This is a genomic window from Pauljensenia sp. 20925_1_34 (assembly GCF_041432775.1).
Taxonomy (GTDB): Bacteria; Actinomycetota; Actinomycetes; order Actinomycetales; family Actinomycetaceae; genus Pauljensenia.
In genome coordinates this window covers 1-56580 of record NZ_JAPWAG010000011.1, presented here as the reverse complement: position 1 = coordinate 56580, position 56580 = coordinate 1, and the positions used below count along the sequence as shown (strand labels likewise).

51 protein-coding genes are annotated in these 56580 nt (G+C 67.9%); 31 read left to right on the top strand and 20 right to left on the bottom strand.

The genetic code is table 11. The features are described 5' to 3' along the window. Positions 1–18 precede the first annotated feature (18 nt). From O3669_RS06010 to O3669_RS06000, 3 genes are read left to right on the top strand one after another with little or no spacing between them, the layout of a single operon-like run. Positions 19–693, top strand: coding sequence for an acyltransferase (locus O3669_RS06010; RefSeq protein ID WP_371524012.1), 675 nt, complete (start codon positions 19–21; stop codon positions 691–693). Then, complete coding sequence (locus O3669_RS06005) at positions 690–1790, top strand: DegT/DnrJ/EryC1/StrS family aminotransferase (protein WP_371524011.1); 1101 nt, start codon at positions 690–692, stop codon at positions 1788–1790. The genes O3669_RS06010 and O3669_RS06005 overlap by 4 nt, the downstream gene beginning before the upstream one ends. Position 1791: 1 nt before the next feature. After that, a complete protein-coding gene (locus O3669_RS06000; RefSeq protein WP_371524010.1) occupies positions 1792–2775 on the top strand; it encodes a Gfo/Idh/MocA family protein in 984 nt (327 codons plus the stop codon). Positions 2776–3730: 955 nt separating this feature from the next. On the opposite strand, the gene O3669_RS05995 is transcribed toward O3669_RS06000, so the two are convergent. Together O3669_RS05995 and O3669_RS05990 are read right to left on the bottom strand one after the other, a co-directional pair. Then, entirely contained in the window at positions 3731–5533 is a 1803-nt protein-coding gene (locus O3669_RS05995; protein ID WP_371524009.1) for a DUF2142 domain-containing protein, read from the bottom strand. A gap of 36 nt (positions 5534–5569) precedes the next feature. Next, complete coding sequence (locus tag O3669_RS05990) at positions 5570–6718, bottom strand: glycosyltransferase family 4 protein (RefSeq protein WP_371524031.1); 1149 nt, start codon at positions 6716–6718, stop codon at positions 5570–5572. A 91-nt stretch (positions 6719–6809) separates the two neighbouring features. Here O3669_RS05990 and O3669_RS05985 point away from each other — a divergent pair, with 91 nt between their 5' ends. From O3669_RS05985 to O3669_RS05945, 9 genes are all read left to right on the top strand, one after another. After that, positions 6810–7928 (top strand): glycosyltransferase family 4 protein, encoded by a 1119-nt coding sequence (locus O3669_RS05985; protein WP_371524008.1) that lies wholly within the window; start codon positions 6810–6812, stop codon positions 7926–7928. Next, entirely contained in the window at positions 7925–9019 is a 1095-nt protein-coding gene (locus O3669_RS05980) for a glycosyltransferase family 2 protein (protein WP_371524007.1), read from the top strand. Before O3669_RS05985 ends, O3669_RS05980 begins: the two co-directional genes overlap by 4 nt. 110 nt (positions 9020–9129) lie before the next feature. Next, positions 9130–10404 carry a glycosyltransferase family 1 protein gene (locus O3669_RS05975; RefSeq protein ID WP_371524006.1) on the top strand — a complete coding sequence of 425 codons (1275 nt, stop codon included), beginning with the start codon at positions 9130–9132 and terminating at the stop codon, positions 10402–10404. Further along, positions 10397–11323, top strand: a complete 927-nt coding sequence (locus O3669_RS05970) for an NAD-dependent epimerase/dehydratase family protein (RefSeq protein ID WP_295918057.1) — start codon at positions 10397–10399, stop codon at positions 11321–11323. The genes O3669_RS05975 and O3669_RS05970 overlap by 8 nt, the downstream gene beginning before the upstream one ends. Then, a complete protein-coding gene (locus tag O3669_RS05965) occupies positions 11313–12281 on the top strand; it encodes a glycosyltransferase family A protein (RefSeq protein WP_314768808.1) in 969 nt (322 codons plus the stop codon). The genes O3669_RS05970 and O3669_RS05965 overlap by 11 nt, the downstream gene beginning before the upstream one ends. 31 nt (positions 12282–12312) lie before the next feature. Next, on the top strand, positions 12313–13248 hold the full coding sequence (locus O3669_RS05960; protein WP_315282157.1) for an ABC transporter permease: 936 nt from the start codon (positions 12313–12315) through the stop codon (positions 13246–13248). Next, positions 13248–14423: an ABC transporter ATP-binding protein gene (locus O3669_RS05955; protein WP_314768807.1), complete on the top strand. Its 1176-nt coding sequence runs from the start codon at positions 13248–13250 to the stop codon at positions 14421–14423. The genes O3669_RS05960 and O3669_RS05955 overlap by 1 nt, the downstream gene beginning before the upstream one ends. Before the next feature lie 133 nt (positions 14424–14556). Then, positions 14557–15564: a dTDP-glucose 4,6-dehydratase gene (gene rfbB / locus O3669_RS05950; RefSeq protein ID WP_315282153.1), complete on the top strand. Its 1008-nt coding sequence runs from the start codon at positions 14557–14559 to the stop codon at positions 15562–15564. A gap of 4 nt (positions 15565–15568) precedes the next feature. Then, the gene (locus tag O3669_RS05945; protein WP_371524005.1) at positions 15569–16543 is read left to right on the top strand and encodes a glycosyltransferase family 2 protein; all 975 of its coding nucleotides are present in this window, start codon (positions 15569–15571) and stop codon (positions 16541–16543) included. A 19-nt stretch (positions 16544–16562) separates the two neighbouring features. Here O3669_RS05945 and O3669_RS05940 read toward each other — a convergent pair whose 3' ends face one another. Next, positions 16563–17174, bottom strand: a complete 612-nt coding sequence (locus O3669_RS05940; protein ID WP_314768818.1) for a hypothetical protein — start codon at positions 17172–17174, stop codon at positions 16563–16565. A 310-nt stretch (positions 17175–17484) separates the two neighbouring features. Here O3669_RS05940 and O3669_RS05935 point away from each other — a divergent pair, with 310 nt between their 5' ends. Genes O3669_RS05935 through O3669_RS05925 form a run of 3 tightly spaced genes read left to right on the top strand, consistent with a single transcriptional unit; the run spans position 17485 to position 22477 of the window. Beyond that, the gene (locus O3669_RS05935; protein ID WP_009057337.1) at positions 17485–17781 is read left to right on the top strand and encodes a WhiB family transcriptional regulator; all 297 of its coding nucleotides are present in this window, start codon (positions 17485–17487) and stop codon (positions 17779–17781) included. Continuing rightward, a complete protein-coding gene (locus O3669_RS05930) occupies positions 17778–20942 on the top strand; it encodes a glycosyltransferase (RefSeq protein WP_371524004.1) in 3165 nt (1054 codons plus the stop codon). Before O3669_RS05935 ends, O3669_RS05930 begins: the two co-directional genes overlap by 4 nt. Continuing rightward, positions 20939–22477, top strand: a complete 1539-nt coding sequence (locus O3669_RS05925) for a DUF5719 family protein (RefSeq protein ID WP_371524003.1) — start codon at positions 20939–20941, stop codon at positions 22475–22477. Before O3669_RS05930 ends, O3669_RS05925 begins: the two co-directional genes overlap by 4 nt. Before the next feature lie 19 nt (positions 22478–22496). Here O3669_RS05925 and O3669_RS05920 read toward each other — a convergent pair whose 3' ends face one another. Then, positions 22497–22802: a metallopeptidase family protein gene (locus O3669_RS05920; RefSeq protein ID WP_295918086.1), complete on the bottom strand. Its 306-nt coding sequence runs from the start codon at positions 22800–22802 to the stop codon at positions 22497–22499. Between the two features lie 186 nt (positions 22803–22988). On the opposite strand from O3669_RS05920, the gene O3669_RS05915 reads away from it, so the two are divergent. Then, the gene (locus O3669_RS05915) at positions 22989–23441 is read left to right on the top strand and encodes a DUF3499 domain-containing protein (RefSeq protein WP_371524002.1); all 453 of its coding nucleotides are present in this window, start codon (positions 22989–22991) and stop codon (positions 23439–23441) included. A 3-nt stretch (positions 23442–23444) separates the two neighbouring features. Here O3669_RS05915 and O3669_RS05910 read toward each other — a convergent pair whose 3' ends face one another. Then, positions 23445–24278, bottom strand: a complete 834-nt coding sequence (locus tag O3669_RS05910) for an RDD family protein (RefSeq protein ID WP_371524001.1) — start codon at positions 24276–24278, stop codon at positions 23445–23447. 18 nt (positions 24279–24296) lie between these two features. Between O3669_RS05910 and O3669_RS05905 the strand changes: the two genes are divergently transcribed. Continuing rightward, the gene (locus O3669_RS05905) at positions 24297–25289 is read left to right on the top strand and encodes a stage II sporulation protein M (RefSeq protein WP_371524000.1); all 993 of its coding nucleotides are present in this window, start codon (positions 24297–24299) and stop codon (positions 25287–25289) included. Between the two features lie 85 nt (positions 25290–25374). Here the strand turns inward: O3669_RS05905 and O3669_RS05900 are convergent, their stop codons facing one another. The 5 genes from O3669_RS05900 to O3669_RS05880 are packed head-to-tail and all read right to left on the bottom strand — an operon-like array spanning position 25375 to position 30911. Then, positions 25375–26706, bottom strand: a complete 1332-nt coding sequence (locus tag O3669_RS05900) for a DUF58 domain-containing protein (RefSeq protein WP_295918097.1) — start codon at positions 26704–26706, stop codon at positions 25375–25377. Between the two features lie 8 nt (positions 26707–26714). Beyond that, positions 26715–27899, bottom strand: coding sequence for a MoxR family ATPase (locus O3669_RS05895; protein WP_295966180.1), 1185 nt, complete (start codon positions 27897–27899; stop codon positions 26715–26717). Continuing rightward, complete coding sequence (locus O3669_RS05890; RefSeq protein ID WP_295918098.1) at positions 27892–29037, bottom strand: DUF4350 domain-containing protein; 1146 nt, start codon at positions 29035–29037, stop codon at positions 27892–27894. Before O3669_RS05890 ends, O3669_RS05895 begins: the two co-directional genes overlap by 8 nt. Continuing rightward, positions 29034–29657 (bottom strand): DUF4129 domain-containing protein, encoded by a 624-nt coding sequence (locus O3669_RS05885; protein WP_295918151.1) that lies wholly within the window; start codon positions 29655–29657, stop codon positions 29034–29036. Before O3669_RS05885 ends, O3669_RS05890 begins: the two co-directional genes overlap by 4 nt. 12 nt (positions 29658–29669) lie before the next feature. Beyond that, positions 29670–30911: a glycerophosphoryl diester phosphodiesterase membrane domain-containing protein gene (locus O3669_RS05880; RefSeq protein WP_371523998.1), complete on the bottom strand. Its 1242-nt coding sequence runs from the start codon at positions 30909–30911 to the stop codon at positions 29670–29672. Between the two features lie 142 nt (positions 30912–31053). Between O3669_RS05880 and mtrA the strand changes: the two genes are divergently transcribed. The 6 genes from mtrA (at position 31054) to secA (ending at position 40266) form a co-directional block, all read left to right on the top strand. Next, a complete protein-coding gene (gene mtrA, locus O3669_RS05875) occupies positions 31054–31737 on the top strand; it encodes an MtrAB system response regulator MtrA (RefSeq protein WP_315282130.1) in 684 nt (227 codons plus the stop codon). After that, positions 31730–33337: an MtrAB system histidine kinase MtrB gene (gene mtrB, locus O3669_RS05870; protein ID WP_295966174.1), complete on the top strand. Its 1608-nt coding sequence runs from the start codon at positions 31730–31732 to the stop codon at positions 33335–33337. The genes mtrA and mtrB overlap by 8 nt, the downstream gene beginning before the upstream one ends. Continuing rightward, a complete protein-coding gene (locus O3669_RS05865) occupies positions 33334–34980 on the top strand; it encodes a GerMN domain-containing protein (protein ID WP_371523995.1) in 1647 nt (548 codons plus the stop codon). Before mtrB ends, O3669_RS05865 begins: the two co-directional genes overlap by 4 nt. 5 nt (positions 34981–34985) lie before the next feature. Beyond that, positions 34986–35729 (top strand): ComF family protein, encoded by a 744-nt coding sequence (locus O3669_RS05860; protein WP_371523994.1) that lies wholly within the window; start codon positions 34986–34988, stop codon positions 35727–35729. Positions 35730–35902: 173 nt separating this feature from the next. Further along, positions 35903–36550, top strand: a complete 648-nt coding sequence (hpf, locus tag O3669_RS05855) for a ribosome hibernation-promoting factor, HPF/YfiA family (RefSeq protein WP_295918115.1) — start codon at positions 35903–35905, stop codon at positions 36548–36550. 872 nt (positions 36551–37422) lie between these two features. Further along, positions 37423–40266, top strand: a complete 2844-nt coding sequence (gene secA / locus O3669_RS05850; RefSeq protein WP_371523993.1) for a preprotein translocase subunit SecA — start codon at positions 37423–37425, stop codon at positions 40264–40266. An 80-nt stretch (positions 40267–40346) separates the two neighbouring features. Here the strand turns inward: secA and O3669_RS05845 are convergent, their stop codons facing one another. Both O3669_RS05845 and O3669_RS05840 read right to left on the bottom strand, forming a co-directional pair. Continuing rightward, positions 40347–40838, bottom strand: coding sequence for an Rv3235 family protein (locus tag O3669_RS05845; RefSeq protein WP_371523992.1), 492 nt, complete (start codon positions 40836–40838; stop codon positions 40347–40349). Then, on the bottom strand, positions 40835–41632 hold the full coding sequence (locus O3669_RS05840; RefSeq protein WP_371523990.1) for a LysM peptidoglycan-binding domain-containing protein: 798 nt from the start codon (positions 41630–41632) through the stop codon (positions 40835–40837). Before O3669_RS05840 ends, O3669_RS05845 begins: the two co-directional genes overlap by 4 nt. A gap of 132 nt (positions 41633–41764) precedes the next feature. On the opposite strand from O3669_RS05840, the gene O3669_RS05835 reads away from it, so the two are divergent. Further along, positions 41765–42331 carry a hypothetical protein gene (locus tag O3669_RS05835; protein WP_295967073.1) on the top strand — a complete coding sequence of 189 codons (567 nt, stop codon included), beginning with the start codon at positions 41765–41767 and terminating at the stop codon, positions 42329–42331. Here O3669_RS05835 and O3669_RS05830 read toward each other — a convergent pair. Beyond that, the gene (locus O3669_RS05830) at positions 42325–42537 is read right to left on the bottom strand and encodes a helix-turn-helix domain-containing protein (RefSeq protein WP_073982547.1); all 213 of its coding nucleotides are present in this window, start codon (positions 42535–42537) and stop codon (positions 42325–42327) included. The two genes, O3669_RS05835 and O3669_RS05830, sit on opposite strands and share 7 nt — an antisense overlap. A gap of 197 nt (positions 42538–42734) precedes the next feature. Between O3669_RS05830 and O3669_RS05825 the strand changes: the two genes are divergently transcribed. From O3669_RS05825 to O3669_RS05815, 3 genes are read left to right on the top strand one after another with little or no spacing between them, the layout of a single operon-like run. Continuing rightward, positions 42735–43328 (top strand): SAF domain-containing protein, encoded by a 594-nt coding sequence (locus O3669_RS05825; protein WP_371524030.1) that lies wholly within the window; start codon positions 42735–42737, stop codon positions 43326–43328. Continuing rightward, positions 43325–44509: an AAA family ATPase gene (locus O3669_RS05820; protein WP_295967076.1), complete on the top strand. Its 1185-nt coding sequence runs from the start codon at positions 43325–43327 to the stop codon at positions 44507–44509. The genes O3669_RS05825 and O3669_RS05820 overlap by 4 nt, the downstream gene beginning before the upstream one ends. Before the next feature lie 2 nt (positions 44510–44511). Beyond that, positions 44512–44979 carry a hypothetical protein gene (locus tag O3669_RS05815; protein WP_371523989.1) on the top strand — a complete coding sequence of 156 codons (468 nt, stop codon included), beginning with the start codon at positions 44512–44514 and terminating at the stop codon, positions 44977–44979. A gap of 141 nt (positions 44980–45120) precedes the next feature. Here the strand turns inward: O3669_RS05815 and O3669_RS05810 are convergent, their stop codons facing one another. Next, the gene (locus tag O3669_RS05810) at positions 45121–48195 is read right to left on the bottom strand and encodes an AAA family ATPase (protein WP_371523988.1); all 3075 of its coding nucleotides are present in this window, start codon (positions 48193–48195) and stop codon (positions 45121–45123) included. After that, positions 48192–49397 carry an exonuclease SbcCD subunit D gene (locus O3669_RS05805; RefSeq protein WP_371523987.1) on the bottom strand — a complete coding sequence of 402 codons (1206 nt, stop codon included), beginning with the start codon at positions 49395–49397 and terminating at the stop codon, positions 48192–48194. Before O3669_RS05805 ends, O3669_RS05810 begins: the two co-directional genes overlap by 4 nt. Before the next feature lie 101 nt (positions 49398–49498). Between O3669_RS05805 and O3669_RS05800 the strand changes: the two genes are divergently transcribed. After that, entirely contained in the window at positions 49499–50227 is a 729-nt protein-coding gene (locus O3669_RS05800) for a gamma-glutamyl-gamma-aminobutyrate hydrolase family protein (RefSeq protein ID WP_371523986.1), read from the top strand. Between the two features lie 12 nt (positions 50228–50239). On the opposite strand, the gene O3669_RS05795 is transcribed toward O3669_RS05800, so the two are convergent. The 5 genes from O3669_RS05795 to O3669_RS05775 form a co-directional block, all read right to left on the bottom strand. Then, the gene (locus tag O3669_RS05795; RefSeq protein ID WP_371523985.1) at positions 50240–50641 is read right to left on the bottom strand and encodes a hypothetical protein; all 402 of its coding nucleotides are present in this window, start codon (positions 50639–50641) and stop codon (positions 50240–50242) included. A gap of 342 nt (positions 50642–50983) precedes the next feature. After that, entirely contained in the window at positions 50984–51436 is a 453-nt protein-coding gene (locus tag O3669_RS05790) for a hypothetical protein (RefSeq protein ID WP_371523984.1), read from the bottom strand. A 98-nt stretch (positions 51437–51534) separates the two neighbouring features. Beyond that, positions 51535–52620, bottom strand: a complete 1086-nt coding sequence (gene rsgA, locus O3669_RS05785) for a ribosome small subunit-dependent GTPase A (protein WP_371524029.1) — start codon at positions 52618–52620, stop codon at positions 51535–51537. Next, entirely contained in the window at positions 52620–53972 is a 1353-nt protein-coding gene (gene aroA, locus O3669_RS05780) for a 3-phosphoshikimate 1-carboxyvinyltransferase (RefSeq protein WP_371523983.1), read from the bottom strand. The genes rsgA and aroA overlap by 1 nt, the downstream gene beginning before the upstream one ends. Continuing rightward, entirely contained in the window at positions 53969–54496 is a 528-nt protein-coding gene (locus O3669_RS05775; RefSeq protein WP_371523982.1) for a DoxX family protein, read from the bottom strand. Before O3669_RS05775 ends, aroA begins: the two co-directional genes overlap by 4 nt. 198 nt (positions 54497–54694) lie before the next feature. Between O3669_RS05775 and O3669_RS05770 the strand changes: the two genes are divergently transcribed. The 3 genes from O3669_RS05770 to O3669_RS05760 all read left to right on the top strand — a co-directional run bounded on the left by O3669_RS05770 (position 54695) and on the right by O3669_RS05760 (position 55951). Then, the gene (locus O3669_RS05770) at positions 54695–55342 is read left to right on the top strand and encodes a sigma-70 family RNA polymerase sigma factor (RefSeq protein ID WP_371523981.1); all 648 of its coding nucleotides are present in this window, start codon (positions 54695–54697) and stop codon (positions 55340–55342) included. Beyond that, complete coding sequence (locus O3669_RS05765) at positions 55339–55638, top strand: anti-sigma factor (protein ID WP_371523980.1); 300 nt, start codon at positions 55339–55341, stop codon at positions 55636–55638. The genes O3669_RS05770 and O3669_RS05765 overlap by 4 nt, the downstream gene beginning before the upstream one ends. Before the next feature lie 238 nt (positions 55639–55876). Next, positions 55877–55951, top strand: a complete 75-nt coding sequence (locus O3669_RS05760; RefSeq protein ID WP_370465157.1) for a 50S ribosomal protein bL37 — start codon at positions 55877–55879, stop codon at positions 55949–55951. Positions 55952–56580 lie beyond the last annotated feature (629 nt).

Genomic DNA, 56580 nt, shown 5'->3' with positions numbered 1-56580 from the left:
CTACATAAGGGGGATACCATGATCGAGCCCAGCGCCGACGTTGCACCCAGCGCGCAGGTTGCCTCCAGCGCGCGCGTGTGGCATCTGGCTCAGGTGCGCGAGGATGCGCTCATCGGCGAGGAGACCATCGTTGGGCGCGGCGCATACATCGGCGAGGGCGTCGTCGTGGGGCCTCGCTGCAAGATTCAGAATTACGCGCTCGTCTACGAGCCCGCCTCTCTGGCCGAGGGGGTCTTCGTCGGCCCCGCCGCCGTCTTCACGAACGATCACTGCCCGCGTGCGATCAACGCCGACGGAACCCTGAAAAGCGCCTCGGACTGGGAGGCGGTGGGCGTGACCGTTGAGCGCGGAGCCGCCATCGGGGCGCGCGCCGTGTGCGTGGCCCCCGTGCGCATCGGCGCCTGGGCCTCGGTCGGGGCCGGCGCCGTCGTCACGCGCGACGTTGCCCCCTACGCCCTCGTCGTCGGCGTCCCGGCCCGCCGCGTCGGCTGGGTCGGCGAGGCCGGGGTTCCCCTCGTGTCGGCCGATGACTCGCCCGCGCCCGGCAGCGAGGCCGTGGCGCGCACGTGGGTCTGCCCGGACTCGGGCCGACGGTACGTCGAGCGCGAAGGCACCTTGGAGCCTGAGGGAGCCCAGGCCTCGTCCCCGCTCACCACCGCGACACCCGATCCGACCCCTGAGGACGACCAGTGACACGCGCCTTCATCCCGTCTGCCCGCCCGCTCATTGGCGAGGAGGAGATCGAGGCGGTCGCGGCCGTCATGCGCACCGGCATGATCGCCCAGGGCCCGCAGGTGGCCGCCTTCGAGGAAGAGTTCGCCGCCGCGCTGGTGCCCGGAACGCGTGCCGTCGCCGTCAACTCCGGCACCTCCGCCCTGCACCTGGGGCTGCTCGCCGCGGGGATCGGGCCGGGGGATGAGGTCATCGTCCCCTCCTTCACCTTCGCGGCCACCGCGAACTCGGTCGCCATCACGGGCGCGACCCCCGTGTTCGCTGACATCGACCCGCGTACCTACACGCTCTCCCCGGCCGCCGTCGAGGCCGCGGTCACGAGCCGCACGCGCGCCATCATGCCCGTCCACCTCTACGGCCACCCCGCGCCCATGGAAGCCCTCCAGGCGATTGCCGATGCCCACGGGCTCCTCCTCTTCGAGGACGCCGCCCAGGCCCACGGCGCGACCCTGCGCGGGCGAGCGGTTGGCTCCTTCGGCGCGTTCGCGGCCTTCTCCTTCTACCCGACCAAGAACATGACCAGCGGCGAGGGCGGCATGGTCACCTCCACCGACGACGAACTCATCCGCGGCGTGCGGCTCGCGCGCAACCAGGGCATGGAGACGCGCTACGCCAACGAAATCGTGGGCCTCAACAATCGCATGACCGACATCCACGCAGCCATCGGGCGCGTCCAGCTGACGAAGGTCGGCGCGTGGACCGCCCAGCGCCAGGCCAACGCCGCGTTCCTGGACGCCCACCTGCGCGGCGTCACCGTCCCGCACGTCGCGCCCGGAGCTACGCACGTGTACCACCAGTACACGATCCGCGTGGAAGAGGACCGCGACGGGTTCGCCGCCGCCCTGCGCGAGGAGTACGGCGTCGGCTCGGGCGTCTACTACCCGATCCCGAACCACGAGCTGGCTTCCCTGGCCCGCTTCGCCCCCTGTGCGGAGCTGCCCGCCACGCGCGAGGCCGCCGACCAGGTGCTCTCCCTGCCGATCTACCCCTCCCTGACGCCCGCCGAGTTGGAGCGCATCGCCGGGGCCGTCAACGCGCTCGCGGAAGCAGGTGCCTGACATGACGATTCGCCTGGGAATCCTCGGCATCGGCTCGATGGGCCGCCACCACGTGCGCAACGCCCGCGCCACCGCCGGCGTGGACCTCGTGGCCCTCGCTGACCCGGGCGGCGACCGCTTCGGCGTCGCCGGGGACCTGCCCGTCCTGGGCGGCGTCGAGGAGCTCATCGAGGTCGGTATCGACGCCGCTATCATCGCCGCGCCCACCGCCCACCACGAGGAGGCCGCCCTGGCCCTGGCCGAGGCCGGGGTACACACCCTCGTCGAAAAGCCCCTCGCCACGAGCGTGGAGGCGGGCCGCCGCATCCGTGACGCCTTCGCGGACGCGGGCCTCGTCGGTGCCGTCGGCTACGTCGAGCGCTGCAACCCCGCCCTCATCGACATGCGTCGGCGTATTGCGCAGGGCCAGCTCGGCGAGATCGAGCAGATTGCGACCCGCCGTCAGTCGCCCTTCCCCGCGCGCATCAGCGACGTCGGCGTCGTCAAAGACCTGGCCACGCACGACGTGGACCTGGCCGCGTGGGTGGCCGGCGCCCCCTACGAGAGCATCTACGCGCGCACCTCGGCGCGCTCGGGGCGCCCCCACGAGGACATGATGGTCGCCTCGGGCGTGCTTGCAGGCGGCATCCTCGTCAACCACCTCGTCAACTGGCTGACCCCCTACAAGGACCGCACGACCATCGTGACGGGGGAGCGCGGCGCGCTCGTCGCCGACACCGCGATGGGGGACCTGACCTTCTACGAGAACGGCCACGCGCCCCTGCAGTGGGACGCCATCGCCGCCTTCCGCGGGGTGAGCGAGGGCCAGGTCGTGCGCTACGCCCTCACCAAGCGCGAGCCCCTCGCCCTCGAACACGAGCGCTTCCGCGATGCCATCCTCGGCGTGGGCGCCGAGCACGTCACCATGGACGAGGCCCTGGACAACCTGCGCGTCGTCGAGGCCATCCTCACCTCGGCCGCGTCCGGGCACTCCGTCGACCTGTAGGCCAGCGCCCGCTGGCCGAACCCTGGCCCGCACCCGGCCGTGCGGAGCGCTTCTCGCGACGTCGCCGGGGCCCCGCTCGTTCCGCGTCTTTCCCGGCTCTTCGCATGTAAGGGTGTAGGAGGTGTCGGAGTGGGTCGGAGTGGGCCGGAGTGCAGGTGGTGGCGTGGGCGGTGTGCCCATCCTGCCGCCAGTAGGGTCCAGGTGCGCATGGAGGGGTGTGGCGGTGAGTGGTTCGGTGTGCCAGTTCCGCGTTTGTTCTTGTGTGTTGGGGCGCTGCACCCGATCCGTAGGCAATGCACCTCTTCTGTTCGGGTGCACCGCCACGTAACGGGTGCACCGCCACGTAACGGGTGCAGCGCCCCCGTGCTTGTGGCGGTTGTGGCGGCTGTCGGGGTTGTGGGGGTCTTCTGTGCTTGGGTTGTCTTCCGGGCTTGGGTTGTCTTCTGTGCTTGAGTTGTCTTCCGCTTGGGTCTTTGTGGCGTCTCATGTTGTGGTTCCTCAGAAATGTCGCACGTAATTCCCCGACACGTATTTCAAACATTGAAATCGCACCGTTGGAATTCTGCGGTTTTCTCGATACCTATGAAAAGTTAGGGTACCCAAATTACGTGCGAGTTTTGGTTGTTGAGGCTCCCGAGGCGAGCTCCTGTGTTCGGTCGTCGTCCCACGACACTGTCCACAATCCCCGGGACGCTTCGAACACCACCCCCACACCCCACAATGCGAAGAGCCAGAAAAGTCGCACGTAATTCCCCCGGGAGTATTTCAGGATTTGAAATCTGATCGTTGGAATCATGCGGTTTTCTCGATCCCTAAGAAAAGTGAGGGGACCCAAATTACGTGCGACATTGTGGGGGAACTATGTGCGGTGGGTGCAGCCCGCCACGGCCTCGCCTGGGCAGACGAACGCGCCCAGGCAGCCTGCACAGCAGACGCCTGGGCGCGCGAAGGAGGATCAGGCCTCGACGGCCTCGGTTCGGGGCTTCTCGTCGACTTCTTCGCGAGTGAGCAGGAGCCCGAACGTGATGGCCGCCGCGAAGCACACCGTGCCGAGCGCCCAGACCATGTTCGGGCCAACGGGCGCGCCCGGCCACCACCACACGGCCGTCTTGCTCATGTTGAACATGAGGACCGAGGATCCGTGCGTGTAGCGCAGCAGCAGCACGAAGAGCGCCCAGAAATGCGTGCCCACCAGCAGCACTCCCACAGCAGCCGCCTGCGGGCGCGAGAGGGTACGCTCGCGGCGCTCCATCGTCAGCATGAAGAAGAGGAAGACGATCCACAGCGGCATCATGTAGCGAGGCTGGTAGGTCGCGACGTTGTTGAAGCCCTGGAGAATGCCGAGGAGCGTGGGCACGCCCGCCATTGCGCCGACCAGCATGAGCAGCGTCATCGCCTTGCGCCACGACCACGTGCGCGCACCGGCGACAAACACGGCGCCGGCGATCACGAGGCCAACCGTGGACACGGAGCCGTTGTAGTCCACGTCGAGCCAACCCGGACCCCAGCGGTAGCCGTAGAAACCGGCGAGGTACTGGGGCAGGTAGGACATGTTGTCGCCGATCAGTGAGATCAGCGAACGCGGCTCACCCTCCGCCGTGGCCAGGTGGGTGGAGGCCACGTTCGTGGAGCGCATGATGATGATGCCGATGATCGAGGAGACGACGGCGAGCAGCGCCTCGGGCCAACGATCTCGACGCCAGCGCACCGCGAAGGCCAGCGCGGCGGTGACGACGAACAGGAAGAAGGCCGAGTCGCCGCGCGACGTGCACGCCAGGACGGCACCCAGCGCGGCCGCGCCGTTCAGGCACCAGCGGCGCCAGCCGAGCGACTGCGTGGCAGCCCACAGGCCGGCCGCGAACGCGAAGACACCGGTGAAGGCCCACGAGGAGGGGTTGTTGGACGCGATGAAGTAGATGCCCATGGGCGTCCACGCGGCCGGAATCGCCAAGACGTAGCCGCGGCGCATGGCGCTGGGCATGAGCGCGCCGATGGCGCCGATCAAGACGATCGCGATACCAATGTTGATAAGACGCATCGTCACACCCGCCCGGTCGGCGTCGTGGGCGATGAAATGGTGATGGAACTGGTAGTAGCCCCACGGGTAGTTGCCGTCGTCCCACCGGTCGGTGACCATCGTGCGGTCGTCGGAGTTGTTGAGCGCACACACGGCGGAATCCTCGCCGTGGAAGGCGTAGCAAGCGACCTTCGTGGAGGAAACGGACTCGGGAACGACCGGGCCGAACGTGCCGCGGTCCGTGTAGCCGGTCGAACAGCCGGACTCGCTCAGCGGGGGAGGACACCAGATGGAACCCAGGTGATAGTCGTCGTCCGGGGACGCGCCCAGGGGGGAGGACACGGCCCACGCGGCGCCCACGCCGCACACCGATAGGACGAGGCCGATGACGCCAATGATGCGCCAGGCGCGCACGGGCAGCCCGAAGCGGCGCGCGGACGGGGCCGAGTGCTGCGCCGGAGCCGAGTGCTGCGCCGGGGCCTGCCGTGTGCGCTCGTCCTGTTTGGGGCGTTCCTCGCGGGAGGCACGGCCCTGGCGCGCGAGGGCTTCCTCGGGGGCGCTGCGCTCCTCCTTGGCGAGGTGTTCCTCTGTGGCGGGGCGGGCCTCGTCGGTGGGACGAGCCTCGTCGGTGGGACGAGCCGCCTCGCGGGGCGCGTCGGCCTCCTGGGGCAGGTCCGCGTCCGAAGCGCGCTCCTCGCCTCGGGCGAGCTCGGAGTCCTGGGAATGGTCAGATGTCGTCATGGAGAAAGAATCCTTGCTGTGACTGTGCTCCGGGGATCAGCGCCCGGCTGCGGCGCGGAAGGCCTGCGCATGGACAAGGGCGGCGCGCTCCCAGGTGAACTCCTCGGAGCGGGCGATGGCTGCCTGGCCCAGCTGCGCGCGGCGCGCCGGATCGTTCATCAGGTCGGTGAGGGCCTCGGCAATCGAATCGGGTGTGATGTCGCAGTAGGCGACGGCGTCGCCGCCGACCTCGGGCAGGGAGGTCAGGCGGGTGGTCAGCGTCGCGGCGCCGCAGCTCATGGCCTCCAGGACGGGCAGACCAAAGCCCTCGGCGATCGAGGGGTAGGCCAGCACGACGCAGCCGGAGAGGAAACCGGGCAGGTCCTCCAAGGGCAGGTAGCCGGGGCGCAGCACCGTCAGGTGCGAGGGGACCGAGGCCAGGGCGGGGTCGATGTCCTCGTCCCACCCCTTGCCGCCGGCCAGGACCAGCGCGGGCGGGTTCGGCATGTCGGCGACGGCCCTGGTCCAGCCGCGCACCAGGTTCGGCACGTTCTTACGCGGTTCCAGGGTGCCGAGGAAGCCGATGTACTCCTGGCCCTCCAGGCCCAGGGACTTCTTGACGCGGGCGCGCTCGTCGTCGTCGACGGGGTGGAAGATCGTCCGGTCCACGCCGTGGTAGGCGACGTAGAACTGCGAGGCCTGCCCGCCGGCGTACTTGATCGTCTCGTCGCGCGTGGCCTCCGAGGGCACCACGAGGGCCGAAGCGCGGCGGATCGCGCGGCGGATCGCGAAGGTGAAGAACTTCTGCTTCATGCGCGAGTGCGCCTGCGGGTGAGAGAAGAAGGTCGCGTCGTGCAACGTGATGACGACGGGAACGCCCGGGAACTGCGGGCAGGTGTAGTGGGGGGAGTGGAGCACGTCGGGGCGGACCTTGCGGATGAGCGAGGGCAACCCCGTCTGCTCCCACGCGAAACGCATCGGACGAGACTCGAAGCGAGGGGAAATCGGGATAATGCGAGCGGATGGCAGGCGCGTGGCGAAGTGCTCCGCGTCGCGCTCTTGCACCGCCATCGTGAGTTTAACGCCCTGGGCCCCCAGTTCGGGCACCAGATCGTCCACGTAGCGGCCCACTCCGCCGAGATTCGCGGGGATCGCGGTGGCGTCCATGAGGACGTGGACAGGTTTGGACGGCAGGGAGGAAGGCATCATGATCTCCGGTCGTTGCGAGGGGTTTTCTCATTGTATGCCACGACGTGGCCGGGCAGACTCTGACATGCATCTCAACTATCCTGTAGATATGAGTGTGCGCATCGGAATGGTCGTTGAACAGATGTGGCAGCCCGTGCCCGGTGGCTCGGGACGATACATCGTAGAGGTCGCCTCCCGCCTGGCATCCCAGGGGGTGCGCGCCGTGGGTATCGCCGCGCGCCACGGAAGAAACGAGGCCAGCCCCCAGCAGGTGGGACTGTCGATCCCTGTGCTCAACTCCGCGTTGCCGCGCCGGGCGCTGTACGCCGCCTGGGATCGCCTCGCCATGCCCAGCGCGGACCGGATGCTCGGCGTGCGCTCGGGCAGGGGAGCGCAGGTCCTGCACGCGACCACCTGGGCGATCCCCCCGACGTCGCTCCCGTTGGCCGTCACCGTCCACGACGTCGCCTTCCTGCGCGATGCTAGCCACTTCACCGCCCACGGGGCCGCCTACTTTAACCGCGCCCTGGACATCACCAAGCGCCGCGCCGACGCGGTCATCGTCCCCTCCGAGGCCACCGCGCGCGACTGCGTCGAGGCGGGCATCGACGAGTCCATCATCACGGTCATCCCCCACGGCCTGACCCACACGCCCGTCACCGACGCTCAGGTGGAGGACTTCCGCGCCCGCCACGGCCTGGCCCGACCCTACATCCTGTGGGTGGGCACGCGCGAGCCGCGCAAAAACCTGGCGACGCTGCTGCGCGCCTACCGAGCCATGGCCTCGTCCACGGACCTCGACCTGGTCCTCGTGGGGCCCGCCGGGTGGGGCGAAGACCCCGAATGGGGGGACTTGCCCGAGGCGCGCACCCACGTCCTGGGTCGCCTGGACGACACCGACCTGGCCTGCGCGTATGCGGGCGCGCGCGTCTTCACCTTCCCCTCGATCTGGGAGGGCTTCGGCCTTCCCGTCCTCGAGGCCATGGCGCACGGCACGCCCGTCGTCACCTCCGCCGACACCTGCATGGCCGAGATTACGGGCACAGACGCGGGGCTCCTCGTGCCGGCGACCGACCCCGATGCACTCGCGGGCGCCCTGGAAGCCGCCGCGGGACGCGAGCACGACCGCCTGGCCGCAGCCGGCCTCGTGCGGGCCCGCGACTACACGTGGGAGGCCTCCGCGGCCGCCCACTCCCGCCTCTACGAGTCCCTGGCGGTGACCCCGTGAGCGCCCCGACCACCCACAACGCAGCGCCGACGGGACAGGGGAGGGGAGCGCGACGCAGCGCCCGCGTCGTCCTCGTCAACTGGAAAAACGCGCCCCTGACACTGCGCGCCGCCCGGTCGATCGCCCCTCAGCTGAGGGCGCGCGACACCCTGATCCTGGTCGACAACGGCTCGGGGGACGACTCCCTCGACGTCCTGGCCGCGCACCTGCCCGAGCTGCGCGCGCTCGCGGGCGCTGGCCCCGGCTCGAGCGCGCCCGGCGCCGCCGTGGAGATCGTCAACGCGGGCGTCAACGACGGCTTTGGCGCGGGCGTCATGGCGGGGGCGAGCGACCTGCGCGAGGGGGCTCTCGTGCTGCTCAACAACGACGCGACGGTGCGCGACGGCTTTCTTGACGCGCTCCTGGACCCGCTGGCCGACCCAATGGTCGGGGCGACGACCGCCCTCATTCTCCTGGCCGGACGCTACCGCGAGGCGCGCGACGACGAGGCCGTGGCCCTGAGCGGGAACGGTCCCACGCGCTGGGTGCGACTCAGTGACGACGAGGCCCGGGCCGGGCTGGGCGCAATCCTGGTCAACTCAACCGGTAACATCGTGGATTCTTCCGGCAACGGCCAGGACCGCGACTGGCTGGTGCCGGTCGCACAGCTCGCCGCCCCCGAACAAGTCTTCGGCATCTGCGGGGGCGCGTGCGCGATCCGGCGCGACGCCTGGGAGGAAGTCGGCGGCATCCGCACCGACCTGTTCATGTACTACGAGGACACGGACCTGTCCTACAAGCTACGCGAGGCCGGATACGACGTGCGCTTCGTGCGCCAGGCCGTCGTGGACCACGAGCACGCGGCCTCCTCGGACGCAACCTCGCCCATGTTCGCTCGTGTCAACGCCCGCAACCGCCTGATCGTCGCTGCCGAACACGCCTCGTGGCAGGTGATTACCTCGGCGCTGGTGCGCTCCGTCGTGCGAGCCGCGCGCGCCGGATTCCGCGGTCCGGCTGCCCACGGTGTCGCTCAGGGAATCGCCGCCATTCCGGGTGCTTTGCGCCGCCGGCACGCGCGCAATTCGCGCCGAGCCGGCGCTCACCTTCGCTGACTCCTTGTCGCACAGGAAACGCTGAAAAGTGAGTAATGATACAGTGCTGGGGGTAGGGATGGATCACTCCTCGGTCAAGTCCGATCCCCTCAGGCGCTAAACTGTCGAACATGACACAGACGAATCCGCTGGTGCGTAAGTTCGCGAAGGGTGCCTCCTACCTCAAACGACACGGGGGTCGCATGACGGCAGCCCGTCTCTTGCAGGGGCTGGGCAATCAGATTGCTAACTCCGGTAAGGGCAAAGGCAAGGGACAGTACCCGCTTGGGATGCTCGTCAAGTTTGCTGACGCCGCCGCCCTCGACTGGGTGAGCGAGCCTGACTGGAAGAAGGATCCGCGCCCCGTGGGCGAGGGCCCGTACGTGACGGCGTGGATCATGTCGCCCCCCGGGGAGTCCTCCGGCGGACACCAGAACATCTTCCGTTTCCTGTCCTACCTGGAGGCCGCCGGCCACCGGGTCAAGATTTTCCTCTACTGGTCCCAGTCGATTCCCGTCGACGCCGACCGCGTGCGCGACATGATCGATCGCTCCAGCAACTATCCCAACCTCAAGGCGACCTACGCCCTGTACGATCCGGCTGTCGGCGTCGGCGATGACGTCGACGCGATCTTCGCGACCGGCTGGGAAACCGCCTACCCCGCCTACTTGGATCGCTCGCGCGCCCGCCGCTTCTACTTCGTCCAGGACTTCGAGCCCTCGTTCTACCCGGTCGGCTCGGAGAACCAGCTCGCCGAAAACACCTACCGCTTCGGTTTCGAGGCATTCACCGCGGGCAAGTGGCTGGCCACCAAGCTCCACGACGAATACGGCATGACGACCCACCCCTTCGACTTCGCCGCCGAGATGACGCTGTACAAGCGCACGAACGATGAGCGCCGCAAGGACGTTTTCTTCTACGCGCGCCCGGTCACCATGCGCCGCGGATTCGAGCTGGGCTGCATGGTCCTGGCCGACGTCAAGAAGCGCCGCCCCGACATCCGCATCCACATGGCTGGCTGGGACGTGTCGGAGTGGAAGGTTCCCTTCGAGTACGTCAACCACGGTGCCATGAGCCTTGAGGAGCTCTCGCCCCTGTACAACAAGTGCGCGGTCGCTCTGGTCATGAGCCTGACGAATCTGTCGCTGCTCCCCCTCGAGCTGGCCTCGTGCGGCACGATCCCCGTCGTCAACGACGCGCCGAACAACAGGCTCGTCTCCGATAACCCGTGCATCGACTACGTTCCGCTCTCGCCCGGCGCCATGGCCACGGAGATCATCCGTGTCGTCGATGCCCCCGACCAAGTGGAGCGTTCGCGCGAGGCCGCCGCCTCTGCCACCACGCTCAGCTGGGAAGACTCCGGACGCCAGTTCGTCTCCGATTTTGAGGGGGCCATGAATGCCTAACATTCTGGTGGTCGGAGGAAATGGCTTCCTCGGCTCTCACCTCGTGGATGCGCTGGCCGCGCAGGAAGGCACGTTTATCCGCGCCTTCGACATGTTCGGCAACGGGGAGCACTGGAAGGCCTCGGGAGTCGAGGCCTTCGACGGGAACTTCCTGAACACCGACGACATCGCGCGCGCCGTGTCGGGCATGGACGTCGTCGTGCATATGCTCTCCACGACGGATCCCGCGACGGCCGAAAACGACCCGACGCTGGACGTGCGCACCAACATCCAGGGCAGCATCGATCTGTTCCGCGCGTGCGTGGACGCCGGGGTCGGCCACGTGTACTACGCCTCGAGCGGCGGCACGATCTACGGCGACCAGGACAAGGAAAGCTACTGCGAGGACGATCGCACCCTGCCGGTGTCCCCCTACGGCATCGGTAAGCTCACCATCGAGAACTACATGCGCTTCTTCGCGCGCAAGTATGACCTGAAATCGACGTCGCTGCGCATCTCGAACCCATACGGCACGCGCCAGAACCCGCACAAGCGCCAGGGCATCATCCCGATCTTCCTGCGCCACGTGCTCAACGGCGAGGCGCTGACCGTCATGGGGGACGGCTCCATGTTCCGCGACTACATCTACGTGGAAGACTTCGCGACCATCGTCTCCACGATGATCGCGCGCGGTGCCTCGCGTTCCGTCTACAACATCGGATCGGGACGCAAGACCACCGTTTCCGAGATCGTCGCCTCCATCGAGCGCGTCACCGGGACGACGCCCGCGATTGAGCACATCCCCACCCCCTCGACCTACCTGCTCGGATCCGTGCTCAACACGGAACGAGTCAACAACGAATTTGGCCCCTTCACAATGACGCCGCTCGACGAGGGGATCGCGAAAACCTGGCAGGAGATTCAAGCGCATGGTTACTAAATCGGACTACGTGGACGCGAAGGACGCCTCGCTGGACGCCAGCGTCGTCATTCTGACCTACAACGGCGAGCAGCATATCGACGAGATCCTCGCCTCGCTGACCGCCCAGCGTTTCGACGGCACCTACGAGATCCTCGTCATCGACTCCGGCTCGACCGACTCCACGCTCGACCTCATCGCGAAGTACCCGTCCGTGCGCCTGGTGCAGATCCCCAACAGCGAGTTCGGGCACGGCAAGACCCGTAACCTCGGCGCGCACCTGGCCAAGGGCCGCATCGTCGCCTACCTGACGCACGACGCCACCCCGGCCTCGGACAGGTGGCTCCACGAGATCACCGCGCCGTTTGCGATCTCCGACCGCATCGTCGCCGTCATGGGCGCCCAGATCCCGCGCCCGGACGCCTTCCCGCTGCTGCGCTACGAGATCAAGGGCGTCTTCAACGGCTTCGGCCCGGGCTTTGGCACCACCCTGTTCTACGAGGACGACTTCATCCAGGACGAGGGCGTGCGCAACGCCGTCACCTTCTACTCCGACGTGAACTCCGCCGCCCGCAAGGACATTCTCACCGGCGAGGTTCCCTACCGTGACGTCTCCTACGCCGAGGACCAGCTCCTGGGCCGCGACGTCATCGCGGCCGGATACATCAAGGCCTATGCACCGCGCGCCGCCGTCCTGCACTCCAACGAGATGACCGTCTCCGAGTACGACGACCGCATGTTCGAGGAGACCCAGGGCCTGCGCGAGGTCGGCATCGACGTCGCCATGCCCTCGATTCCGACGGTCGTCCGCATGGTCACGACGGGTATCCTCAAGGACGCCCTGCGCCTGGCCCGTGACCGCGAGGTGGGTAAGCGCCGCAAGATCAGCGGTTTCTTCCTCAATCCTGCCTACCACGTGCAGAAGTGGAGGGGCGTGCGCCGAGGTGTTCGCTCCCCGCTCAAGCGCTATGGTCAGTAAGGGACCAGACGGTCAGATATAGTGAGTTGGTATGACTGAATCAACGACCCCTTCCCCCGGGTCCTCGCTCGCACTGCGTGTTGAGCGCATCGAGGCCCAACCCCTGCGAGAGCTGGGTGACAAGAGCGGTCTGGTGGCGGGCACGAAGCGTGCGTTCGTCGACGTCTGGAACCGTCGAGAACTGCTGCGCCTGCTCATCAACCGCGAGCTCAAGGCCCGCTACAAGGACTCGAACCTCGGCTTCGTCTGGTCGCTGTTCAAGCCCCTGTCGCAGCTCCTCATCTACTTCATCGTCATCGGCCAGTTCCTGGGCGCGGCGAGGGGCATCCCGTCCTTCGCGATCTTCGTGTTCACCGGCCTGACGGCCTGGGGCTTCTTCCTCGAGGCAGTCACCGGCGGAACGGGATCAATCGTCGCCAACTCCGGCCTGGTGAAAAAGGTCTACCTGCCACGCGAGATTTTCCCGCTTTCGACGCTGGGAACATCCGCCGTCAACTCCGCGATTCAGCTGGCCATCCTGCTGGGCGCGATTGTTGTGACGGGCTCTCTCCCATCGGTGGCGCAGCTGGCCTACCTGCCCTTTGCTCTCATCGTGTTGGTCGTCTACGCGACCCTGTTCGGGCTGCTCCTGTCCGCGCTCAACGTCTACATGCGCGACATCCAGCACCTCATCGAGGTCATCACCTTCCTGGCGTTCTGGGCCTCGCCGATCGTCTACTCCTACAGCTACGTGCAAAAGGCTCTTGAGACGAACTACCCGATCGCGCACGAGATCTACCTGTCCAATCCCGTGACCTTAGCGATCCTCGGATTCCAGAAGTCGCTGTGGGCGGCTGGCGTCGACCAGCCCTACCCCTCGCACCTCATGATCCGCCTGGTCCTCGCGGCGCTTGTTGGCGTCGTCCTGATCTTCGGGGCGCACCGTGTCTTCGCTCGCCTCGAAGGCAACTTTGCTCAGGAGCTGTAATGTCAATGCCTGAAGTCGTCCGCGTTCAGGACGTTTCCAAGGTCTTCAAACTTCACCGGGACACCTCGGTTAAGGACCGCGTGCTGCACTCCTCGCGCGCGCGGGTGGAGGAGTTCCACGCCCTCGACAACGTGAGCGTGGACGTGCGCCTCAATGAGTCCGTTGGCCTCATGGGCCACAACGGCTCCGGCAAGTCCACCCTGCTCAAGATCATGGGCTCCATCATCCGCCCGACCAGCGGCCGCGTGACCACCCGCGGGCGCATGGCCGCGCTCCTCGAGCTCGGCGCGGGTTTCCACCAGGACCTGACGGGACGCGAAAACGTGTTCCTCAACGCCTCGATCCTGGGCATGACGCGCGCGGAAACCGAAGCCGCCTTCGACGACATCGTCGCCTTCTCCGGCATCGAACAGTTCATCGACACCCAGGTGAAGTTCTACTCCTCGGGCATGTACGTGCGCCTCGCCTTCGCGGTCGCCGTCCACTCCGACCCCGACGTCCTCCTCGTCGATGAGGTCCTCGCGGTGGGTGACGAGCCCTTCCAGCGCAAGTGCATGGACAAGATCCATTCCTTCCAGACCGAGGGACGTGCCATCGTCCTCGTGTCCCACTCCGCCGAGCAGGTCGAGTCCGTGTGTACGCGCGGCGTCGTCCTGGACCACGGCAAGCTCGTCTTCGACGGCTCGACCTCGGATGCGGTGCGCATCCTGCGTGAGGGATTCCAGCGCGACGCGCTGGCCGCCCCCGTGCACACCGAGGAAACCGGCTTCATCACGATCCGCGACATTTCCATGACGGACCAGGGCGGCGAGCCCATCCGCGTGGCGCACACCGGCGACACGATCTGCATCCGCATGGACCTGACCGCCTCCAAGCGCATTGAAGACTGGGTGACCGCCTTCTCGCTGGATACCAACCTGGGTCAGAAGCTGCACTACTACAACTCGCGTAACTCCGGTGCGACCCTGCCCGCCATTGAGGGCGACGCGACGGTGATCATCACCGTGCCGACCCTCACCCTGGGCGAGGGCATGTATCGGATGAACGTGTCCATCGACGACGCCGGCGGGCAGCCCTTCGCTCAGCGCGACGGCGCCTGGGACCTCGTCGTTCAAGGAAATGGAATCGGCTCGGGACCCGTGGCGCTGGATTCGTCCATCGCCGTCGAGTCCTAACGCGGCGCCTGCGCCAACCTGCGACCTGCCCCGCGTTTATGACCGTGCTGACGTACGGCATAATGGTGGCAGAGTCGATCGCACTCGACAACACAACCCGACACGCCCCTCGGGCGCGCAAAGGAGAAAACCCATGAAGATCGTCGTGACCGGCGGCGCCGGCTTTATCGGAGCGAATTTCGTTCATACGCTCCTCGAGGACCACCCGGACGTCGACGTCGTCGTCCTGGACAAGTTCACATACGCGGGCAACCGCGCGTCCCTGACCGACGTTCCCGCCGAGCTGGCGTCGCGCCTGACCGTTGTCGAGGGCGACATCGCCGACGCCGATCTGGTCGACGGCGTCGTGGCCGGGGCCGATGCGGTCGTCCACTTCGCCGCGGAGTCCCACAACGACAACTCGCTGCTGGACCCCTCGCCTTTCATCCAGACGAACCTGGTGGGCACCTTCACCCTGCTGGAGGCCGTGCGCCGCCACAAGGTGCGCTTCCACCACATCTCCACCGACGAGGTGTACGGCGACCTGGAGCTGGACGATCCCGCGAAGTTCACGCCCACCACGCCCTACAACCCCTCCTCGCCCTACTCCTCCTCCAAGGCGGGTTCGGACCTGCTGGTGCGCGCCTGGGTGCGTTCCTTTGGCGTGGAGGCCACGATCTCGAACTGCTCGAACAACTACGGCCCCTACCAGCACATCGAGAAGTTCATCCCGCGCATGATCACGAACCGCCTGCGCGGCGTGCGTCCGCGCCTGTACGGCGACGGCCTGAACGTTCGCGACTGGATCCACGTGCGCGACCACAATACGGCCGTGTGGGACATCCTCATGAAGGGCCGCATCGGCGAGACCTACCTGATCGGCGCGGACGGCGAGACCAACAACCGCGACGTCGTGGCCATCCTCAACGAGCTGATGGGCTTTGCCCCCGACGATTTCGATCACGTCAACGACCGCCCGGGCCACGACCTGCGCTACGCGATCGACAACTCCAAGCTCGTCACCGAGCTGGGCTGGCAGCCGCAGTTCACGAACTTCCGCGACGGCCTGGCCGACACAATTGCCTGGTACACCGAGAACGAGGCCTGGTGGGCCCCGCTGAAGGAGGCCGTCGAGGCCAAGTACGCTGCCGAGGGGCACTGATCCCTTGGGCAACGTGACCCGAGACGACGGGAGGCCTCGTCCCCGCGTCACCGTCCTCATGGCCACCTATAACGGGATGGCCGAGGCCGGGGCGTGGCTCGACGAGCAGGTGGACTCCGTGCTCGCCCAGGTGGGCGTGGACGTCCGCCTCGTCGTCTCCGATGACGCGTCGAGCGACGGGACCCGCTCCCACCTTGAGGAGCGCGCCGCGTCCGATCCGCGCATCACCGTGCTGCCCCAGCGCGACGGTCAACCCGGGGTGACGGGTAATTTCCTGCACCTGTTCACGACGCACGTTCCCGACGGCTCCTACGTGGCCTTTACGGATCAGGACGACGTGTGGCACACGGACAAGCTGGAGTCACAGCTGGCCCTGATGGACTCGACGGGGGCGGATGTTGTGTCCTCCAACGTGACGTCCTTCGAGTCCCTGCCCGGTGGCGGTGTGGGGGAGCGCCACCTCATTCGTAAGTCGCAGCCGATGCGCGACTGGGATTTCCTCTTCGAGGCCGCCGGTCCCGGCTCGACGTACGTCTTTTCTCCCCAAGCGCACAGCGCCCTCGTGGAGGTCATCAACCGTTTGGACTACTCGCGCATCGGCGTGCACGACTGGTACGTGTACGCCCTCGCGCGCGCGATTGGTCTGACCTGGGTCATCGGCGAGGAACCGACCCTGGAATACCGCCAGCACGGGGGCAACGTCCAGGGAGCCAACTCCGGGTCCGGCGCGCGCGATGCGCGCATGGAGAAGCTGCGCAACGGCTTCTACCGCAACCAGTTCATCCTGACGGGACGCGCCGCTCTGCAGGTCGGTGCCTTTGACGCCCCGCGTCGCATCGAGCTCGCGCAGATCCTGCGCGAACTCGAAGCTGACAGTCAGTGGGCGCGCCTGCGTTTCGCCCTGCGCTACCGCCAGATCCGGCGCGACCGCCTCGAGGGCATCAAGCTCGCGGCCGCCAGATTCTTGCGCGTCTGGTAAGCGCCGGGGCTGCCCCCCGCTAGCGGGCGTAGCGGGCCAGCCCCGCGTCCACGGCCTCGGTGGTCACAATCTGCGCAAGCATCTCCGGCGAGACCTGCGTGGGGTCGATGAGCACCACGGAGCGTCCCGCCATCCACTGATCGAGCACCTGCCCGGCACCCGTGCGTCCCTCCCACAGCAGTGCGACGCGACCTCCGCTGAGGTTCGCGGGCGCGCGCAGGCCAGCCAGGGCCTCGTCACGGGCATCGGCGAGCAGGTCGGGTGTGTCGATGATGAGGGAGTCGGGCTGCATCGCGATTTCCGCCAGGGCGTCGACGGCCCCGCCGAGCTCGCCGTCCCACGCGACGGACAGGTAGGTGGGGGACTGGGCCAGGACGTGCGCTCCCGCCTCGAGGGCGGCTCTCGCCTCGGAGTCCACGGTGTTTGTGACCAGGAGGTCGCCGGGCAGCGGTCGGCGCGTGTCGAGGAGCTCCCAGCCCATTGCGCGCGCGGCGATCTGCCAGAGGGCATCCTGCCATGGCTGAAGAGTCGTGTAGATGCGCGTCGGTGTCGGTTCGCCCGCGCCGAAAAGGTCCGCGGCGAGCTCGGTTGTCAAGTAATTAGCTACCTTTGAGAGCCATTTGCTGACCACGGGGCCGCCCAGCTCAACGCGCTCTTTACCATACTGGGTCAGAGCGGGTCCTGACCATCCGTTAACCACGCCGATGAGCGAAGAGAGCCTGGTCACATTATTGTCGGGAAAATTGCTCATGGTTGAGAGTATATCGAAGGTCCCAGGCGTTCTAAGTATCGGGTAACTGTGAAGGCCTTACAAAAGTGCAAGGATCTACCGGCGGGTCAGGTGCTAATCTTAAGGTCTCAATAACGCGAAACCGCTTGACTTCCTGCAATGACACGCGTGTAATTCTCGTATTGATCGATTCGTTATAAGGAGTCTCCGCATGTGGAACATCTTCGGTGACGGACCCCTCGAGTGGTCCGAGGACGCCGATGCGGCGCTGTACGCCCGCGTTGACGGCCCCCTTGCGTGGCAGCAGCATGCGCTGTGCGCGCAGACGGATCCCGAAGCTTTCTTCCCCGAAAAGGGCGGCTCCACTCGCGAGGCCAAGGCTGTTTGTCAGGCCTGCCAGGTTCGCGAAGACTGCCTCGAGTACGCGCTCGCGAACGATGAGCGTTTCGGCATCTGGGGTGGCATGTCGGAGCGCGAGAGGCGGCGCTTGCGCCGTATGGCCGGTTGAGTCCCGCTACTCGCGCCGTCGGCGCCATCCTTGTCACGAAGGGGGATGCGCCGCTCACCCAGTCCGTTTTACGGGCCATCGAGAATCAATCGGTGGCCCCGGATTCGTTGACCATCATCGACGTTGCAGGGCGTCATGTCACACCGTTCCCCGCTGACCTCGTGCCTCAGGGTGCAGAACTTGTGCGCGTGGGCCGCGCACGCACCCTCGGCGGCGCCATCCGTCGCGCGCACGCGCAGGGCGCAGCGTTCGCCTCCGCGCCGTGGTGGTGGATCCTGCACGACGACTCAGCACCCGAGGCCGAGTGCCTGAGCCAGCTTGTCCAGGCCGCGGTCGTGGGCAAGACCGTCGGGGCCGTCGGCGCGAAACAGATCAGCTGGGACGGGACACGCCTGCTCGAACTCGGTATCTTCGCGACCTCGAGCGCACGCCGCCTCGAGCGGATCGGCGACGATGAAATCGACCAGGGCCAGTACGACGGCACGACTGACGTCCTGGGCGTCGGTACCGCCGGCATGCTCCTCCGCGCAGAGGCATACGAGACCATTGGCGGATTCGATCCCGCCCTCGGACCCTTCGGCGATGGCCTGGACATGGGTCGGCGCCTCCACCTGGCCGGCTACCGCGTCATCGTGGCCCCCCGCGCACGCGTTCGCCATGCCCGTTCCTCGATGACTCCCGGGATCGACCCGACCGAGGCCTCGTTCCTGTCACAGGATCACGAGGACCCCGAGGCCGTGGCTCGCCTGGTCGCCGCGCAGGCGAAGTCCTTCCGTCGGCGCCGCTACGCCCAGATGTACAACTGGTGCAAGGCTGTGCCCGCCCTCGTTCTTCCTTTCCTGGCACTGTGGCTGCTCGTGTGGACCCCTGCCCGCGCCCTCGGTCGCTTTATCACGGGGCGGGCCGCCCTGGCCCTGCCCGAAATCGCCGCACTGCTCTCCCTGATGGCGGCCACGCCGCGCCTGCTGGCCGGGCGAGCCCGCTCCGCTCAGTCGCGCACGGTCCCCCGATCCGCCCTGCGCGCCCTCGAAATCACGCCTGCCTCGCTGCGTAAGGAACCGGCCGGGGGCGAGGAGGACGAGCACGGCGAGCGCATCGACCCGCTCATCCTCGCGTCGATGCGTTCCTATCGCATCCGCTCTGTCTCCACTGCCGTCGGCCTGCTCGCGCTCACCTCGCTGATTGCGGGCATCCAATGGTGGGGCTTCGCCTCCGGCATTGTCGGCGGCGCGTGGACCTCGCTGCCCTCCTCGTGGTCCGAACTGTGGGCCGCCGCGTGGGCCGGGTGGATACCCGGCGGCGACGGATATGCCGGGGGAGCGGACCCGCTGACCATCCTCATGGCGCTGCTGAGCGCTCCCGTGGCCCCATTCGGCGTCACTCCTGGCGCGGTCGCCACGACCCTGCTCGTCGCTTCCAGCCCGCTGGCCGCGATCCTGGCGTGGGTGCCCACACGCTCGCTCACCTCGTCTCTGCGCGTGCGTTTCTTGGTCTCCCTGGCCTGGGCGCTGTCTCCCGCCCTGTTGCTCAGTGCCGCGCACGGCTCGCTCGCCGGAGCGTTGGCGCACCTCGCGGTGCCCGTCCTGGCCGCCTACTGCGTGCCCGCAGCCCCGCCGCTGATGGTTGCCGGTGCTTCGGGCGTCGCCGCCGCGCCAGTCAACCCGCGAACGGTTAACGCCGGATGTGCGGGCCTGTCCCTCCTCGTCCTGGCGTGCTGCGCGCCGTGGACGCTGCCCCTCGGCCTGGCGGCCCTCCTGTGGCGCGCCCGCCGCAGCGCCGTCGTGGCCATGCCCGCCGCGGTCGTCCTCGCGCCCACCTACGTCTCGATCATTGCCCACCCGTCTGCCTGGGTCGCCCTGGCCTCCACGAGTGGGGGAGTGCACGCGTACACGCGGGCCAGCTCCTGGTTCGCCGCGCTCGGCATGCCCGCCGCGCCACAGGACAGCTTCGAAGCGATCGCCTTCGGCGTCCTCGGCGGCGCCGTCCTCGCGTTGGCGCTTGTAGCGGCGGCACGCCACCGCTCTCTTCGCCTGATCGCCCTGGTCTGCCTCGGCCTCGTCGCCGCAGCGTGCGGCTGGGCCGCCTCCCACGTCGGCGTCGGCCTGGACGGTGCCCTCGTGGCCTACGCGTGGACGTCGCCCGCATTCTCGCTCTCCTTCGGCGCTTTCCTCCTGGCCGCCACGCAGGTGGGTCGCAGCGCAGCCCAGGACGACGAGGACTCCCACCAACCTGCGTGGGATGCCTCCGGCGGTCTGGTCCTGCGGGCCGCGGCAGTGCTCGCCTGCTGTGTCCTCGTCGCGGTGGGCGCCACCCACGCCGCAGTCTCCTTCGCGAGCCGCGCCGACGCCTCGGAGACACCGACCTACGCGCTCGCCCAGCGTGAAACCGTTTCGCCCGTGGCCACCCCCATTATTTCCGCCGTCGGCTCCCAGGCACAGCGTTCGCCACGTGCCGGGCGCGTCCTGGTCCTCGACGGCGATCCCACGAACGGAGCTGTCGACGCGGCCCTGTGGCGCGGCGCGGGACCGACCCTGACCGATTCCTCACCCACCGTGCGCGCACTCGCTCTGGCGCGCGCCCGCTCCGGTGCGAGCGAGGGAACGGTGGCCGACCCGGCGGCGCAATCCCTCGCGCAGGCCGCCTACACCCTGGTGGTCTACCCCGACGACGCGACCGTGGAGACGCTGGCCGCCCACGACGTCGACACGATCCTCGTGCCCGACGGTGCCAGCGGCGCCCAGGCGCTCGCATTTGGCCTCGATCGCGCGGCCGGGCTGGAAAAGGTCGGCGCGACCAACAGCGGTACCGTGTGGCGCGTGCGCCCGAGCGGTGTCAAGCCCTCGCGCGTGCGCGTCGAATCCGCCGGTGGCGTCTTCACGGACGTGGGAGCCTCCCAGCTGCGCGTGGACGGCGAGGTCAACGCGATCGGCACGCTCGTCCTCGCCGAACGCGCCGACTCCGGCTGGTACGCGAGCGTTGACGGAACTGCCCTGAGCGCCGTCGAACCGGCAGACGGCTGGGCGCAGGCCTTCGATATGCCCGCTGCCGGGCACCTGACTGTCACCTACAGCGCCTGGTGGATTATTCCCTGGCGCATCGGTGCGGGCATCTGCCTGGTGATCGCGGCAGCCAGCGCCCTATCCGTGTGGAGGAAGAGATGACAACGCCTCGCAACGCGACTCTGGCCACGCTCGGAGTCGCCGTGATTGCCGCCGCCGCGCTGGCCACGGGCTCCCTGCTCATCGACCCTGCGCCCACGACCGTTGGTGGCACCGCGCAGAGCGCGCACCCCTCGCAGGTGGAGCTGGCCTGCCCCGCGGGCCTCGTCGATCCATTCGATACGTCCAACGTTGCCCGAGCCGCGACCTGGTCTTCGCTGTCTGCCTCCCCGATCACCCCCGCTCCCGACTCGATCACCGGCACCGGTGGAACCATTCCGACCGGTCTGACGCTGGTCGGGCAGGGCGGCGGCGAACTGGCGGGCCTGAGTGCGGTTGGCTGCGCCGCGCCCCGTACCTCCCAGTGGATCGCTGCGGGGGCCACGACCTCGGGCGCCGACATGGTCCTCATCCTGTCCAACCCAAGCCCCACGGCCTCGGTCGTCTCCATCGACGGCTACGGCGCCTACGGTCCCCTCAACGCTTCTCCCCGCCAGGTCACGGTGGCCGCCAACTCGGCCGTGTCCGTGCTGCTGGCAGGCTGGTTCCCCGACGAGAACTCGCTGGCCATCCACATCCAGGCCGACGGTGGGGGCATCGCTGCCTGGGCGCAGGCCTCCCTGATGGACGGTGAGATTCCGCAGGGAGCCACGCTCGCCTCCGCAGTCGTTCCCTCGACCACGCAGACAATCCTCGGGGTTGACCCCAAGGGCACGTCGCTGCTGCGCCTCGTGTCCCCTTCCGGTGACGCCCACGTGAACGTATCCGTCGCCGACTCCACGGGCGTGCACCCGCTGGGCGGTGGCGAGGCCACCGTCGCCGAGGGCTCGACCTTGGAGATGCCCCTCGACGGCGCCACCAAGGATGCCTCTCCGATCGCGCTGATCGTGACCTCTGACCGTGAGGTCGTCGCGCAGACGACGACGATCACGCTGGGCTCGCCGTGGGTCGAGCGTGCCAACGCCTGGATCATGCGCTCCAACGCCGTCCCGGCCACGACTCTGACGCAGGCGGCGATCCCCGGTCGCTCGTCGCTCGAGGCCATGGCCACCCAGCAGCTGTCTGCCGCCCCGATCCGTCGCACTGCCCTGGAGACCGAGTCCGGCGTGAACGGGACTCGCGCGAGGCTGCTGCTGTACGCTCCCCTGAGCCCTGACGACGAGGCCGTTGCCCAGGCGGGCGATGACGCGGCGCAGTCCGCGGCTCCCGCCCCCACGGCCACGCCCAACATCTGGGCCTCGCCCTCGCCCAGCGCCACGACGAGCGGTGAGGTGGGCGACGCGCAGTCCACCGGCACCAGTCCGTCCACGCCCGGGGCCATCGCCGTTAACGTCGCGGGAAGCACGGTCTACGTGGCTCCCGGCGTGCCCACCCTGGTCGAGCTGCCCGAGGCTGCGGGACAGCTGAGCGCGGCATCGCCGATTCAGGCCGCCGTCGTCATCTCGGCCGATACACCCGTGGGTCGGATGACCACCACGTGGAACGTGGGCACCGAGGGCATTAGCGCCGTCAACGGATCGATCCGCGCCACCAATTAAGACTCAGCCGGGAGCGCCGTTAGCGCATCGCGTCGTCGATTTCGTCGGGCGGCAGGGCCAGGATGTGGCTGATGCGCTCCACCAGCACCCTGCGCGTCACCGCGCCCACCTCCTCGAGAGGGCACCGCAGCGTGATCGGCAGGCGGTAGACGACGATCCGATCGTGCAGGCCACGGCGACGATCCGCGGGGAAGATACGCGCCACGACGACATTGTGGGACTCCCAGGCAGCCGGGTTCGACGGAGGAACATCCTCGACCCCGAACTCGATCGTGGCCACCTGCGGCCAGCGCTCAATCAGCTCGGACACGAGCTCCCCGACCATCAGATCAAAGTCCTCGCGCCGCGTGCGCCACGCCGGAGTACCCGGGAAAAACAGGGGACCGCGAGGCCCGCGACCGTGCCGGTCGCGGCTCCTGACATGGCGTCTGGTCGCAAACACTCCACCAGGGTAGGTCCATGGCGTGCTGGAGCGCGCGATACGGGCACAGAGTGTCGTACTCTTAGGTGCGTGATTGCCCAACGACACTGCTCCAAGCCCGGCTGCTCAACCGTCGCCGTCGCTACCCTGACCTACGACTACCGTGACTCGACGGTCGTCGTCGGCCCCCTCGCCACCGTTGCCGACCCCAATTCCTACGACCTGTGTGACGAGCACGCCCAAAACCTTAAAGCGCCCCTGGGGTGGCAGGTCGTTCGCCTGGCCACCAACTTCGAGCCGGCGCCGCCTTCGGGCGACGACCTTGCCGCTCTTGTCGACGCCGTGCGCAGGGTCGCGCAAGAGGCGAAGCACGCCCCGGCCTCGGCCCCGGAGGCACGCGCCCCGCGGACCGGTCCCTTCGGCTCCGCCCGCTCTGCGGGCACCCCCGATACGTCCAGTCCCCTGGACCCCTCCAGTCCCTATGCGCGCAGGCGCGCCCAATTCACCGTCGTGGACGGCCAGGACGGGGCGACCGACCGCTGACCCCTACAAGCCGAAGCGGGCGCGCGTGGCCTCGTTGAAGCGCGCCTGACCGGCGGCGCGACGCTCGATCTCGCGTCCCCATACCCGGTCCCTGCGCGCCACGAGGACGGCGGCAATCACAAGCTCAGGGTGCAGCCCCTGCGGCAGCGGCGTCTGCACGCGCCTGCTCAGGCGATTGGCGAGGGACGTGCCGACCTCTTCCCGAATGTGCGGGTTGAGGCTCCTATTCGTGGCGAGAAAGGCACGCGCCTCGGAGACGAGAGACTCATCGAGGGGAAGGATCGTCGCGGTGGCCGCCCACTCCGCCAGGCCCGGGGGCATCACGAGGGGCGGGTAGAACGCTGCTGACCCCTGCGAGCACACCATCGTCCCGGCCGCCACGTCGCCCAGACGCTTGCCTTTGGAGTTGAGTACCTCCGACGCCAACGCAAGGCCACCCACCAGCGCCCAATTCTCCAGGAGGCCAACGCCCATGCGCACCGCTGAGTGACGCGCGGTGATCGGGCCGCCGTCGTCGCGCACAACGGCCAGGTTGAAAGCCCACTTGCCCAGCGAACGACCACGGGTCACGATTTCGATCGTCATCGGCAGGATGAACGTCGTGACAGCGATCAGCACGACGGTAAAGACTCTTTGGCTTGACGAGGACATCTCCACGTTCAGGCGCAGGAATAACTTCAGGATCAAAAGAGCGGCCATGATGTACATCGTGCCGTCCATAACTGCGGAGCCGAATCGTTCCCCCGGGGAGGCCGGCGTGATGTCGAGGCTCACTGCCTCGCCGGTGCGGACGTAATCGTCCTGAATCTGGCTCGACTGACTGCGTTGCGCGCTCATATATGACACGCTAGTCCAATGGACATCGATGTGCTGCGGGTGAGCGGAAAAAGCGAGTGGAAGCGTCTGGAGGAACTGACGCACGCCCGAACGCTGAGCGGACCAGAGATTGATGAGCTGGACCGCCTCTATCGGTCGGCTACGACCGATCTGGCCAGGGTGCGTACGCACAGCCCCGATCCCGACCTGATCGCGGAGCTGTCCCGTATTCTGTCGGCGGCACGCGGGCGCTTGGCGGGCACCGGCGGGCTGACGGGACGTGGAATTGCCCGTTTTTTCATGGTGTCGCTGCCTGTGACGCTCTATCGTATTCGCTGGGTGATCGTCGGGGTTATGGCGGTCTTCATCGCGCTGTGTGTCATCCAGGCGCACTATCTGATAACCACCCCTGCTGCCATGAATGAGCTGGGCACGCCCGAGCAGCTGCGCCGCTATGCCCAGGAAGACTTCGTCTGGTACTACAGTCAGGACACCCATTCCGAATTTGCGATGTCCGTGTGGGCGAATAACTCCTGGGTGTCCCTCCAGGGCATCGCAACGGGTATTTCGGGCGTGTATCCGCTCTACCTTCTGTGGGGCAACGCCATGGCGTTGGGAACATCTGGCGCTGTCGTGATTGAGTACGCGAGCGCGTGGCACTTTTTCCGCTTCATCCTGCCTCACGGACTGCCCGAGCTGACGGCCGTGTTTATCGCGATCGCGGCGGGTCTTCGGGTCTTTTGGGCGCTCGTCGCGCCGGGGGCTGCGACCCGGTTCCAGGCTGTCGGACAGGCGGCGCGTGCCTCGATCACGGTTGCGGTGGGGTGCGCGATCCTCCTGGCGGGTTCGGGCATTCTGGAGGGTTTCGTGACGCCTTCGGCGCTGCCCGACGCCGTGAAGATCTCGCTCGGCGTGGCGTTGACGGCAGCCACATGGGCCTACATTCTGATCCTGGGCCGACGCGCCGACCGGGCTGGTGCTAGCGCTGACGTCGGCATCGACGCGGGGTACTACCAGCCGGTCGCTGGCTGAGCGAAGGGTCGTTGCCCGGCCACCGGCACGAGGCCGTGGCTGGCTCAGCGACGCGCGCGGGGTGGGGACCCGGCCGGGGAGTGGGCTAGAGGCGACCGGCCTTCTTCAGCTCGATGTAGCGGTCGGCCGTGCGCGCGGGCAGGAGGTCTGCGGAGACCTGGAGGGTCAGGGCTCCTGCAGTTCGAGCGTCCTGCGCCCCGGCCTCGTCGGCTCGCTGTGCGAGCGCTGCCGAGGCCGCCAGGAAGACTTCCTCGGCATCCGCGCGCCCCTTCCTGGCGCGAAGCTCGTCGGGGTCGGTGGCCGAGGCGACGAGAACCGTGTGGCGCTTGGAGAGGCGCGCGAGGGCGTCCGTGAAGTCGGTGTCCATGCCGGCGGGCGGGATCTGGGTTGCCAGGACGACGAAGGCGGCGTGGCGCACGGTCTGTTCGATGGCGGTGGCAGCCTCGGTCCAGTCGGTGACGTCCAGGCGCGGGGAAATGTCCGTGAAGGTGCGGGCGAGGTTTTCGATCACCGAGGCGCCGCGCACGCCGGACACGCGGGCGCGCACGCGCGAATCGATGGCGATGACGTGGACCTTGTCGCCTGCGCGATCGGCCAGCGCGGCCAGCAGCAGAGTCGTTTCGATGGAGGAATCCAGGCGGGGCGCGCACCCCAGGGCGATGGAGTCGACCTCCGTGTGCGTGGGGGCTCCCAGCAGCGCGGAGGAGGCTCGCCCGCAGTCCACGACGATGACGACATGGCGGTCGCGTTCGGGCCGCCACTGGCGCACCATCAGTTCGGGGGAGCGCGCGGAGGCGCGCCAGTCGATGTCGCGCGGGTCGTCTCCTTCTACGTAGGAGCGCAGGGAGTCGAACTCGGTTCCGGCCCCGCGCAGAGTCGTGGGTGTCGTGCCTTCCAGCTCGTGCAGGCGCGCCAGGCGCGAGGGCAGCAGGACGCGTGCCTTGAACTCGGGGAGGACGGACAGCGTCAGGGGTGCCTCGAAACTGGCCTGGCGGGCCCCCAAGTGCAGCGGTCCCCAGGATCGGACGGTGACGACGTCGGCGTGGCGGGTGCCCCGGCGCGTGGGAGCCAGCGTCGTGACAACTTTCGTCGACGATCCCGCGTCGATGCGCACGCGCCTGCGCGCAGGAGTGGCGTTCAGGGAAGGCGGCCACGCGTCACGCACGTCCAGGGTCATGCGTCGCTTCGTCGTGTTGACCAGGCGCAGCGTGGCCTCGGTCGTCTGGTCGGCCCGGATCGGCCCGGTGACCGAGCGCGACAGGCGCAGGGTACGAGGCGAGGGGGCTCCGAGCGCGTCGATGACGCACACGGCGACGACCAGACCAAACCACACCCACGCGAAGGTTCGCGACGGGGCGAAGATGAGGGGGACGAGCCCGACGAGGACGAGAAGCGCGCTGCGCGCCGAGACAGTCATGGGACGCCTTAGCGGGGGACGGGAGTGGCCGCCAGGACTCCCGAGATCACGTTGACTGCCGTGATTCCCTCGAGGTTGGCTTCCGCGCGCAGGCCCAGGCGGTGGGCCAGCGTCGAGGGAGCCATGGTCTTGACATCGTCGGGGGTGACGAAGCCGCGGCCCTGGAGGAAGGCCCACACGCGTGCGGTGCGCAGCAGCGAGGTCGCGCCGCGCGGAGACACGCCCAGTCGCACAGCGGGGGAGGTACGCGTCGCCCGGCACACGTCCACCAGGTACGCCATGACGGCGGGGGCGACTTCGATGCGGGAAGCGGCCTCGCGGGCGGCGTGGATGTCGGCTGCACCGGCGACCGGATGAATCCCGGCCTCGGTCAGGGACCGGGGGTTAAAACCGGCCTGGTGGCGGGCGATGATGTCGATCTCCGCCTCGCGCGACGGCAGCGGCAGCTCGAGCTTGAGCAAGAAACGGTCCAGCTGCGCCTCGGGCAGGGGGTAGGTGCCCTCGTATTCGACGGGGTTTTGGGTGGCGATGACCATGAACGGTTCGGGCAGCGCGCGCGTGGCGCCGTCGATGGAGACCGTGTGTTCTTCCATGGCCTCCAGGAGCGCCGACTGGGTCTTGGGCGGTGTTCGGTTGATCTCGTCGGCCAGGAGCAGGTTCGTAAAGACGGGGCCCGGACGGAAGACGAACTCGGAGCGGCCGGCGTCCCAGATCATGGAGCCGGTGATGTCGGCGGGCATCAGGTCGGGGGTGAACTGAATGCGCGCCATCTCCACGTCAAGCGCCTGAGCGAGGGTGCGCACCAGGAGTGTCTTGGCGACGCCCGGGACGCCCTCCAGCAGGGTGTGTCCGCCAGCGACCAAGGAGACAATGAGCCCGGTGACGGCGGCGTCCTGCCCGACAACGGCCTTGCCAATCTCGGACTTGAGGGCCAGGAGCGCCTCCTGTGTGCTCTTTTCCGAGGTGGTCAGGGACCGGCCCGACCACCCCTCGCCCGTGGGCGCCGCGAACGAGGCCGGGGCGGGCTGAGCCGGCTGTGCGGGCTGTGCGGGCTGTGCGGGCTGAGTGGGCGCCATTGACGGGGGCCCGTAGGCGACGGGAGGCATGGAGGGGGCCGGGTAGCTCTGCCCGGATGCAGCGCCGGTAGAACCGTGGTGAGGGCTGGGCGTGGGGCCAGGAACAGGGCTAGTCATGGCGAATCTCCTTCTCGAGGGCGTCGAGGTCGTTGGCGAGTGTGACGAGAGCGGCTTCATTGCGTGGGGGAGGACCCCACAGAAGAGTAAGGAAGCGTGAGGGAGGCAATCCTCGTTGGACGAGTGCGTCAATGAGGACCTGGCGATCTGCGGTGTGAGCGACGCCGAGAACTGAGGCGATGCTCGAGGCCGAGGCGCTGCGCAGGGCGCTGGCCGCGTGCTCGTAGGAGCGTTGCGAACGCATCAGGCGGGCCTTACCGACGAGGGTCTCAGCGGCGGGCACTTCGACCGGCAGCCGCTCGGGGGTCAGGGGACCGAGCCTGCGGCCCATAGCGACGGCGGCCAACAGGACAGCGCCGATCGTCATCAGGAACGCGGGAGCCACGTACGGCGACTCGGTGGGAGTCACCTGCTTGTCATCGAGGGCGTTGTAATAGGAAGCAACGTGCCAAGCGACCTTGGGCGTGCGCCCAATCGCGTTGATCGCGAGCGCCGCGTTTCCACGGTCCACGATCGCTCGGTTGCGCACGCGCACCGAATCCGGAATGATCGCGCGGAAGCGGCCTTGCTCGGCGCGTTCGGCGTACGCGAAATCCTCCCCGTTGGTGGTAAAACAGAGCTCCCAACCGGCGGAGGAGCCGGAGAGCACATACTTGGTAGACGTGAGCTCGCGAGCTCGGGCAGCGATCTCGGAGGAGCATCCCGGAGCAGTCAGCGTGTCGTATGTGCCTGCGCGCTGGGAGGACAGGCCGTCCAGGTAGGGTTCCGTCCCGTATTCCTCTTCCAATCCGATGTAGACGACGTTGGCTCGCGTCTCTATTTGCTGGATTTGCGCGCTGGTCAAACGGGACGGGAAAACGACGACGAGGGTCGTGTTCTCATCCACCGTCACCGCCTTGTCGAAGGACACTTCCTCCACCGATGCGCCGCGGTTGCTCAGCACCTGCGCGAGAGCACGTGCCCCGTCGCCCGTCGGGTTACGCGGGCCCACGGGCGTGGAGTTCATGCCTCCCTCCGGCAACAAGCCGATGGCCACCAGGACGAGGATGATGAGAACGACGATCAAGATCGCGGGGCGCGCAGCGCTCGCGCGCTCGCGAGCGGAAGGAGTAACGACGGAGACCTGACGTGCTTTCATGCGTGATCCTGCGCCTTTCGGCACTGTGACAGCAAGCCGGGCGTGAAATCGCGCAGGGCCGATACGTCCTGCTCGCCCACGGAAGAATGTCCGTAGCGCACGCCGTCGAAGGTGCGGGCATGGTGGGACAGCGCGGGCCCGTGCTCGGGAACGAGGCGCGTCGCGGCCTGCGCCGCCTCACGCGCCGTCAAGCCTGGCGTCGCCGCGACAACCTCACAGTCGTCCAACCCCGCAACCATGAGACGGTAGGACCACACGTAGGCCAGATTCCAGTCCTTGGCGGCCACGGCCTCGTCAAGAGCGCGGCGAATGTCTTGCGTGGTGGTCTCCTCCTCGAACACCGAGTGGGAGGCGCGCTTGGCCAAACGAATCGGATTGAGTATCAATGCGATCGCAATCACAGCGATCGCAATGATTGCCAGGATCATGAGGATGAGCGATAAGGGCACAGAACCGGAGCCGCGATAGGAGAATGCTTCGCCGATCCTCTCCAGGACCGTCGTCACGAAATCCAGCACCGGCCTGGAATCAGTCTGGTACACGGCACGCGAGAGTTCCTCACTGAGCCACGACTGGGCCTCACCCTCGTCAGGTGTCAGAGGAACATCGCACGCAAACATGGTAGCCACCGCCTACGCCTGGCTTGCCTGGGCCAGAATGATGGCGAAGTTTTCTCTGCGGATCCTCTCGTCGACGTACATGAGAGTCTGATAGGCCGAGGTGATCGGGACGATCAGCGCATACGACAGCGTCTGGATGCCTACCAAGAGGGCGGCCGAGGCGATGAACGAGGTCGAGCCAAAGGGATTTTGCGCCGATGGATCGATGGTTGCGAACATGACGATCGACAAGACGCTGCCGAGCACCTGATTGATCATGCCAGCAATGAAGCTGGTGATGAAAGAGATGAGGAACAGTCGTCCGAACGTCAACCAGAACGTCCCCCTGGTCAGCGCCCACGAACGTTTGATGGCCTCAACGGGTCGTCGCTGCTCAAGAACCACGCAGATCGGGGCGTACAAACAACGAACGGCCAGCGCGAAACACCCGAGTGAAACGGGGAACAGGAGGGCGAGTTCGGCAAAGACAGTATTGATGACGGTCTCGGAGCTTACGGCGTAATAAGCGAAAAACGTGGCGATGAAGACTGCCGCCCAGAGCATGAGAGGCGCTCCGACGATCAGCATCAGGAGGAGCGCGGTTCCTACCATGGCCAGCAGTCGAGGCTTGACCTGCGCCCACGCCTCGCGGAACGTGGCCTTTTTTCCGATGACCAACTGGGATACAGCCGAGGCCAGGACTCCGTCGAGCAGTACGCCTCCGAGACCAGACAGAGCGAGCAGGCCGACGTAACCAAGCACGATCCCGATGAACCACAGGGTGAATGAATCACCCAGAGAATCTGCAGTCGCCTGCGGATCTGACAGAGTGTCTCCCATCGAGGAAAGGCCAAAGAATGGAACCGCGACGAGTGCGCCGCTTGCGAGCGCCACGCCGGACATGACGATCAGCGTGGATCCGAAGAGTACCGCCGGGTTCTTGCGCAAGGCGCTAAAAGACCCCTTCAATAGGTCTCCAACGACCAGCGGGCGCAGTGGGATGATGCCCGGTTTGGGAGCCCACCCCCACGCGGCGCCTTGACTGTAGCCAGAGGCGTCTGGCGCGCTGTTGGCCGCTGCGGTGTAGCCGGGTCCGGGTCCTGGGGCGGTGTAGCCGGGTCCGGGTCCTGGGGCGGTGTAGCCGGATTGGGTTCCGGGGGCGGTGTAGGCCGTACCCGCGGCGGGGGACGCATAGCCGGGCTGAGAGCTGTGCGCCTCCTGCCCTGCCTGGTTGTCAGACTGGGTGGGATCGGGTGAGGTCCACGGGGAACTCATCAGTACCTCCAGGTTGCCTGTGTTGTGCTGGTCTCAATCCTGCCATAGGAGGGGGCACAGCGAAACCTCATATCAGTTAGAAAAACGATCATTGCCGTGGCAATGTCTCGCATCCGTGACGATTTCGTGACACTATCGGGATATGAGTTCGCGCATCCTCGTCGTCGACGACGACGTCGCCCTGGCCGAGATGATCGGCATCGTCCTCGAGAACGAGGGCTTCCGTGTTGTCTTTTGTTCCGACGGATCACAAGCGCTTGCTCACTTTCAGGAACATAATCCTGACCTTGTTCTCCTGGACGTCATGCTGCCCGGGATGGATGGTTTCGACGTGTGTCGGGCGATCCGTCGAGTCTCCGACGCTCCGATCGTAATGTTGACCGCTCGTTCTGACACCTCCGATGTAGTCACCGGACTCGAGGCCGGAGCGGACGACTACGTGCCCAAGCCCTTCAAGCCCAAGGAGCTGGTGGCGCGCGTGCGCGCTCGCCTGCGTGGGCGTGAGGACTCCCAGACCGACGAGGGGCTCACGCTCCAGGACCTCACGATCGACGTCGCTGGCCACATCGTGAAACGCGGCGGTCGCGTCATTGCGCTGACGCCCCTCGAGTTCGACCTGCTGGCCACGCTCGCGCGTGCGCCCTGGAAGGTTTTTTCTCGCGAGGAGCTGCTCGAGCAGGTGTGGGGCTACCGCCACGCCGCCGACACGCGACTGGTGAACGTTCACGTGCAGCGTCTGCGTTCCAAGATTGAACGCGACCCGGAAAAGCCCGAGCTGGTCGTCACCGTCCGCGGGGTTGGGTACCGTGCCGGCGCGGGTGCGTAGCCACCGCGCGGGGCGCTTCGTTCGCACCGTCACCTCCTCGAGGCCGTGGAGATCGCTGCGCTCCACGCAGTTGGTCCACCGCATCCGCCACTCCCTGTCGGCCAAGCTCGCCCTGGCCATCACCGCCGCCGCGCTGGGTATTCTTCTTGTCTTCGGCATCATCGTCGCCTCGCAGTTGCGCGCGTCCATGTTTGAAACTCGCCGCGACGCGATCCTGGCTGACGCATCGCTGCGTTTTTCCGCCGCGCAATCGGTGTTCTCCTCCTCGACGGCCACGTCCCCCGACCAAGTCCAGGAGTCCGCGCGCGGTGCCCTGGCCTCGCTCAAGGCATCCGCGGCCGGCGCCGGTGCTACCAACGTCGCGCTCCTTCGCTCGGAGGGGACGACTGCCACGCTGCGCATCAACCAGATCGAGGACGAGCAGATGCGCGGCCTCGTCACCGCCGAGATGCGCGAGGCCGTGGCCGGGGGCGGCGCTCAGTGGCAGTCCGTTGGAATCCGGGCGTCCGACTCCGACAGGGAAGCGCCCGGGATCCTCGTGGGCACGCAGGTGCAGCTGCCGCGCGCAGGAACCCACGAGCTCTACATCCTGTACTCCCTGGAGGCCGATCAGAGCCAGGTGGACGTCGTGCTGCGCGTGCTCGCCCTGTCGTCGCTGCCGATTATCCTCGCGCTGCCCATCGGCGTGTTCGCTCTGCTGCACCGCCTCCTGCTGCCGGTGCGCCTGACCGTGAGCGCGGCGACGAAGGCCGCGGAGGGCGACCTGGACGTGCGCGTCGAGGTGCACGGGGCCGACGAGATGGCGGCCCTGGGGCGCGCCTTCAACGCGATGACCTCCTCCCTGCAGGACACGATCTCGCGCTACGACGAACTGGCCAAGCTCCAGCAACGCTTCGTGTCGGACGTCTCCCACGAGCTGCGTACCCCGCTGACCACGATCCGCATGGCCGACGAGATCGTGTGGGACAACCGAGAGGACCTGCCCCCGCACGCGCGCCGCTCCGCCGAACTTCTGCACGACCAGACCGAACGCATGGAGCAGATGCTGGCTGACCTGCTCGAAATCTCACGCTACGACGCGGCCAGCGCCCTGCTGGACGCCGAAGAACACGACCTGCGGCCCATCATCACGCGCGTCGTCGAGGGGTGCACGGAGCTCGCGCAGCGCCAGGGCGTCACCGTGGTCGTCAAGGCCCCCGAACGCGTGGCCGCCGAGATCGATGAACGCCGCATCGAGCGCGTCATCCGCAACCTGGTCGTCAACGCGATCGAGCACGCCGACGGCACGGACGTGACGATTCAGGTCGCCAGCACTGACACCGACGTGGCCTGCCGGGTGCGCGACCGGGGCGTGGGCATGACCCAGGAGGTCGCCGACCACGTCTTCGACCGCTTCTATCGCGCGGACACCGCCCGAGCGCGCACGACCGGCGGCACCGGCCTGGGCCTAGCAATCGCGACCGAGGACGTGGCGATTCACGGCGGGCGCCTCCAGGCATACGGAGAACCCGGCAAGGGGGCCTCGTTCCTCATGACCCTGCCCAAGCACCCGGGTGACGAGATCGCCACCTGGCCCCTGGCCCTGTGGGAGGACGAATGAGACGACTCCTCGCCCTGGCAGCCTGCGCGTGCCTGGCGCTCGCTGGTTGCGCATCCCTGCCCCGTTCCTCGGCTCCGGCACCCTTCGACGCTCCCGCGCGCGAAGGGTCCGGCATCCAGTTCTCGGCAGAGGGACCCTTGGACGGCTCCGACGCCTCGACCCTCGTCTCGGACTTCCTGCTCGCCTGCGCGGCGGGACCCCAGGACGACTACGCGACGGCCCGTCTGTTCTTGACCAGCGCCTCGGCGCGCTCCTGGCAACCCGAGGCGGAGATCCTCGTCTACGACACGGATACGGCCCCTTCGGTCAGCGCGGGGACGGAAAACGCCGCGCAGGCGGAGGTCACCGTCTCGGTCCTGGGAGTGGCCAGCATCGACGCGACGGGCGTGCTCACGCGCTCAAACGCCTCCGTCGTCACGCGCAGCCTGACGCTGGTGCGCGAGGAGGGGCAGTGGCGTATCGACGCCCCCGACAACATGATCCTCATCAGCCAGGCGGCCCTGACGGCCTCGTACACGCTGGCGCACCTGTATTTCCCGACGACTGACGGGACGGACCTGGTGCCTGACCCGCGCTGGTATCCGACGAGGCGCCTGGCTTCCCATCTGCTGACCGGACTCGTCGCGGGACCGCGCCCCGCCCTCGAAACCGCCGTTTCCAACGCCATCCCGGCGGGCACGACGCTGCCCTCCCACGGGGTTGAGGTCGCCGACGGCGTCGCACGCGTGGAACTCAACGCGACGATGCCCCCGGGTGAGGGGGCGCGCGCGAGCCTGGCGTGGGAGCTGACGCGCACCCTCAAGCAGGCCGCTGACGTCTCGTCGGTGAGCGTGAGCCTGTCGGGGGAGTCTCTGGACATGGAGATCGTTCCTCCGCCGCCTCAGTATTCGCTTGACGCGCTCGTGGGAGCGGGGCCTTCGGGGGTGGGGATTGTATCCTCCTCGGGCTTCGCCGCGCGCGCCTCGGCGACGGACGCGTCGAATCCGACGGCCTCGCCGGTGGATTCCAGCCTCGTGGCGTGGAGCGGGGTCGACGGCGTCTACGCCGAAAAGAACGGCACGTCGGTGGCGTTCCTGCCAGGCCAGGCCGCGCTCGGGCCCTCCATTGACCGCTACGGGTGGGTGTGGGGGCCCGCCACCTCCGCTTCGTGGCTCAGCGTGGGCGGGGGAGCGGACGGTGCCTTCAGCGTCGGCGTCGAATCCGACAGCGCGGGCGAGATCCACGCGGTTCGTATCTCCCCCGACGGCGCGCGCGCTCTCGTCATCCGCGGGTCCACCCCCAGCGCGTGGGTGGGCGTCGTGGAGCGTGGCCTGAGCGGGCGACCGCTCGCCGTGCGTTCGCTGGAACAGGTGCCTCTGGACGGCAGTGTCATCGACGGGTCGTGGATGACGTCGACGGGGATCGCGCTGGCCACGCGGGGCTCGCAGGGGGAGTCCGATCACCTCGTGACGATGTCGCTGGGTGGGCTGCCCTCCAGCGTTCCGCTGCCGGTGCACGTGACGTCGATGAGCGCGGGGGCGTCCTCGGCCTCGGTCGTTATCGTGGGGACTGACGATGCGGGTAAGTCTCAGGTGCTCATGCGCTCGGGTGCCCTGTGGCAAAACAGTGCGGCGGACGTGACGTCGGCGCGCTACGCGGGGTAAGACCGGTGGCTGGCGCGCGCCGACTCGGTGGCCTCGTCGATGGGCTGTGGGGTGCGCTGTTGCCGGTCCAGTGCGCCGGGTGCCTGGCGTGGGACGAGGTCCTGTGTCCCTCCTGCCGCTCGCTGGCCGCCGCACCCGCGCTGCCGACCGCGGTCGATGGGGCGCGAGGGCCGATCCCCGGGGTCGTGTTGGGCGACTATTCGGGCCCCTTGCGCCGCATTGTTCTGACCGCCAAGCACGCGGCGCGCACCGACGTGTCTGACTTCCTGGACGAGGCCGGGGCCGCCCTGGGCACATCCCTGCGGGAGGTGGTGGCTCCGGTGGGGTCGCCCCCCGGGAGGGTGGGCGGTGTGACCGGGAGGGTGTGCGCAGCCGGGGAGGCGGTGACCGTGTGGGTTGTGCCCGCGCCTTCGTCGTGGCGCAGGCGCCTGCGGGGGCGTTCGGTGGCGTTGCCGCTGGCGCGCGGGGTTGCGCGGGGGTTGGCATCGGCCGCTCCGGGTGTGCGCGCGTGCGTGGTGGACGTGTTGGCCTTGCGCGTGGGGGCGGGGTCACAGTCGGGCAAGGCGGGGGCGGCGCGTGTCGTGGGGCGCATGGGGTCGATGCGCCCGCGGGCTGAGGTGCCCGCGGGCGTGCTGGTTGTGGCGGTGGATGACGTGGTGACGACGGGGGCGACGATTCGGGAGATGGAGCGCGTGTTGGGGCGCCTTGATGGGGTGGCGGCGCTGTGCCGACCTGGGCTTATCTCATGACGTAGGTCACCGACGTGCTATGATGTGGCTACAGACTTTCGATAGCGTGAGAGGCGCAGATGCCTCGCACGTCAGTGCGGGAGGTGATAGCTCAGATCACGGTTCGGGCAACGAGCACCGAACAATCCTTACCCGCGGGCAACGATGCCCGCCGCACACCATGGAGGGAACACATGGACATCACCGTCGTCGCACGTAATGCTGAGATTCACCCGAATTTCCGCGCATACGTGGAGGAGAAGGTTTCGAAGATCACCCAGTTCTACCCGCGTGCTCAGCGCGTGGATGTCGAGCTGACTCACGAACGTAACCCCCGCCAGGCCGACACCGCTGAGCGTATCGAGCTGACCGTCTACGGCAAGGGACCGATCATCCGCGCTGAGGCTCAGTCCGCTGACCGCTACGCCGCGGTCGACATTGCCGCCGGTAAGCTCTACGAGCGCCTACGTCGCCTGCGTGATCGCGTGAAGGACCACCGCCGCAGGTACCCACGCGACCTGGCCGAAGCTGAAATCCTCGACGTTGCACCGGTCGTCGAAGAAGTGGCCGATGTCGAACCCGAGGCCCCCAAGCCGCTGCGTAGCGCTGAGGACCTCAAGGTCGGCGAGGCCCGCGAGGAGCAGTGGGGCGATACCCCGATTATCGTGCGCCAGAAGGTGCACGAGGCTCCGCCGATGAGCGTGGACGAGGCCCTCGATCAGATGATGATGGTCGGCCACCCGTTCTTCCTCTTCGTCGACAAGGAGACGAACCAGCCGTGCGTTGTCTACCACCGTCACGGGTGGACGTACGGCGTGCTTCGTTTGAACACGACGATCTGACGGTTCATTGATGTGGTTGTGCCCCGGGCCTTGGGCCCGGGGCACTTCCGTGTCTGGGTTATAGGACACTACGTGTTGCTGGTGGGGTGACTTTTCGTTGTGTTGGTGCGGGAAAGTCGGTGTTTTAGTTGGTTGGGACCAACTATGAGGATGGACAAGTCGTGTTGCTGGAAGGGTGACTTTTTGGCTTTGTCGCGCGGGAAAGTCACGATTTTAGTTGGTCGTGTTCGCCTCGTTCCTGTGAATACTGCGGGTTATAGGACACTACGTGTTGCTGGTGGGGTGACTTTTCGGCGTGTTGGTGCGGGAAAGTCGGGGTTTTAGTTGAGTGGGACCAACTATGAGGATGGGCAAATCGTGTTGGTCGAACGACTTGTCGCTGGGCGGGTGGTTCTGTGCTGACTGCCGGTGTCACCTGGGCCCGAGATGTGGCAGTGCTAGCCCGATGATGCACAGCTGGGCCCGATAGGTGGAGCGTGGGCAGCCCCGCCCACGCTCCACCTATCGGGTTAACCTGTGCAGTAAAGGGGCCCAGGCATCCACCTGTACGGCCAACAGCGCCACCTTGAAGCCGGTTATGCCTGTCCGCCACGCGGGGGACTGATCCCTGCAACACGAAATGTCCTATAACCCCCGTGTCTTGGCCCGGGATGGGGCGCGCGGGCATGCGCGGGGATGCACACGCGGACGGTTGGGACGGCGCGGGGGTGCGCGGGGATGGACGCGGGCCTATCCTCGTGTGTACTCTCACGCGGGAAAAGTGTCGATGTTCGCGCGGGCGTTTCCACTTTGGCCGGTTAGTTCGTACACTAAAGGGTGGATTTGACTGCTTGCTCTACAAGGGAGCGGGCTATAGACGTCAGGAGCTATTCGTGTCGATTATTGACAAGATCCTTCGCGCGGGCGAAGGCCGCATGCTGCGCAAGCTGGATCGCCTCGCATCGCAGGTTGATGCCATGCAGGAGGACTTCGAGGCCCTGACGGACGAGGAGCTGCAGGCCAAGACCCAGGAGTTCAAGGACCGCCTCGAAGAGGGTGAGACCCTGGACGACATCCTGGTGGAGGCGTTCGCGACGGTCCGTGAGGCCTCGTGGCGAATCCTGCGCATGCGTCCCTTCCACGTTCAGGTCATGGGCGGCATCGCCCTGCACCAGGGCAAGATCGCGGAAATGAAGACCGGTGAAGGTAAGACCCTGGTCGCCACCATGCCCTCCTACCTGCGTGCCCTGACCGGCAAGGGCGTGCACGTCGTGACGGTTAACGACTACCTGGCGAAGTACCAGTCGGATCTGATGAGCCGCGTCTACAACTTCCTGGGCATGACGTGCGGCTGTATCCTCGTGGGCCAGACGCCTGCTGAGCGCCGCGAGATGTACGCCTGCGACATCACCTATGGCACGAACAACGAGTTCGGCTTCGACTACCTGCGCGACAACATGGCGCAGGTCCCCGAGGATATGGTCCAGCGCGGCCACGCTTTCGTCATCGTCGATGAGGTCGACTCGATCCTCATCGACGAGGCCCGTACCCCGCTCATCATTTCGGGTCCCGCGGACGGCGACCTGAACCGCTGGTACGTCGAGTTCGCGCGCATCGCGCGCCTGCTGACGCGCGACGAGGACTACGAGGTCGATGAGAAGAAGAAGACGGTCGGCATCCTGGAGCCGGGCATCGACAAGGTTGAGGACCAGCTGGGCGTGGAAAACCTCTACGAGGCAGCCAACACTCCGCTCATCGGCTTCCTCAACAATGCGATCCGCGCCAAGGAGCTGTTCTTTAGGGACCGCGACTACATCGTGGACGGCGGCGAGGTCCTGATCGTCGACGAGCACACGGGCCGCGTCCTGCCGGGCCGTCGCTACAACGACGGCATGCACCAGGCGATCGAGGCCAAGGAAGGCGTGGAGATCAAGGCCGAGAACCAGACGCTGGCCACGATCACGCTGCAGAACTACTTCCGCCTCTACCCGGAGGGGTCGCGCTCGGGCATGACCGGTACGGCCGAGACCGAGGCCGCCGAGTTTGCCTCGACCTACAAGATCGACGTCATCCCGATCCCCACGAACAAGCCGATGATCCGCAAGGACCAGCCCGACCTCGTCTACCCGACGGAGAAGGGTAAGCTCAACGCGATCATCGAGGACGTCGTCGAGCGTCACGAGGCCGGCCAGCCCGTCCTCATTGGTACCGCTTCCGTTGAGAAGTCCGAGCTGCTGAGCCAGATGCTCAAGAAGAAGGGCATCAAGCACGAGGTGCTCAACGCCAAGCAGCACGCCCGCGAGGCCGAGGTCGTCGCGATGGCGGGCCGTAAAGGCGCCGTCACGGTGGCCACGAACATGGCCGGCCGTGGTACCGACATCATGCTGGGTGGTAACTCGGAGGTCATCGCGCAGAAGAATCTGGCTGCTGAGGGCCTGGACCCGAAGGCGAACCCGGAGGAGTATCGCGAGGCGTGGCCCGTGGCTCTCAAGGACGCGGAGGAGGCCGTCAAGGCCGAGCGTGAGGAGGTGCGCGAGCTGGGCGGTCTGTACGTGCTCGGTTCGGAGCGCCACGAGTCGCGTCGTATCGACAACCAGCTGCGTGGTCGAAGCGGTCGTCAGGGGGACCCGGGCGAGTCCCGTTTCTACCTGTCGATGGAAGACGACCTGATGCGCCTGTTCAACTCGGGCATGGCCCAGCGCATCATGGCCTCGGGCGCCTACCCGGAGGACCTGCCCCTGGAGAACCGCATCGTGTCGCGTTCCATCCAGTCGGCTCAGCACCAGGTGGAGGCTCGTAACTTCGAGATCCGTAAGAACGTCCTGAAGTATGACGACGTGATGACGGGTCAGCGCGAGACGATCTACGGTGAGCGTCGCAAGGTCCTGGAGGGCGAGGACATGGGGCCGCAGCTGCGTTCCTTCATGGAGTCCCTGGTCACGGGCCTGGTCGACGAGGCCGTGGCTGACAAGGCGGTCGACGAGTGGGATCTGCACGCCCTGTGGGAGAACCTGCGCGGCTACTACCCGCCGTCGGTCACCATCGAGGAGATCGAGGAGGAGCATGGTGGCAGGAACTCCCTCACCCGCGACGACCTCGTCAACGAGCTGGTGGGCGATATTCACGCGGTGTATGCGGACACGGAGGATCGCCTGAACGCGAACCCGCTGGCGCAGGCGCAGCTGGGCGAGGAGCCCATGCGCACGCTTGAGCGTCGCGTCGTCATCTCCGTGGTTGATCGCCTCTGGCGCGAGCACCTGTACGAGATGGACTACCTCAAGGAGGGCATCGGCCTGCGCGCGATGGGTCAGCGTGACCCGCTCGTCGAGTACAAGGATGAGGGCGCTCAGATGTTCCAGGCGATGGTTGAGCGCATCCGCGAGGAGTCGGTCCAGCAGGTGTTCAGCTTCGCGAAGCAGTTCGAGCGTGCCCTGGTTGCCGCCGAGGAGGAGGCGGGCGGTTCGATCGCCAGCGCGTCCGTTGCCCCCGAGCAGGCCCCCGCCTCGTCCGAGACCGCCGAGCCCAGCATCGAAGAGGTGGCTGCCGCAGAGTCCGCCGCCTCCGAGGCCGCGCGCGAGGCCGTGGCGCACGCCCGCTCCGTCATGGGCAACGTGGGACGACAGAAGGCGCCGAGCCGCGTGAGCTACAACTCCGCCGAGGGTTCGTCCGCCCCGTCGTCGTCTGGCGGCAACCGCGCGGAGCGTCGCGCTGCCGCTAAGAAGCGTCGCCGCCGCTGACTGTGTGCGATAACGGGTGAGGGGTTCTATCGAGAACCCCTCACCCGTTTTCTGTGCGCGCTCGCGCCTCGATCAGCGCGTTAGGCGAGCTCGAGGGCGGTGGCCATCCAGCGTCCCCGGTATTCCTCAAGGCGCAGGGCCAGCGCGAAGGTGCGTGCGGCCGTGGCGACGATGACGGCGACTTCCGTGTGCCCGGTGTCGAGGGAGCACACACGTACGTGTATCGCGGTGGCGCCCCGGGCGCAGGGGGCGAGGTGGACGTTTGCTAGGGCGGTGTACAGGTCGGGCAGGAGCCAGCGGCGCAGTTGGGGCGCTTGCCGGGCTCCGGTGACGACCTCGACGATGGCGCGGGCCAGCGTCGCGGCCCAGGGACCGGGGTCGGGCAGCGCCTGGCTCTCGGGCGAAGCGTCGGCCAGGCAGACGACGCGGGCGGAGGGGGCGTGCGGGATCGGGCGTTGGGAGCTCCACCGGAACGGCGAGGAGGGGCTGGGGTGGGAGTGTCCTGGCCTCGTGTGGGCGTGGGACGCGGATGCGGAAGCGCTGCGAGGCCTGGGGGTGATGTGTGTGCTCATGGCAAGTCCTGGGGAATGGTGAGGCGCTGCCCGGGATAGATGAGGGAGGGGTTGGGGATCGCCTCGGCGTTGGCGGCGTGAATCGCCTGCCAGACGCGGGTGATGTGGGCGTCGTCGGCTCCGGGGCGCACGGCCTCGGCAATCGACCAGAGGGTGTCGCCCGGGGCGACCGTGTGGGTCTGGGGCGGATCGCTCGCGCCGCGCGAGGCCGCGTCGGGCGCTGCCGAATCGGGGGCGGGTGCGACCGTCGGCGACGAGGCGGGGGTTGCGTCGGTCGCGTCCTGCGGGCTTGGCCCTGGGCTGGGGGAGGCGTCGGGCGCGTCCTGCGGGCTTGGCCCTGGGCTGGGGGAGGCGTCGGGCGTGTCCGCCCACGTCAGAGATATGTCGGGCGCGTCCGCGTCGCGGGGCGAGGCCAGGGCGGCACCGATCGGTGCCGCCGTGAGCATGGCCGACCCGATGAGGGCGCTGGCGCCGGCGCGGGCAAGGAGGGAGCGCGACAGGCTTGTCCCGAATCGAGTGACGAGGAATCTGGTGGCCCTGCGCAGGCCAGCGGGGGCCAGCCGCAGGGTTGCCAGGTGTGCCAGGGCGGAGGATAGAAGGCCCCAGGCCAACAGCGCGAGGCCGACGAGGGCGAGGACCCATACGACGAGTGTCTCGGGGGCGCTCGGGGTGATCGGCGGCGCTGCGTAGGCCAGGTAGGCGGCGTCGAGGAGTGCAAGCGGCGCGCCTGCAAGCCACAGGAGTGCGTCGGTCAGGTATGCCTGACCCGTTCGAGAATCGGAATCGTAAGTCATGAGGAACTCTTCATCGAGTGGACGGATTCGATAGCCACTACTATCCGCTTCGTACGAATAGATGTCAATCGATATCAATCAATGTAATTGAAATGTGATGTGTGACGCACGTATGTGTGGCATTGTAAAGGTATGGATATGCACGCGTTCATGGATGAGTTGGAGGCTCGCTTCGACGAGGTGCGCAGTCGCGAGCTGGAAGAGCTCATCGACGAGCTCACCGATGCGGAGCGCGCCTCGGTCACCCTATCCGCGAGGCTCGCCGGTGCTGACGGCCTCATCAATCTGGCGCTGCGCGGCGGAAGCGTCCTCGTTGGTCAGGTGCTTGACTCCACCCGCTCGTGGGTGCTGGTGCGCGAGGCGAGCGGTGACAGTCTGGTCATGCTCTCGGCGCTCGTCGGCGCATGGCCGCTCGGGCGCAGCGTTGCGCGCGAGTCGTCCGTTCGTGGCGGCGTCGGCGTTGGGCACGTGCTGCGTGAGCTGTGTGCCCGCGGGGTCGACGTCGCCATTGACTCGGACTGTGGTGACCACCGGGGGATCATCGACGCGGTCTATGCGGACCACGTCGATGTCGCCCTCAGCGGTGCGGTCGTCGGCTATGACGGCCGCGATGATCAGGAGGGGCAGACCGTGTCGCTGGCTCTCGCGGGGCTTCGTCGACTCCGCGTGCTGGGCCAGCGCTGGTATGCCGACTACTGAGCGTGCTCAGCCTTCTGACGCTCGCGCGTCGCGGCGTACTGGTCCTGGATGAACTGCTCCAGGACGGACTCTTCGATCCTCCAGACGTGCTTGCCGCCCACCTGGATGGCGGGCAGTTCACCGGAGGAAACGAGGGCGCGGGTGGCTGACATCGTGAGGTTCAGGGTCTCGGCGACGTCAGCGAGAGTGAGGAATCGTGTTGCCATGGCAACATGATATCAGTTGAGATCGTTTCGTTTAAATCGTTTGAGTCAGCAATTTTTCCGCATCTCGATCGGCTGATCGGGTCGGTTGATCTCGATGAATATCCGACAACCTACCGTTTTCGCTCGAAAGCGTGCATCATGGAAGGGTGAAACGCGTCTCAGCTTCAACGTCGATTCCTGCGCGCGCCCCCGGCAAGATGGACCGTCGATTCATCATCGGGGTCGTCCTCATCATCGCGTCAGTGATCGCCTTTAGTGTCCTTGGCGGCTTCCTCCGGGGAGGAACCCGCGTCTACTCGGTGACGACGAGCATCGCCCCCGGCGAGGAACTGACGTCCGACAACGTTCGAGAGGTCTGGGTCTCCGTCGACACCTCCGTCTACGCTCCGACGACGGAAGCGCCCCTGGGTAGCCGCGCCGCGCGCATGCTTACCCCGGGCCAGCTCGTCATGCGCGCGGACCTGGCCACGGGCGACCAGGCGGGCGCCGCCGATCCCGACGGGATGGTTCGCGTCGCCCTGACAGTGAACGCGGGACTGCCCGACGGGGTTGCTGACGGCACGCCGATCCGGCTGTGGTCCGTGCCCGCTCGCTCGCCCGCGGGCGGCGAGACGAAGGCCCGAGAGATCGACGGCACCTTCACCTTCGTCCGCTCCGTCGACGCCTCGAGCATCGGAGCCCGGCGCGGCACGCGCATCGAAATCATGGCCAACGCGCAGTCGCTGCCCACCCTCTTGGCCTCGCAGACCTCGACTGACCAGCTCGCCGCCGTCCCCGTGGGGGCCTCGTGAGCGCCGTCCACGGAGTCGTGATCCTGGCCGATCAGCGCTGGGAAGCGCCGATCATCCAGGCGATCCAGTCCCGCGCCGACGCCCTGGCCATCGTGCGACGCTGCGCCGATCTCGCCGAGGTGATCGCCGCGGCCAGGGCCGGCGTCGCGGACCTGGCGGTCATCGACGGGGCCGACCCGGACCTGACCGCCGAGGCCGTGGCCTCCCTCCAGTCGGTCGGCATGTCGGTCGTGGCGCTGGCCCCGCACGCGGACCGCGCACGCTTGCGCAGCCTGGGCGTGGCCTCGGTCGCCGCGCCCGCAAGCCCCGAGCAGGTCGTCAACTCCCTCATCGCCGCGACTCGCGCGCGCAGGCCTATCCCGGCCACGGCCTCGGCCCCGCCGCCCCCGCCGATGCCCACCGACCCGGGAACCGTGCTCGCAGTCTGGGGGACTTCGGGGGCACCCGGGCGCACGACCCTGGCAGCCGGAATCGCGACGGCGTTGGCCAAGGTGGGGCCGAGCCTGCTCATCGACGCCGATATTGCCAACCCGACCATCGCCCACCTGCTCGGCCTGCCCGTGCACGCCTCCGGCCTGTCGATCCTGGCGCGCACGGCCTCGCGCGGGCCCTTGACCCCCGAGGACGTCGCGGGGGCGAGCGTGCGGCGAGCCGACAACCTCGCCGTCGTTACCGGCTTGGTCACCCCGCACCGCTGGCGCGAGGTGAGCCGCACGAGCATCGAAGCCATCGTCGGGGCAGCCCGCCTGTGCGCCCGCTACAGCGTCATCGACATCGCGGCCACCTCCCTGGAGAAAGCGACGCGCGGGGTCAACCGCGACGACGTGGCCCTGGGAGTCCTGGAGAGGGCTGACCGCCTCGTCATCGTGGCGCGCGGCGACATTGTCGGCATCAACCGGCTGTCCTTCCTGGCGCGCTGGTGGTCTGAGCAGGGGCGCGATATCCCCGTTGACGTCATCGTCAACCGCGTGAGCTCGGACGCGATCGGGGCGCGCCCGGTGGCCGCCCTCCAGGCCGCCATCGGAGCGTTCATGCCCGGGCGCATCTTCCACACCGTCAACGAGGATCCCGGCGTCGCCCGGGCTGCGCTGCGCGCCCAGGCCCTGGGTGAAAAGGGCACCCGTTGCCAGGCAACCGACGCGTTGGAAGCGATTGTGGCCCAGTGGGTGCCTACACTGTGACCATGCGCGTCTACGTTCCCGCCGTCCTGTCCGACCTGTCCGTCCCCCTGCCGCCCGTGCGTGGCGGCGTGGTCGCCGTGCCCGACGCGGCGATGAGCGCAGAGGACGTCGAGGTCCTCGAAGACGACGCGATCACCGAGGCGGCCCTGGTCTCCCTGGAGCAGGTACGCGAGGAAGGGGCGCAACCCGCGCGCATCGTCCTGGCAGTCGACACGCCCACCTCGACGACGCTGAGCCCCGGCGAGGCCATCGAAGCCAACATTTTCACCGCCCCCGCCTTCGAGTACACGTGGTCGGACGTGGCAGCCATCCTCGCGGACCTGCCTGACGCCGGGCCCGCCGTCGCCGCCGTTGTAGCCGCCGAGACGCAGGAGGAGGCCGACGAGGCCGTGGCCGCCCTGTGGGAGTCCTCCCTGGCGTGGTTCGACCGCTCCGAGCGCCCCGACGTGCTTGCACTGCACCGCGGATAGCTACCTGCGCGGGTGCGCGGTCATGTGCGCGCATGCCACCGTGCGGCCCGGGTAATCACGCATGCCATCGCGTCGGCGCGCACGGAATCCACGCGACGTGTGGCATCGGGCCGCACACCGATGCCCGCCCGCTTCAGATTCCTAGGCGCGCACGCGCAGCGTTGAGCCGCCGTCTTCGAGCGGACGCACCTGGATCTGGTCGGCGATCTGTGTCGCCATCTCCTCCACGTGGGAGATGACGCCGACCGTCCGGCCCGCGCAGCGCAGGGCCTGGAGCTGCTCCATGACGAGCGAGAGCGTGTGCGAGTCCAGCGAACCGAAGCCCTCGTCGATGAACATGGTGCGCAGCTCGACCCCGCCAGCCTCCGCCGAGACGACGTCGGCCAGGCCGAGCGCGAGGGCGAGGGACGTGTAGAAGGTTTCCCCGCCCGACAGCGTGCGCGGGCTGCGCGTCGCATCCGTGTCGTGGTCGATGATCGCCAGGCCCAGGCCCGACTTGCGCGATGCCGTGCCGTCGTCGGGGACTGCCACCAGCTCGTAGCGCCCCGAGGAGATGCGCTCCAGGCGCGGGTTCGCGGCCGCCAGTACCTCCTCCAGGCGGGCGATGAGCACCCAGGCGGACAGGGGAGTGGAGGCCAGGTTGTCCGGCCCGGAGGCTGACGCGATGTCGGCCAGGCGACGGATCGGCCCGGCCTGGGCGCGGGCCCGTGCGAGCTCAGCCAGCGCGTCGTGCAGCGACGCGCTGGCAGCGTCGAGCTGTGCGCAGTGTTGCTCCAGCATGCCCGCCGCCCTCGCCATGGTAGCGGCCTCCTCGTCCGCGCGGCGCGAGGCCTGCGCGAGTGCCTCGACGTCGGGCGCTGGGGTAGCCGCGGCGCGGGTCAAGCGTTCGGACGCGAGAGCCTCGCGCACTGCGAACAGCTCCTTATCGTGCGTGGCAACCCGATCCTCCACGGCCTCCACCTGGGAGAGGGGACGCAGAGCCTCGCGCCACGAGTGGGCCTCCAGGCCCTGCGCGTCGAGGGCATCGGCGAGGGAGCCACGAGCCTGCGCGTGGGCATCACGCGCGTTCGCCCAGTCTGCGCAGGCGCCGGCGAGTGCGGCCATGCGCTGCGCGCGCCGATCAAGGTCTGCCGCCCGAGCGTCCAGAGACTCAAAACCCGCGCGCTCGGCCTCCACACGCTCGGTGGCGCTGGCCAGCGCGGACTCGCGCTCACGCAGCGTCGATGCGAGAGAAGCAGCGCTCTCGCGCTCGGCTCCCAGGGTGTCCGTCAGGCCGTCGAGGCGTGCGCGCTCCTGGGACAGGGCAGCCTCGACCTGGGCGATCTGCGGGCCGAGAGCCTCCAGCTTGTCAACGCGAGCAGCGGCTTCGTCCCGCTGAGACTCCAGCATGGGCGTGGGCGCGCCCGCGACCTCGTTGAGCTGAGCGATGCGGCGCACGAGGTCCTGGTGGCGGGACCGCGCGTCCCGCAGCGCGCTCTCGGCACGGTCGCGCTCCTGGTCAAGCTGTGCGACCTGCTCGCGGGTGATCTGCCCGTCGGCAGCCGGCGCCGGGTTGGGGTGCTCGGTGGACCCGCACACCGGGCAGGGTAAGTCCTCCTCAAGCTCGGCCGCCAGGGCCGAGGCGCTCTGGGCGATCCACAGGTCGTGGCCGTCCGCGGACGCCGCATTCGCGAGCTTCGCCGCGACCGTCGCGTCGCGCAGGTCGTCGGACGCCCCCAGGAGAGCCGAACGCAGGAGGTCAGCTTGCAAGGACGCGTCCAGGCGCTCGTGGAGGGCTCGCAAGGTGGACGCGGCCTCGGGCAGGGTGTCCGCGTCCGCACGCATGAGCGACAGCGCCGCGCCCGCCTGCTCGATGGCCCGCGGGAGAGACTCCCGCTCGGCCTCGATCGAGGCAACGCGCGCGGTTGCCTGCTCGTGGCTCGCACGCAGGGAATCAATCTGCGCGCGCAGACCGGGCAGGGAGCGCTCCGTCGACAGGGCCTCCTGGAGGCCGCCCCGCACGCGCGTTGCTTCGTCGCGCCGACCCTGGGCGCGCTCGCCGAGAGCGGCCACGGCCTCGGCGGACAGGGAAGACGGATCGAGGTCCGACCCGTCTTCGAGCGCGGGAGACAGGGCAACGACCTGATCGCCGGCCGCCTCCAGGCGCGCCCGCGCCGAGGCCTCGGCCTGGTCGTAGGGGAGGACCGCAAGCGCCCGGCGTGCCAGGCGCGCACATTCCCGGTCTGCGTCGATGGCCTCCTGCGCAGCCGTCAGCTCGGCGAGCGTTGCCGCCGCACGCGCGTGTTCGGCCTGGTCGGCGGCCAGGGAACGCCCCTGCGCCAGCGCCTCGGCGGCCTCGCGCGCAGCCAACGCGGACGCCTGAGCGACGCGCTGGGTCTGTGCATGAGCCTCGCGCGCGCGATCGCACGCCGTGCGCGCCCATGCCGTCACCGCGCTGGAATCCTCCGCGCCGGCATCGAGCAGGGCGGCCTCATCGGCCCGAGAGATACGCTCCCCGGCACTGCCATTGTGGAACACATCGTCATCGCCGAAGGCCCCATCCAGGGAACGCACGCGCTCGAAGGCACTGACGGCACCCACGCGCCGCTCCTCGATGCCGCGCTTAGACGACGCGGCGGCCTCGGCCAGCGCCTTCGTGAAATCCGCGTAGATCTGCGTGTCGAAAATGTCGCGCAGGATCTGCTCGCGCGCCTCGGAGGTGGCGTTAAGGAACTGAGAGAACTTGCCCTGGGGGAGCACGATGGTCTGGAGGAACTGGTCCTTATCCAAGCCGACGATCGTCGGGATCTCGTAGCCCACGTCGCGCGGCCCCGACGCGATGGCCTCGACCGTGCGCCAGCCGTCGGGAGCGTCCGGATCCTCCACGACGCGCGTGAGCGTCGACTTCGAGTTGCGCTGCGATTTCTTACCCGCCGGAGTGTACGCGGGGGTGCGGCTCACGCGGTAGATGCCCGTGGCCACCTCGAAGACCAGGTCCACCTCCGAGGGGTCCGAGTCCGAAATGTGGTTGGAACGCAGCCGATCCTTGGAGGCGTCCTTCGTGCGAGCGACATCCCCGTACAAGGCGAAGGTGATCGCGTCGATGATCGTGGACTTGCCCGCACCCGTGGGCCCCTCCAGCAGGAAGAGCCCCGAGTCCTCGAAAGCCGTGAAATCGATCGTGTGCGCCCCGGCGAAGGGCCCGATACCCCGAATACGCATCCAACGAATCTTCACTGCATGTCCTTTCCTCGAAGCTGTGCCCACACGTCCTGGGCGAGAAGGCGCTCCTGATCCGATAGCGGCCGCCCGCCCACGGCCTCGTAAAACTCCTCGGTGACCTCGCGCGGGTCCCGGGAAGGGCGCACCTGGCGCGCGGGCGCGAGCGCGGGGGCCTGGGCGGGGCGGTGCACGACCACCAGCGCGTCAGGGTAGAGCGCGCGGATGCGCGGCACCATGCGCTCGGGGCGGGCATCATCCGTGACCGTGATCGACACGTACGAGGCCCGGGCCTCCTGATCGGGGTTCGCCAGCAGCTCGTCCATGGTGCCCTCGAGCACGCAGATCCCGTGCAGCGTCGGAATGGGAACCACCTCGATGTCGGTGACCGAGGTGGCGTCCGTGGTCACGAGGGTGACGGACTTGGTGGCCCCGGCCTCGGAGAACGAGTAGGCGATTGGCGATCCCGCGTAGCGGATCGGCACCGACGCTCCCGCGATGTCCTGCGGGCGGTGCAGGTGCCCGGCGGCCACGTAGTCCAGGCCGTGTATCAGGGGATCTGCGCCCCCGAGCGTGTCGAAGAGGTCCGCGGACACGGATGGCACGCCGCCGACCTGAATGTCGCGTTCGGAGTCCGAGGCCTGGGCACCCGTCACGAATGCGTGCGGCATCGCGATGGCCGGGCGCTGGTCGCCACCCTCCCGCCGGACCTCCAGATCCGCGCGCACCCGGCGCAGGGCCGCCGCCAGCACCGCCTGGTGGGAACGCGGCAAGGGAGCGGGCAGGCCGCCCTGCCCCTCCGGGGGCAGATCCGACAGCGACTGGCGCACGAGGTCCGGCTCCAGGTATGGCATCGGGTAGATGAGGGCGTCGGCGGCCTCGACCGGCACACCGATCGCCTCCGGATCCGTCACCACGTGCAGGGAAGGGGTGAGCATGTCGGCGAACAGGCCCAGACGCGCCGCCCCGTCGTGATTCCCCGACGTCAAGACGACCGTCGTGAGCGCGGTCAGCTCGCGCAGGGCGCGTCGCATCCGCGCCAGCGCATCCACGGGCGGCACCGCGCGGTCGAACACGTCGCCCGACACGAGCACGGCGTCCACGCCGCGCTCCCGGACCAGATCGACGAGCCAGTCGATGAAGGCATCCGCGGAATCCGCCAGGGACTGCCCGTGCAGCGTGCGCCCCAGGTGCCAGTCGGAAGTATGCAGAATCAACATGCCACCAGTGTGGCAGAGAGCGCCCACATCTGCGTCCGTCACACACGCTTGGAACGCGGACACGCGCTGCGCCATTGCTCCCAGCCGATAGCATGGTGGGCATGACAAAGCCCTTCCTCATGCTGACCTCGCGCGACGACGGCCCCGTGCTGGCCTCGGAAAGCGCCGACCTGCCGCGCTTCTCGGGACTGACCCCGGGTCACGTCCACCAGGTGCGCATCGAGAGGGAGCTGCCCGACCTGGACCTGTCGGCATACTCCGGCGCCTTCGTGTGCGGGTCCCCCTGGGACGCCAACGCCGACGACCACCTGAAGGAAGAACGCCAGGTGCGTGCCGAGGCCTGGCTGCGTTCCTTCTACGACCGCGCGCTCGCGGAATCCTTCCCGATCTTGGGCCTGTGCTACGGGCTGGGCACCCTGACCCTGCACCTGGGCGGCGTCATCGACACCCACCACGGCGAGGAAATCAGCGGCATCGCGCTGACGAAGACCGACGCGGGCCGCGACGACCCGCTCCTGGAGGGCACGCCCGACCGCTTCTACTCCTACGTCGGCCACCACGAGGCCGTGCGCGAGCTTGCCCCCGGCATGCAGGTCCTCCTGGCCGGGGACGACACCCCGATCCAGATGGTGCGCGTCGGCGAGGCCGCGTGGGCGACCCAGTTCCATCCCGAGATGGACCTGGACGGCGTCAACGTGCGCATCGACCAGTACGCGGGCCGCTACTACCCGGCCGAGAAGGCCGAGGCCATCCGCGCCCAGGTCGCAACCGTCGACACGGCCCCCTCGCGCATCATCCTGCGTAACTTCGTGCGCCGCTTCCAGCGCTGAGCGACCGCGCGCCTACTGGGCAGGAGGCGTGCCCAGGCCTCGGCGCTGCCGGTCCTTGGTGATCATGATCGCAACGCTGATGCAGATGGTCGCGAGGAGCGCGGCTGCGGCGATCAGCCACGGGATCGTAAACGGCGAGGCGTCGGCTGCCCTCGTGGTCATCGATCCCACGAGAATGGCGAGGATGGACACGGTTGCGCACGCCAGTCCAACCCGTTCGTAGGTGCGCGGAGTGGGACGCATGCTCGTGGGAGGAAGCGCGCGCGTGGATCCCGGCATCTGGTTGGCCAACAGCGCTGCGGCGATCGCGATGATGTAGTCGCTCATCCTCACGTCGGCGCTGATGAAGGAGCTTCCGATCGAGACGACGGCGAGGAGGACGAGGACTGCGAGGAAGACGTAACGCAGCGTCATGTCAGCGTGCGTCGGTTCGGACGGGTCGGGGGTTGCTGAGGGATGGCGGGCGTTTGACACGGCGATCACATCCTTGTGGAAGGGGGTGTAGCGGCCGTCGCTACATTCTCATTGTTGGCCATGTGACGTAACTGTCAAGTAGGGGGCATGACTGATTAGTCACATTACATGGGTGTGATTTGTGTCTGTGACGTCCGTGTGCTAACTCTGCTGTCGCTTGAGGCGCAGCACCACCGAGCAGGTCGTGGCCACCAACAGCAGTGCCGGGCGCGCCACGACGCGACCACCCCTCGGTCGGGAGCGAGCGGTGGCCGCTGTCGGCGGCGACGTGAGGGTGCGAGGCTATCCGGCTGGGTCGATCGGTCCGCTGTGGCGGGCGCGGTCCTTTGCGATGATGAGCACCACGAAGAAACAGAGGGTAGCGAATGCGGCGATCATCGAGACGTTCCATGGCATGTTGTAGGGCTCGGGGTCGATGCCTCCGCTCGTGACATCACCGATGATGACAGCGGCGGTACATACGAGGGAACAAGCCATCACCACCCACTCGCAGGCCCGAAGTGCCCGGTGTGCGCCAGGAATGTGACGCGAATAGCCAGGGATGTAGACAGCGAGGAGCAACGCAGCGTCGGCGAGCCCGTAGTCGTTTAGGCGGTTGTCCTTCCCGAAGAAGGTGCCGCCAATCGAATAGACGACCGTGCCGATCAACAGCGCGAGGAAGAAGTAGCGGAGGACCTTGTCGACCCGCGAAAGCCCCGCAGTGTTGCCGATGAGGTTCTGCTCGATGGTGGACATAGCGATCACGACCTTGTGAATCAGAGATAGCGACCTTCGCTATTTCCTCATTATCCCCCCAGTGGCGGTGTTGTCAAGGCCTTTGGGCTTGATAATTGTCAGCGAGCCGCCCTGCTGGCCGCCTCCGCCGTCGCCACGGCCTCGAGGAGCCTGCGCACTGACGCCACGCGGGAAGTACGCTCGGAGCGCACCTGATCCGCATCCCCCTCCCCGGCCTCGTCAATCGCGAAGGGGCCGGTGGCGCGCGCGTAAGTGTCAAGTGCGCACGAGGGCTCCTCCTCGTCGTGCGAGCACAGCGGCAGGCACCAAGCGGCGGCGTCGGCGACGTCCGGGAAGACACCGAGCACGTCGGCGACGCTCACGTGCCCCAGGCCGAAGGAGCGCACGCCGGGCGTATCGACGATCCAGCCGCCCTCGTCGAGCTCGAAGGCCTCCGAGGACGTGGAGGTGTGGCGCCCGCGCCCTGTCACCTCGTTGACGTGGCCCGTCGCGCGGCCCGCGCCCGGCACGAGCAGGTTGATGAGCGTGGACTTGCCGACCCCCGAGTGCCCCACCAGCACCGACCAGTGGCCGGCCAGCAGGGCCCGCAGCTCGGCGACGCCCGGGTCGGCTTCCCCGGCCTCGGCGCTCGTGAGCACGACGCGCACGTCGAAGTCCTGGTAGGCGGCGATCAGCTCGTCTGCGCTGGCCAGGTCCGCCTTCGTCAGCACGAGGATGGGGGTCAGGCCCGCCTCGTAGGCGGCGACCAGGCAGCGGTCGATCATGCCCGTGCGCGGCGGCGGATCCGCCAGCGCCACGACGATGCACATGGTGTCCGCGTTCGCGACGATTGCCTTCTCGCCGCGCTGATCCGGCGCATCCTCGAGGGAGCGACGCAACACCGAAGATCGCTCCTCGACGGCGACGATGCGCGCGAGCGTGTCGGGGCGCCCGGACAGGTCGCCGGTCAGGCGCACTCGGTCGCCCATGATGACGGAGCCGCGCCCCAGCTCGCGGGCGCGCACGGCCACCACGCGGGTGCCGTTCTCCTCCAGGCTCACCTGGTAGCGGCCGCGGTCGATGCCGATGACGCGGCCCAGCGGCTTGGAAGACCAGTCGGGCCGGTCCTTCGTGCGCGGGCGCGAGCCCTTGCCGGCGCGCACGCGCACGCGCGGGTCGTCGGTTCCGGTGTCGCGGCGGACCATCACTGCTCCTCCTCGATCGACGAGGCCGGGGCGGCCTGGGTGTTTCCCTGACCGCCTCCGGTGACGAGCGAGGCCCACATCGCCTCGAAGCCGGGCAGCGTCTTGGACGTGCAGGCGATGTCGTCGACCGTGATGCCGGGGGTGACCAGGCCCAGGATCGCGCCGAAGGTCGCCATGCGGTGATCCGCGTAGGAGCGGATCTGCGCGGCGTGGAGCGGGCGCGGCGTGATGATGAGGCCGTCCTCGGTCTCTTCGGCCTGCCCGCCCGCGCGGTTGATCTCGGCGACCAGGGCCGCCAGTCGGTCCGTCTCATGTCCGCGCAGGTGCGCGATGCCGCTCAGGTGTGATGGGCTCGAGGCGTAGGCGCAGATCGCGGCCAGGGTGGGGGTCAGCTCGCCGACCTCGGCCATGGTCGCCTTGATGCCCGGGTAGTTGCCGGCGCCCGGTCCGCTCAGGGTCAGGCCCTCCTCGTCGAGCGTGATGGTTGCGCCCATGTGGCCAAGCAGTGCGCGCCAGGCGTCGCCCGCCTGCGTCGTCGCCCCCGGCCACGCCGGGATTCGCACGCGCCCGCCCGTCACCATCGCGGCCGCCAGGAATGGGCCGGCGTTGGACAGATCCGGCTCGACGGTGATGTCGCCGCCTCGCGGACGCGACGGGAAGACGTGCCAGGTGGACAGGTCGGCGCGGCCCTCGTCCACGACCTCCAGGTCGACGCCCGCGCCAGCCAGGGACGCCAGCGTCATCTCCACGTGCGGCATCGACGGGACGAGTCCCGGAGCCGACACGAACAGGGGATCGCCGACCAGGGGAGAGACGAGCAGCAGGGCGGAGAGGAACTGCGACGAGGACGAGGAGTCCACCCAGGCCTGCGCGCCCAGCGGCGTGTGGATCGGACCCTGGATCGTGAAAGGCAGGTGTCCGCGCTCCCCGTGATAGGTGACGGTCGCGCCCATGCGCACCAGGGCGTCCAGGAGTGGACCGAGCGGGCGCGCGTAGGCCTGCTCATCCCCGTCGAAGAGTGTTTCCTCGGGGGACAGCGCCGCCAGGGGCGGCAGGAAGCGCATGACGGTGCCGGCCAGGCCGCACTCGATGCGCCCGCCGCGCGGCGGAAGCTCCATCGGAGTGACGCGCAGTGTTCCCGCGCCCTCGTCCTCCACGCGCGCGCCCATGACCTCCAGGGCGGCCGCGAACAGGCGCGTGTCGCGCGCATCCAGGGCACCGCGAATGACGGAGGGAAAATCAGCGACGGCAGCCAGGTAGAGGGCGCGCGCCGTGATCGACTTTGAGCCCGGCACCTCGACCGTGGCATCCACGGGGGAGGTGGCCAGGGGAGCGGGCCAGGGGGCGCTCACGAAGCGGTGCCGCTCAGACGCTCCATGACGGCGGCCTCGGCCGCGGCGATCGCGCGGCGCTGGTCGCGGCGCATCGCGTGGGCGACGAGGGCCGAGGGCTGACCGACGCGATCCGTCGACGCCAGGAGAACGCCTGCGGCCAGGCCCGCCTTATTCAGCGTGCGGTAGCGACGGCGCTTGATCTGCTCCTTGGACAGGCCTCGCGTCGTTCCCGGCAGGGGAGCATTCACGAGGGCCATGGGCGCGCCGATTGCGGCCAGGGTCAGTGCGGCCACGCGGGGCTTACGGCCCAGCGCAAAGCGCAGGCCCGCGACGACCGTCACCGCGCCTGTCACGCGGGTCGCGACGGCCAGCTGCTGATCCGTCAGCGGCTCCAGGCCGACCGCGTCGGTCGCCTTGTCGATGAGGGGACGAACGCCCGCGGCGCGCTCCACGTGGAAACGCGGATGCATGAGGGCATCAACCCCATCGGCGATGAACGGGGCGGCGAGCAAGGGACGGGCAACAACGCGCAGCAGATTCATACCCCTATTGTTCGACACCTTTGCCCCCGGGGGAAGCCGAACGGCCCGGCCACTCCCAAACAACAGGATGAAAGTGGTGCAACGCACAATTGTTGGGGGTTGTGGAATAAAGAGGGGCGTGAGGCGTTGCCCTCAGTATGACCACCCATCGCCCACTCCCATTCGCGCCGCCCGTCAGCGCGACTAGGCTGGGAGCCGATGGACACGACAACCCCCTCACCGACGCCACAGGCACCCGAGCCCGCCCCGGCCTCGTCCGCCCCGGCCTCGTCCGCCCAGGACGGCGCTGCGCTCGAGGCGCGCTTCATGGACGAAGCGATGCCCCTCATGAACCAACTCTTCGGCGCGGCCCTGGGTATGACCCGCAACCGAGCCGACGCGGAGGACCTGGTGCAAGAGACCTACCTCAAGGCCTACCAGAAGTTCCACCAGTACAAGCCCGGCACCAACATCAAAGCCTGGCTCTACCGGATCCTCACCAACACCTACATCACCGGCTACCGCAAGGCCCAGCGCTCACCCAAGCGCGCCTCGAGCGACACCGTCGAAGACTGGCAGCTGGCCGACGCCGCCTCCCACTCGGAGACGGGCCTCAAATCCGCCGAAGTAGAAGCACTCGAGGCGCTGCCCTCCACGCAACTGCGCGAGGCCCTCGATTCGCTCTCCGAGGAACATCGGATGGTTGTCCTCATGGCTGACGTTGAGGGAATGAGCTACAAGGAAATTGCCGAAGAACTAGGAGTTCCCATGGGGACCGTCATGAGCCGACTGAACCGCGCGCGTAAGAACCTGCGCGCCTCCCTGGCCGACGTCGCCGCGGAATACGGGATCGGAGGAGCCAAGTGAACACGCGCGTCACCTGCCAGGACGTCCAGGACGCCCTGTACGAACTGATCGACTGCGAGGAGTGCGACCGCCGCTCCGGCCTCATCGACGCCGGATCCGTGCCCGGGCCGAACGCCCGCGTCCGAGCCCTCATGATCCAGCACGTCGCCACCTGCCCGCACTGCGCCGACGCCCTGGACGCGGAGCGCCACGTGCGAGCCCTCATGCGCGGCTGCTACGAGTCCGAGCAAGCCTCGCCCGCGCTGCGCGCCCGCGTCCTCGCTTCCATCACGGCTGTTTCGGTCACGTGGCGCTGAACGCGGCCTCGCGCGCGGCCGCTCCCTGCACCCGCGCCGCCGCCTCCACTATGAGTGTGTCACTCACCTGGCGCTGAACGCGGCCTCGCGCGGCCGCTCCCTGCGCTCGCGTCGCCGAGGCCGGGGACGCCTCCCGTTTTCGGTGACCTTCGTCGCCGCGGTGGCGTTGTGCCTTGGTGGTTTGGGTCAATGTGTGCAAAAATGCTTCAGTCTAGACAACAAACCCAAGGAGAATGACATGTCGAAGCGGGGTCGTAAGCGTCGCGATCGTCGTAAGAACGGCGCGAACCACGGCAAGCGTCCTAACGCCTGAGCCGATTTCGTTGCGCGCCCGGACCGAGCGGTCCGGGCGCGTCTTGTATCCGCCGGTGGCAGCAACCAGCCGTAACCGTGGGGTTATAGGACACTACGTGTTGCTGGAGGGGTGACTTTTCGGCGTGTCGGTGCGGGAAAATCGGTGTTTTAGTTGGTTGGAACCAACTATGAGGATGGACAAAACGTGTTGGTTTCGTGGCGACTTTTCGGCTTGCTGGTTCGGGAAAGTCGGTGTTGAAGACGGTTGTTTCATCGTGGGGGCATGAATACCCCCACATGCCCGGCGGGCCGACTGACGGGGGCGCCCGGCGGGCGGGCCTAGCAACGGCCGAAATAACAGCGCGAGGGCCGCTGCACCCGTTACGGGGCGCGACACCCGTTACGAGGCGCTGCACCCGTTACGAGGCGCTGCACCCGTTACGAGGCGCTGCACCCGAACAGAAGGGGTGTAATGCCTACGGATCGGGTGCAGCGCACCCAATCACAAGAACAAACGCGGAATCTGCGAGACGACCGCCGACACACACAAGGCGGGTTAACGGGCTAATACGAGCGCGGGCAGCCCCGCCCAGACACGCAATACCGGGTTTACGTGCGACATAGCCGGTCAGCGCACGCAATAGCGGG

Coding starts and splice junctions, on each gene's coding strand:
- O3669_RS06010 (WP_371524012.1), top strand. CDS start 19: ATGATCGAGCCCAGCGCCGACGTTGCACCCAGCGCGCAGGTTGCCTCC.
- O3669_RS06000 (WP_371524010.1), top strand. CDS start 1,792: ATGACGATTCGCCTGGGAATCCTCGGCATCGGCTCGATGGGCCGCCAC.
- O3669_RS05995 (WP_371524009.1), bottom strand. CDS start 5,533: ATGACGACATCTGACCATTCCCAGGACTCCGAGCTCGCCCGAGGCGAG.
- O3669_RS05990 (WP_371524031.1), bottom strand. CDS start 6,718: ATGCCTTCCTCCCTGCCGTCCAAACCTGTCCACGTCCTCATGGACGCC.
- O3669_RS05985 (WP_371524008.1), top strand. CDS start 6,810: ATGAGTGTGCGCATCGGAATGGTCGTTGAACAGATGTGGCAGCCCGTG.
- O3669_RS05975 (WP_371524006.1), top strand. CDS start 9,130: ATGACACAGACGAATCCGCTGGTGCGTAAGTTCGCGAAGGGTGCCTCC.
- O3669_RS05970 (WP_295918057.1), top strand. CDS start 10,397: ATGCCTAACATTCTGGTGGTCGGAGGAAATGGCTTCCTCGGCTCTCAC.
- O3669_RS05965 (WP_314768808.1), top strand. CDS start 11,313: ATGGTTACTAAATCGGACTACGTGGACGCGAAGGACGCCTCGCTGGAC.
- O3669_RS05960 (WP_315282157.1), top strand. CDS start 12,313: ATGACTGAATCAACGACCCCTTCCCCCGGGTCCTCGCTCGCACTGCGT.
- O3669_RS05955 (WP_314768807.1), top strand. CDS start 13,248: ATGTCAATGCCTGAAGTCGTCCGCGTTCAGGACGTTTCCAAGGTCTTC.
- rfbB (WP_315282153.1), top strand. CDS start 14,557: ATGAAGATCGTCGTGACCGGCGGCGCCGGCTTTATCGGAGCGAATTTC.
- O3669_RS05935 (WP_009057337.1), top strand. CDS start 17,485: ATGTGGAACATCTTCGGTGACGGACCCCTCGAGTGGTCCGAGGACGCC.
- O3669_RS05925 (WP_371524003.1), top strand. CDS start 20,939: ATGACAACGCCTCGCAACGCGACTCTGGCCACGCTCGGAGTCGCCGTG.
- O3669_RS05920 (WP_295918086.1), bottom strand. CDS start 22,802: ATGGTCGGGGAGCTCGTGTCCGAGCTGATTGAGCGCTGGCCGCAGGTG.
- O3669_RS05910 (WP_371524001.1), bottom strand. CDS start 24,278: ATGAGCGCGCAACGCAGTCAGTCGAGCCAGATTCAGGACGATTACGTC.
- O3669_RS05905 (WP_371524000.1), top strand. CDS start 24,297: ATGGACATCGATGTGCTGCGGGTGAGCGGAAAAAGCGAGTGGAAGCGT.
- O3669_RS05900 (WP_295918097.1), bottom strand. CDS start 26,706: ATGACTGTCTCGGCGCGCAGCGCGCTTCTCGTCCTCGTCGGGCTCGTC.
- O3669_RS05895 (WP_295966180.1), bottom strand. CDS start 27,899: ATGACTAGCCCTGTTCCTGGCCCCACGCCCAGCCCTCACCACGGTTCT.
- O3669_RS05890 (WP_295918098.1), bottom strand. CDS start 29,037: ATGAAAGCACGTCAGGTCTCCGTCGTTACTCCTTCCGCTCGCGAGCGC.
- O3669_RS05885 (WP_295918151.1), bottom strand. CDS start 29,657: ATGTTTGCGTGCGATGTTCCTCTGACACCTGACGAGGGTGAGGCCCAG.
- O3669_RS05880 (WP_371523998.1), bottom strand. CDS start 30,911: ATGAGTTCCCCGTGGACCTCACCCGATCCCACCCAGTCTGACAACCAG.
- mtrA (WP_315282130.1), top strand. CDS start 31,054: ATGAGTTCGCGCATCCTCGTCGTCGACGACGACGTCGCCCTGGCCGAG.
- O3669_RS05865 (WP_371523995.1), top strand. CDS start 33,334: ATGAGACGACTCCTCGCCCTGGCAGCCTGCGCGTGCCTGGCGCTCGCT.
- hpf (WP_295918115.1), top strand. CDS start 35,903: ATGGACATCACCGTCGTCGCACGTAATGCTGAGATTCACCCGAATTTC.
- O3669_RS05845 (WP_371523992.1), bottom strand. CDS start 40,838: ATGAGCACACACATCACCCCCAGGCCTCGCAGCGCTTCCGCATCCGCG.
- O3669_RS05840 (WP_371523990.1), bottom strand. CDS start 41,632: ATGACTTACGATTCCGATTCTCGAACGGGTCAGGCATACCTGACCGAC.
- O3669_RS05835 (WP_295967073.1), top strand. CDS start 41,765: ATGGATATGCACGCGTTCATGGATGAGTTGGAGGCTCGCTTCGACGAG.
- O3669_RS05830 (WP_073982547.1), bottom strand. CDS start 42,537: ATGGCAACACGATTCCTCACTCTCGCTGACGTCGCCGAGACCCTGAAC.
- O3669_RS05825 (WP_371524030.1), top strand. CDS start 42,735: ATGGACCGTCGATTCATCATCGGGGTCGTCCTCATCATCGCGTCAGTG.
- O3669_RS05815 (WP_371523989.1), top strand. CDS start 44,512: ATGCGCGTCTACGTTCCCGCCGTCCTGTCCGACCTGTCCGTCCCCCTG.
- O3669_RS05805 (WP_371523987.1), bottom strand. CDS start 49,397: ATGTTGATTCTGCATACTTCCGACTGGCACCTGGGGCGCACGCTGCAC.
- O3669_RS05800 (WP_371523986.1), top strand. CDS start 49,499: ATGACAAAGCCCTTCCTCATGCTGACCTCGCGCGACGACGGCCCCGTG.
- O3669_RS05795 (WP_371523985.1), bottom strand. CDS start 50,641: ATGACGCTGCGTTACGTCTTCCTCGCAGTCCTCGTCCTCCTCGCCGTC.
- O3669_RS05790 (WP_371523984.1), bottom strand. CDS start 51,436: ATGTCCACCATCGAGCAGAACCTCATCGGCAACACTGCGGGGCTTTCG.
- rsgA (WP_371524029.1), bottom strand. CDS start 52,620: ATGGTCCGCCGCGACACCGGAACCGACGACCCGCGCGTGCGCGTGCGC.
- O3669_RS05775 (WP_371523982.1), bottom strand. CDS start 54,496: ATGAATCTGCTGCGCGTTGTTGCCCGTCCCTTGCTCGCCGCCCCGTTC.
- O3669_RS05770 (WP_371523981.1), top strand. CDS start 54,695: ATGGACACGACAACCCCCTCACCGACGCCACAGGCACCCGAGCCCGCC.